This window comes from Ruegeria sp. HKCCD7559 (assembly GCF_013110575.1).
Taxonomy (GTDB): Bacteria; Pseudomonadota; Alphaproteobacteria; order Rhodobacterales; family Rhodobacteraceae; genus Ruegeria.
In genome coordinates, this window is record NZ_WVQU01000002.1 from 1 (window position 1) to 57671 (window position 57671).

53 protein-coding genes (1 of these 53 running past the window's edge) are annotated in these 57671 nt (G+C 59.1%); 11 read left to right on the plus strand and 42 right to left on the minus strand.

Translation table 11 applies throughout. The features are described 5' to 3' along the window. Positions 1 to 71 precede the first annotated feature (71 nt). The 5 genes from GS605_RS08250 to glyA form a co-directional block, all read right to left on the minus strand. On the minus strand, positions 72 to 494 hold the full coding sequence (locus GS605_RS08250) for a universal stress protein (RefSeq protein ID WP_171723662.1): 423 nt from the start codon (positions 492 to 494) through the stop codon (positions 72 to 74). Positions 495 to 572: 78 nt separating this feature from the next. After that, positions 573 to 1946, minus strand: coding sequence for a sodium:alanine symporter family protein (locus tag GS605_RS08255; RefSeq protein ID WP_171119391.1), 1374 nt, complete (start codon positions 1944 to 1946; stop codon positions 573 to 575). A gap of 24 nt (positions 1947 to 1970) precedes the next feature. Next, a complete protein-coding gene (lipA, locus tag GS605_RS08260; RefSeq protein WP_171723663.1) occupies positions 1971 to 2915 on the minus strand; it encodes a lipoyl synthase in 945 nt (314 codons plus the stop codon). Positions 2916 to 2928: 13 nt separating this feature from the next. Further along, positions 2929 to 4311, minus strand: coding sequence for a dihydrolipoyl dehydrogenase (lpdA, locus tag GS605_RS08265; RefSeq protein WP_171723664.1), 1383 nt, complete (start codon positions 4309 to 4311; stop codon positions 2929 to 2931). Between the two features lie 11 nt (positions 4312 to 4322). Continuing rightward, on the minus strand, positions 4323 to 5576 hold the full coding sequence (gene glyA / locus GS605_RS08270; protein ID WP_171723665.1) for a serine hydroxymethyltransferase: 1254 nt from the start codon (positions 5574 to 5576) through the stop codon (positions 4323 to 4325). A gap of 147 nt (positions 5577 to 5723) precedes the next feature. Here glyA and GS605_RS08275 point away from each other — a divergent pair, with 147 nt between their 5' ends. Continuing rightward, positions 5724 to 6326, plus strand: a complete 603-nt coding sequence (locus tag GS605_RS08275) for a helix-turn-helix domain-containing protein (protein ID WP_171635839.1) — start codon at positions 5724 to 5726, stop codon at positions 6324 to 6326. A gap of 54 nt (positions 6327 to 6380) precedes the next feature. Here the strand turns inward: GS605_RS08275 and GS605_RS08280 are convergent, their stop codons facing one another. After that, positions 6381 to 7328 (minus strand): GlxA family transcriptional regulator, encoded by a 948-nt coding sequence (locus GS605_RS08280; protein WP_171723666.1) that lies wholly within the window; start codon positions 7326 to 7328, stop codon positions 6381 to 6383. A gap of 80 nt (positions 7329 to 7408) precedes the next feature. On the opposite strand from GS605_RS08280, the gene GS605_RS08285 reads away from it, so the two are divergent. The 4 genes from GS605_RS08285 (at position 7409) to GS605_RS08300 (ending at position 11913) form a co-directional block, all read left to right on the plus strand. After that, the gene (locus tag GS605_RS08285) at positions 7409 to 8569 is read left to right on the plus strand and encodes an acyl-CoA dehydrogenase family protein (protein ID WP_171723667.1); all 1161 of its coding nucleotides are present in this window, start codon (positions 7409 to 7411) and stop codon (positions 8567 to 8569) included. A 2-nt stretch (positions 8570 to 8571) separates the two neighbouring features. After that, complete coding sequence (locus GS605_RS08290; protein WP_171723668.1) at positions 8572 to 10587, plus strand: acetate--CoA ligase family protein; 2016 nt, start codon at positions 8572 to 8574, stop codon at positions 10585 to 10587. Between the two features lie 3 nt (positions 10588 to 10590). Continuing rightward, complete coding sequence (locus GS605_RS08295; protein WP_171635845.1) at positions 10591 to 11370, plus strand: carnitinyl-CoA dehydratase; 780 nt, start codon at positions 10591 to 10593, stop codon at positions 11368 to 11370. Between the two features lie 72 nt (positions 11371 to 11442). Beyond that, positions 11443 to 11913, plus strand: a complete 471-nt coding sequence (locus GS605_RS08300; RefSeq protein ID WP_171723669.1) for a hypothetical protein — start codon at positions 11443 to 11445, stop codon at positions 11911 to 11913. On the opposite strand, the gene GS605_RS08305 is transcribed toward GS605_RS08300, so the two are convergent. The 7 genes from GS605_RS08305 to GS605_RS08335 all read right to left on the minus strand — a co-directional run bounded on the left by GS605_RS08305 (position 11904) and on the right by GS605_RS08335 (position 23957). Beyond that, on the minus strand, positions 11904 to 12974 hold the full coding sequence (locus GS605_RS08305; protein ID WP_216600139.1) for a polyprenyl synthetase family protein: 1071 nt from the start codon (positions 12972 to 12974) through the stop codon (positions 11904 to 11906). The genes GS605_RS08300 and GS605_RS08305 overlap by 10 nt on opposite strands. Before the next feature lie 4 nt (positions 12975 to 12978). Continuing rightward, on the minus strand, positions 12979 to 15102 hold the full coding sequence (locus GS605_RS08310; RefSeq protein ID WP_171723670.1) for an FAD-dependent oxidoreductase: 2124 nt from the start codon (positions 15100 to 15102) through the stop codon (positions 12979 to 12981). Then, the gene (locus GS605_RS21215) at positions 15095 to 15919 is read right to left on the minus strand and encodes a DUF3237 domain-containing protein (RefSeq protein WP_171723671.1); all 825 of its coding nucleotides are present in this window, start codon (positions 15917 to 15919) and stop codon (positions 15095 to 15097) included. Before GS605_RS21215 ends, GS605_RS08310 begins: the two co-directional genes overlap by 8 nt. Positions 15920 to 15933: 14 nt before the next feature. Beyond that, the gene (locus GS605_RS08320; RefSeq protein ID WP_171723672.1) at positions 15934 to 16815 is read right to left on the minus strand and encodes an encapsulin; all 882 of its coding nucleotides are present in this window, start codon (positions 16813 to 16815) and stop codon (positions 15934 to 15936) included. A gap of 52 nt (positions 16816 to 16867) precedes the next feature. Then, positions 16868 to 20068 (minus strand): adenylate/guanylate cyclase domain-containing protein, encoded by a 3201-nt coding sequence (locus GS605_RS08325; RefSeq protein ID WP_171723673.1) that lies wholly within the window; start codon positions 20066 to 20068, stop codon positions 16868 to 16870. Positions 20069 to 20589: 521 nt separating this feature from the next. After that, entirely contained in the window at positions 20590 to 21522 is a 933-nt protein-coding gene (locus GS605_RS08330) for a choline/ethanolamine kinase family protein (RefSeq protein WP_171723674.1), read from the minus strand. Positions 21523 to 21533: 11 nt separating this feature from the next. After that, complete coding sequence (locus GS605_RS08335) at positions 21534 to 23957, minus strand: FAD-dependent oxidoreductase (protein WP_171723675.1); 2424 nt, start codon at positions 23955 to 23957, stop codon at positions 21534 to 21536. 150 nt (positions 23958 to 24107) lie between these two features. On the opposite strand from GS605_RS08335, the gene GS605_RS08340 reads away from it, so the two are divergent. Further along, complete coding sequence (locus GS605_RS08340) at positions 24108 to 24890, plus strand: DeoR/GlpR family DNA-binding transcription regulator (protein WP_171723676.1); 783 nt, start codon at positions 24108 to 24110, stop codon at positions 24888 to 24890. Between the two features lie 69 nt (positions 24891 to 24959). Here the strand turns inward: GS605_RS08340 and GS605_RS08345 are convergent, their stop codons facing one another. From GS605_RS08345 to GS605_RS08480, 28 genes are all read right to left on the minus strand, one after another. After that, on the minus strand, positions 24960 to 25217 hold the full coding sequence (locus tag GS605_RS08345) for a hypothetical protein (protein WP_152460390.1): 258 nt from the start codon (positions 25215 to 25217) through the stop codon (positions 24960 to 24962). Positions 25218 to 25230: 13 nt separating this feature from the next. After that, complete coding sequence (locus GS605_RS08350) at positions 25231 to 25920, minus strand: NapC/NirT family cytochrome c (RefSeq protein WP_171723677.1); 690 nt, start codon at positions 25918 to 25920, stop codon at positions 25231 to 25233. Between the two features lie 29 nt (positions 25921 to 25949). Further along, complete coding sequence (locus GS605_RS08355) at positions 25950 to 26387, minus strand: nitrate reductase cytochrome c-type subunit (protein WP_152460388.1); 438 nt, start codon at positions 26385 to 26387, stop codon at positions 25950 to 25952. Between the two features lie 12 nt (positions 26388 to 26399). Further along, positions 26400 to 27317, minus strand: coding sequence for a quinol dehydrogenase ferredoxin subunit NapH (gene napH, locus GS605_RS08360; RefSeq protein ID WP_171723678.1), 918 nt, complete (start codon positions 27315 to 27317; stop codon positions 26400 to 26402). Next, positions 27314 to 28132, minus strand: coding sequence for a ferredoxin-type protein NapG (gene napG, locus GS605_RS08365; protein ID WP_171723679.1), 819 nt, complete (start codon positions 28130 to 28132; stop codon positions 27314 to 27316). The genes napH and napG overlap by 4 nt, the downstream gene beginning before the upstream one ends. Before the next feature lie 27 nt (positions 28133 to 28159). Continuing rightward, positions 28160 to 30652 (minus strand): nitrate reductase catalytic subunit NapA, encoded by a 2493-nt coding sequence (gene napA / locus GS605_RS08370; protein ID WP_171723680.1) that lies wholly within the window; start codon positions 30650 to 30652, stop codon positions 28160 to 28162. Then, on the minus strand, positions 30649 to 30942 hold the full coding sequence (locus tag GS605_RS08375; RefSeq protein WP_171723681.1) for a chaperone NapD: 294 nt from the start codon (positions 30940 to 30942) through the stop codon (positions 30649 to 30651). Before GS605_RS08375 ends, napA begins: the two co-directional genes overlap by 4 nt. After that, a complete protein-coding gene (gene napF, locus GS605_RS08380) occupies positions 30939 to 31454 on the minus strand; it encodes a ferredoxin-type protein NapF (protein WP_171635864.1) in 516 nt (171 codons plus the stop codon). The genes GS605_RS08375 and napF overlap by 4 nt, the downstream gene beginning before the upstream one ends. 130 nt (positions 31455 to 31584) lie before the next feature. Beyond that, complete coding sequence (locus GS605_RS08385; protein ID WP_171723682.1) at positions 31585 to 32481, minus strand: FAD:protein FMN transferase; 897 nt, start codon at positions 32479 to 32481, stop codon at positions 31585 to 31587. Next, on the minus strand, positions 32478 to 32993 hold the full coding sequence (locus GS605_RS08390; RefSeq protein WP_171119369.1) for a nitrous oxide reductase accessory protein NosL: 516 nt from the start codon (positions 32991 to 32993) through the stop codon (positions 32478 to 32480). Before GS605_RS08390 ends, GS605_RS08385 begins: the two co-directional genes overlap by 4 nt. Further along, positions 32990 to 33811 carry an ABC transporter permease gene (locus GS605_RS08395; protein ID WP_171723683.1) on the minus strand — a complete coding sequence of 274 codons (822 nt, stop codon included), beginning with the start codon at positions 33809 to 33811 and terminating at the stop codon, positions 32990 to 32992. Before GS605_RS08395 ends, GS605_RS08390 begins: the two co-directional genes overlap by 4 nt. Next, positions 33808 to 34701, minus strand: a complete 894-nt coding sequence (locus GS605_RS08400; RefSeq protein ID WP_171723684.1) for an ABC transporter ATP-binding protein — start codon at positions 34699 to 34701, stop codon at positions 33808 to 33810. Before GS605_RS08400 ends, GS605_RS08395 begins: the two co-directional genes overlap by 4 nt. Next, positions 34691 to 35947, minus strand: a complete 1257-nt coding sequence (locus GS605_RS08405; RefSeq protein WP_171723685.1) for a nitrous oxide reductase family maturation protein NosD — start codon at positions 35945 to 35947, stop codon at positions 34691 to 34693. Before GS605_RS08405 ends, GS605_RS08400 begins: the two co-directional genes overlap by 11 nt. A gap of 3 nt (positions 35948 to 35950) precedes the next feature. Next, a complete protein-coding gene (gene nosZ, locus GS605_RS08410; protein ID WP_171723686.1) occupies positions 35951 to 37858 on the minus strand; it encodes a TAT-dependent nitrous-oxide reductase in 1908 nt (635 codons plus the stop codon). A gap of 14 nt (positions 37859 to 37872) precedes the next feature. Next, a complete protein-coding gene (locus GS605_RS08415) occupies positions 37873 to 39996 on the minus strand; it encodes a NosR/NirI family protein (RefSeq protein WP_216600149.1) in 2124 nt (707 codons plus the stop codon). Positions 39997 to 40040: 44 nt separating this feature from the next. After that, positions 40041 to 40505 carry a DUF2946 family protein gene (locus GS605_RS08420; RefSeq protein ID WP_216600140.1) on the minus strand — a complete coding sequence of 155 codons (465 nt, stop codon included), beginning with the start codon at positions 40503 to 40505 and terminating at the stop codon, positions 40041 to 40043. 89 nt (positions 40506 to 40594) lie between these two features. After that, positions 40595 to 40858: a hypothetical protein gene (locus GS605_RS08425; protein ID WP_171169778.1), complete on the minus strand. Its 264-nt coding sequence runs from the start codon at positions 40856 to 40858 to the stop codon at positions 40595 to 40597. After that, the gene (locus GS605_RS08430) at positions 40815 to 42368 is read right to left on the minus strand and encodes a nitrite reductase (RefSeq protein ID WP_171635881.1); all 1554 of its coding nucleotides are present in this window, start codon (positions 42366 to 42368) and stop codon (positions 40815 to 40817) included. Before GS605_RS08430 ends, GS605_RS08425 begins: the two co-directional genes overlap by 44 nt. Further along, entirely contained in the window at positions 42343 to 43557 is a 1215-nt protein-coding gene (gene nirJ / locus GS605_RS08435) for a heme d1 biosynthesis radical SAM protein NirJ (RefSeq protein WP_171635883.1), read from the minus strand. Before nirJ ends, GS605_RS08430 begins: the two co-directional genes overlap by 26 nt. 3 nt (positions 43558 to 43560) lie before the next feature. Continuing rightward, a complete protein-coding gene (locus tag GS605_RS08440) occupies positions 43561 to 44043 on the minus strand; it encodes an AsnC family transcriptional regulator (protein ID WP_171723688.1) in 483 nt (160 codons plus the stop codon). Further along, on the minus strand, positions 44040 to 44489 hold the full coding sequence (locus GS605_RS08445; RefSeq protein ID WP_171635888.1) for an Lrp/AsnC family transcriptional regulator: 450 nt from the start codon (positions 44487 to 44489) through the stop codon (positions 44040 to 44042). Before GS605_RS08445 ends, GS605_RS08440 begins: the two co-directional genes overlap by 4 nt. After that, complete coding sequence (locus GS605_RS08450) at positions 44486 to 45475, minus strand: AsnC family transcriptional regulator (protein ID WP_171723689.1); 990 nt, start codon at positions 45473 to 45475, stop codon at positions 44486 to 44488. Before GS605_RS08450 ends, GS605_RS08445 begins: the two co-directional genes overlap by 4 nt. Positions 45476 to 45478: 3 nt before the next feature. Beyond that, positions 45479 to 46624: a cytochrome D1 domain-containing protein gene (locus tag GS605_RS08455; RefSeq protein ID WP_171635892.1), complete on the minus strand. Its 1146-nt coding sequence runs from the start codon at positions 46622 to 46624 to the stop codon at positions 45479 to 45481. Further along, entirely contained in the window at positions 46621 to 47004 is a 384-nt protein-coding gene (locus GS605_RS08460) for a cytochrome c (protein WP_171723690.1), read from the minus strand. The genes GS605_RS08455 and GS605_RS08460 overlap by 4 nt, the downstream gene beginning before the upstream one ends. Beyond that, positions 46997 to 47758, minus strand: coding sequence for a uroporphyrinogen-III C-methyltransferase (cobA, locus tag GS605_RS08465; RefSeq protein ID WP_171723691.1), 762 nt, complete (start codon positions 47756 to 47758; stop codon positions 46997 to 46999). Before cobA ends, GS605_RS08460 begins: the two co-directional genes overlap by 8 nt. A 198-nt stretch (positions 47759 to 47956) precedes the next feature. After that, on the minus strand, positions 47957 to 48358 hold the full coding sequence (locus tag GS605_RS08470) for a plastocyanin/azurin family copper-binding protein (protein WP_171635896.1): 402 nt from the start codon (positions 48356 to 48358) through the stop codon (positions 47957 to 47959). A gap of 55 nt (positions 48359 to 48413) precedes the next feature. Beyond that, positions 48414 to 50198, minus strand: a complete 1785-nt coding sequence (locus GS605_RS08475) for a NapC/NirT family cytochrome c (protein WP_171723692.1) — start codon at positions 50196 to 50198, stop codon at positions 48414 to 48416. Positions 50199 to 50322: 124 nt separating this feature from the next. After that, positions 50323 to 51999: a cytochrome D1 domain-containing protein gene (locus tag GS605_RS08480; RefSeq protein ID WP_171723693.1), complete on the minus strand. Its 1677-nt coding sequence runs from the start codon at positions 51997 to 51999 to the stop codon at positions 50323 to 50325. Positions 52000 to 52244: 245 nt separating this feature from the next. Between GS605_RS08480 and GS605_RS08485 the strand changes: the two genes are divergently transcribed. After that, positions 52245 to 53441: an NnrS family protein gene (locus GS605_RS08485; protein WP_171723694.1), complete on the plus strand. Its 1197-nt coding sequence runs from the start codon at positions 52245 to 52247 to the stop codon at positions 53439 to 53441. Positions 53442 to 53459: 18 nt separating this feature from the next. Here the strand turns inward: GS605_RS08485 and GS605_RS21015 are convergent, their stop codons facing one another. Continuing rightward, on the minus strand, positions 53460 to 54572 hold the full coding sequence (locus GS605_RS21015) for a Hint domain-containing protein (protein WP_253283265.1): 1113 nt from the start codon (positions 54570 to 54572) through the stop codon (positions 53460 to 53462). 267 nt (positions 54573 to 54839) lie between these two features. Between GS605_RS21015 and GS605_RS08495 the strand changes: the two genes are divergently transcribed. The 4 genes in view from GS605_RS08495 to GS605_RS08510 are tightly spaced (at most 16 nt apart) and all read left to right on the plus strand, a layout consistent with a single transcriptional unit that may run on beyond the window. After that, positions 54840 to 55289, plus strand: a complete 450-nt coding sequence (locus GS605_RS08495; protein WP_152460362.1) for a cytochrome c — start codon at positions 54840 to 54842, stop codon at positions 55287 to 55289. A 16-nt stretch (positions 55290 to 55305) separates the two neighbouring features. Further along, the gene (locus tag GS605_RS08500; RefSeq protein WP_152460361.1) at positions 55306 to 56673 is read left to right on the plus strand and encodes a cbb3-type cytochrome c oxidase subunit I; all 1368 of its coding nucleotides are present in this window, start codon (positions 55306 to 55308) and stop codon (positions 56671 to 56673) included. 5 nt (positions 56674 to 56678) lie between these two features. After that, entirely contained in the window at positions 56679 to 57488 is an 810-nt protein-coding gene (locus tag GS605_RS08505) for a CbbQ/NirQ/NorQ/GpvN family protein (RefSeq protein ID WP_371732252.1), read from the plus strand. Between the two features lie 8 nt (positions 57489 to 57496). After that, positions 57497 to 57671 carry the 5' end (the start) of a nitric oxide reductase activation protein NorD gene (locus tag GS605_RS08510; RefSeq protein ID WP_171723695.1) on the plus strand. Its footprint extends 1748 nt past the window's final position, so 175 of the gene's 1923 nt are visible here — the first part of the coding sequence; its start codon is at positions 57497 to 57499; its stop codon lies off the right edge, out of view.

Here is a 57671-nt window from a genome sequence, read left to right on the forward strand (position 1 = left end):
TGCCGCCAAGCTCGACGTGAAGGTCATACAAGGGCGTGCGCTTCGGTGTGGTCATTTCTTCAACCTTTCAATCAGCGGGACTGGTCGCGGACGACCATGACGGTGCAATGCGCATTGCGCACGACACGGGCCAGGTTCGGGCCAATCTCGTAGTTCGGGAAATCGCCCTTGGTCGATGCCATGACGATCAGATCAAAGCCTTCCTTGTAGGCAAGCTTCAGGATTTCGCGGTAAACACTGCCTTCTTCGACATGGACCGGCACGTCGGAAGCCTTGGCATGATCCAGAATCGCCTGAACCGCACCCCGCACGTGGTCCTTTGCGCCGGCACCATAGTTGGCGGGAAGGTTCGGCAGCTGGATGATCTCGGGGATGACGGCAACCGCATGCAGTTCGGCACCGTAGAATTTTGCCTGTTCCAAGGCGGTCGACAGGGCCAGTTTCCACGAGCGGTCGTCGGTGTGATCAATGGGCAGCAGGATTTTAGTGGCCATCACGTCTCTCCTCGAGATATTGAATTCGGTTTCAAAGGCGGGGGGCCGGGATGGCCCCCCGTTTTGGTCGGGCCGATCTTATTCGGCAGGTGTGCCGCCCGGCTCTTCGGACTTGCCGCCCGAGGCGAAGAACTCTTTCGTCAGTTTGAAGACGATCGGGCTCAGCAGCGCCAGGGCGATCAGGTTCGGGATGGCCATCATGGCGTTCAGCGTATCGGCCAGCAGCCAGATGAAGCCCAGATCCGCAGTTGCGCCGAAGTAGATCATCACGATCCACAGAACGCGGTAGGGCATCAGGGATTTCACGCCCAGTAGGAACTCGACACATTTCTCGCCGTAGAACGACCAGCCGAGGATGGTGGTGAAGGCAAAGATCGACAGCGCGATGGCGATCAGATACCCGCCGATACCCGGCAGCGACAATTCGAACGCGTGGCTCGTCAGCGCCGCACCGGATTCACCCGATGTCCATGCTCCCGACGCGATGATGGCCAGACCGGTGATCGAGCAGACGATGATGGTATCGATGAACGTACCCAGCATCGCGATCAGGCCCTGGTTGACCGGACCCTTGGTCTCGGCAGCGGCATGCGCGATCGGGGCCGAACCCAGACCGGCCTCATTCGAAAACACACCACGTGCCACACCGAAGCGGATGGCGGCCCAGACGGCTGCACCCGCGAAACCACCTTCTGCGGCGGACGGGGTGAACGCATAGGTAAAGACCAGCGACAGCGCATGTCCGATGTTGCCGATGTTGATCAGCAGAACCAGCAGGCCCGCGATTATATAGGCAACGGCCATGAAGGGGACCAGCTTACCGGCAACCGCACCGATGCGGGTGATACCACCCAGGATAACGGCTGCAGTCAGAACCATCAGAACAACGCCGGTGACCGAGGTGTTCAGGCCAAAATTGGCTTCCAGCACCTGAGCAACACCGTTGGCCTGCACACCGTTGCCGATGCCAAAGGCGGCAACCGCGCCGAACAGGGCGAAAGCCACGCCCAGCCAGGCCCATTTCGCGCCCAGACCGTTTTTGATGTAGTACATCGGGCCGCCGACATAGTTGCCCAGCTCGTCTTTCTCGCGATATTTCACCGCGCAGACGGCTTCGGCATATTTGGTGGCCATGCCCACCAGGGCGGTCATCCACATCCAGAACAAGGCGCCTGGACCGCCCAGGAAGACAGCAGTGGCCACACCGGCGATGTTACCTGTACCGATGGTCGCCGACAGCGAAGTCATCAGTGCGTTGAACGGGCTGATCTGCCCTTCGCCCTGACCTTCACGGCCTTTGAACAACAGGCTGAAGCCTGTGCCGATGCGCAGGATCGGCATGAATTTCAGCCCGACCTGCAGGAAGAAGCCAACGCCGAGGATGAGGACCAGCATCATCGGCCCCCATACGACGCCATTGATGGCCCCTACGATTGAATTTAACGCTTCCATGGTTTCCCTCCCATTTGCGTTTGGTTATGCCCCGGTGGCGATGGCCCGCTGACGGGCCTGCTTGAGGGCGGCAAAGTCTTCGTCCGCATGGAACGACGAACGGGTCAGCGGCGTGGCTGACACGTGCAAAAAGCCCTTGGAACGAGCGATCTGTTCCAGTTGGGCGAACTCCTCGGGCGACCAGAACCGGTCAATCGGATGATGTTTCGGCGTCGGTTGCAGATACTGCCCGATAGTCAGAAAATCGACATTGGCCGCGCGCAGATCATCCATCACCTGACGCACGTCGTTGAGGCTTTCGCCCAAGCCGACCATCAGACCCGACTTGGTGAAAATCTCGGGGTTCGAGCGTTTGGCATCGTCCAGCAGCCGCAGCGACGCATAATAGCGCGCGCCGGGACGAACCGTCGGATACAGGTGCGGGACGGTTTCCAGATTGTGGTTGAACACGTCCGGCACTGCGTCAAAGACGATATTTGCGGCGTCGCCCTTGCCCAGGAAGTCGGGGGTCAGAACCTCGACAGTGGTGCCGGGGTTCTGATGGCGTACGGCGCGGATTGTCTGGGCGATATGCTCGGCCCCGCCATCGGCCAGATCATCGCGATCAACAGACGTAATCACCACGTGGCGCAGGCCCAGTTTCTTGACCGCCGCCGCAACCCGGCCGGGTTCGAACGCGTCCAGCGCATCGGGGCGGCCGGTGGCCACATTGCAGAACGAACAGCCCCGTGTGCAAATCTCGCCCATGATCATCATGGTTGCATGGCGCTTGGACCAGCATTCGCCGATATTGGGGCAGGCCGCTTCTTCGCAGACCGTTGCCAGATCGTGCTCACGCATCAGACGTCGGGTTTCGTAATACGCGGCGCTGTCACCTTTTTTCTTGCGAATCCACTTGGGCTTACGCGGGATCACGCTGTCGGCCTTTTTGGCCTTTTCCGGGTGGCGTGGTCTAAGCTGGATTGTCATCTGGCAAACCTCGTTAAGCGTGAATCGCACGCCCCATGGCGTCGAGACAGGCTTCCTTGACCGCCTCACCCATGGCAGGATGCGCATGGCACGAGGCTGCAACATCGGCGACCGCGGCACCTTTGGACATGGCCAGAACCAACTCGGCGATCAGATCGCCGCCATGGGCACCACAGATATGAGCCCCGAGGATCTTGCCGTCGGAACCGGCCAGAACCTTGACCGCGCCATCTGTTTCACCTGTCGAGCGTGCCCGCGAATTGGCCATGAAAGCAAACTTGCCGACAACATATTCGACGCCCGCGTCTTTCAGAGCCTCTTCGGTCTGACCAACCGAGGCCACTTCGGGATCGGTGTAGACCACACCCGGCACGGTGTTGTAATCGACATGACCGGCTTCGCCGGCCAGCATCTCGACACAGGCAACACCGTCCTCTTCGGCCTTGTGGGCCAGCATCGGGCCGGGAACACAGTCACCAATGGCATAGATACCGGGCACCGACGTCTGGAATGTGCTGTCGACTTCGATGAAGCCACGCGGGTTCACGGCCACGCCCAGCTCTTCCAGCCCAAGCCCGCGCGTCACCGGGCGACGGCCCACAGCGATCAGAACCTTGTCGGCCTCGATCACTTCTTCCTTGTCCTTGCCAACACGATCCACCGTCAGCGACAAACCCGTATCGGTTTTATCGACAGACTTCAAAGCACGGCCCAGTTGGAATTTCAAACCGCGTTTTGACAGGGCCCGCTGCGCCAGCTTGGCGATCTCGCCATCGATGCCGGGCAAAACGCGATCCAGATATTCGACCACAGTAACCTTGGCGCCCAGACGTGCCCAGACCTGCCCAAGTTCCAGGCCGATCACACCTGCACCGATCACAACCAAATGATCCGGCACGCGTTCCAACGCGATTGCACCGGTCGAACTGAGCACATCCTGCTCATCAATCTCGATCCCCGGCAGTGAGGTCGGCTCGGATCCTGTCGCAATCAGGATGTTCTTTGCTTCGTATGTGCTGTCGCCGACCTTGACCTGACCAGTGGCCGGGATGCTGGCCCATCCTTCGATCAGATCGACGCCGTTCTTCTTGAACAGGAATGCGATGCCCTTGGTCAGATCACCGACGATCTTGTCCTTGCGCCCCATCATCGCACTGACGTCGATGCTGGCCCCCTCGACCGCAATGCCATGGGAGGAGAGATGTGCAAGCTCGGCATATTTGGCCGAGGAGGTCAGCAACGCTTTGGAGGGGATGCACCCCACGTTCAGACAGGTACCGCCCAGTGCGCCGCGCCCTTCGACACAGGCCACTTTCATCCCCAGCTGAGCCGCGCGGATCGCGGCAACATAGCCACCCGGTCCGCCCCCGATAACGATGAGGTCATAGGTATTCATTTCGCGTACTTTCAGTAGATCGGGTAGCTTGCGCAAAGTGCGCGAACCTGTTTGCGGGTTTCCTGTTCGACGGTTTCGTCACCGTCAGGAGACTTCGCGAGCGCCTCCAGAACATCACCGATCAGATGGCCGATCTGCCGGAACTCTTCCGGGCCAAAGCCACGGCTGCACCCGGCGGCGGTGCCCAGACGGATGCCGCTGGTGATGGTGGGTTTCTCTGGATCTCCGGGAACGCTGTTTTTGTTGCAGGTAAACCCGGCGCGCTCCAGCGCGGCTTCGGCGTCCTTACCGGTGACGCCCAAAGGTCTCAGGTCGACCAGCATCAGGTGGTTCTGGGTGCCGCCGGAAACGATATCACATCCGCGCGCGATCATGACGCTTGCCAAGGCCGATGCGCTGTCAACGACGCGCTGCATGTATTCCTTGAATTCGGGTTTCAGCGCCTCGCCAAAAGCCACCGCCTTGCCTGCGATGACGTGCATCAGCGGGCCACCCTGTAGGCCGGGGAAGACGGCAGAATTTATCTTTTTCGCCAGCGCCTCGTCATTGGTCAGGATGATGCCACCACGAGGCCCGCGCAGCGTTTTGTGCGTGGTCGAGGTCACGACATGTGCGTGCCCTACAGGCGAGGGGTGCAGGCCGGTCGCCACCAATCCGGCAATATGAGCCATATCAGCCAGCAACCATGCGCCAACCTCGTCCGCGATTTTACGGAATCTGGCAAAGTCGATCTTTTGCGAGTAGGCGGATGCGCCTGCGATGATCAGCCTGGGCTTTTCCGCCCGCGCCAATTCGGCAACCTGATCATAATCGATCAGCCCTGCATCGGTCAGGCCGTACTGCACGGGCCGGAACCATTTGCCGGACTGCGCCGGTTTCGCACCGTGGGTCAGATGGCCACCTGCGTCCAGCGACATGCCAAGAATGGTATCGCCCGGGTTCAACAACGCCAACTTGACGGCCCCGTTGGCCTGTGCGCCGGAATGGGGCTGAACGTTGGCATATTCACAGCCAAACAGCTTCTTGAGGCGTTCGATCGCCTCGACTTCGACCTCATCGACATATTCGCAGCCGCCATAATAGCGGCGGCCCGGATAGCCTTCGGCGTATTTGTTGGTCAAGACCGAACCCTGAGCTTCGATCACGGCCTTCGAGACAATGTTCTCCGAGGCGATCAACTCGATCTGTTCCGCCTGGCGTTCACCCTCGCGCGAAATGGACGCGGCAATGACGGGATCTGCCTCAATCAGCGACGTTTTGAACATGGTCTCCTCCTTTTGCCCCGAATCCTTAGTACGAAACTTTGTTTCCTATAAGGGAAATTATGCGCTTTAGGCAACAAAAATCTCTTATTCAAGAAGTTGCGTATTTACCGGGAGGCATGTAACCTTTGATAAAACAGGGGGAATTAAATGGGCGACGAAAGCAGAAATGATGTTTCCGGACAGGAAGATCTGGATGAAGGAGAGGCTCTGGGCCGGTCCATCCGCGATGCTCGGCGCGCGAAAGGGTGGACTCTGGAAGAAGCCGGCCGCGCTGCGGGTATCGGGCGGTCGACGCTGTCCAAGATCGAAAACAACCAGACAAAGCCAAGCTTTGACATCGTACGGCGTCTGACTCAGGCCCTGGATATGAGCACCCCGCAGTTGTTTCTTCAGTCGGGTCAATCCGGCATTTCAGGCCGCCGTGATTTCACTCCGAAAGGCGAGGGGGAAATCAAGAATACGCCCACTTACCTGCATGAACTGCTTTGCCCCGAACTGACCAGCAAGCGGATGCTGCCCTATATCGCGACTATCAAGGCGCGTGACCTGTCGGAATTCGAGACGTGGATCCGACATTCCGGAGAAGAATTCATGTATGTGCTCAGCGGTGAACTCATCTTCGTGTCTGAACACTACCGCCCCTTGCCAATGAAGGCCGGTGACTCGCTTTATTATGACAGCGGAATGGGGCATGGGTGTATTTCGACCAGCGAAGAAAACGCCAAGGTGCTGTGGGTTTCGCTGGAATAGCCCCCAGGGTTCTTTGGTTTTCCAGGAAAGCGGGCATCGCCATGCGCACCCCATTCAGCCGTCAGACAAGCTTCGGTGGCGAAACGCCGTCGGTGTCTGGCCGAATTCTGCCTTGAACGCTCGCGTCATGGCGCTGGCGTTTTCATATCCGCAACGACCGGCGATTTCGGCGATGGACTGCTCGGTATCTTCTGCCAGATTGCGTGCAAGGTTAAGCCTCAGCCGACGATACAGCGCCTGCGGCGTGGTTTTGAGCTCTGCCTGAACGCGCATTTCGATCCGCTTTTGTGAACACCCGATCTTGCGGGCCAGTTCCCTGATCGAAAGAGGTGTTTCAAGGCTCGCCTGCATGACAGCCAGTGCGCGATTGACCAAAGTGTCTTCGGACTTCAGAGGCAAAGGGTAATGATCCTGCCCATTTCGGCTCATCAGAAGATGCCCGACTTCCATGGACAAAAGGGGGCCGTGATCCCTGCGGATCAGGGCCGAGGCCAGATCGAACGCGGCCATCGCCCCAGAACAGGTCAGCCTGTTGCCATCGATGACAAAACGTTCCTGCACCGCATTCACGGCCGGAAAACTTTCTTCGAACCGGGAAAGCTCGTCCCAGTGAATGGTCGCCCGGTGCTCATCCAGCAAACCGGCGCGGGCCAGCAGCCAACTGCCGGTATCCAATCCGGCCACTTGCCGGTGTTTTCGGGCCGCAGCCAGCACGGTGCGCGTGGTCGATCGCGTGTCCAACTTGCGATACCCATAAGACGGCATGACCACCAGAACGTCGCCTTGCTGATCCAAGATTGAACCATTCGGTGTAACGACAAGGCCGCTGGAACTTTGAACGGGGTCTCCGTCAATGGAGCAGAAACACCACGAATACAAAACCTGCCTCGACAGGTTGTTCGCAGCCCTGAGCGGTTCGACCATGTTTGCAAGGCAATGGTTCGAAAACCCGTTGAAGAGCAGAATGTTGTATTGTCGAGTCAAAATTTTCGAATTTGGCATGATTTGATATCAACTCTGCATGCCGTGACCTTGAGCGATGGCGTTTGGTTGGTCAACCACCGATCCAGGGAACACGCGCCATGCAGTTTGGTCTGACAGAAGAACAGGACATGATCGTCTCGACGGTCCGAAGCTTTGTTGAAAACGAAATCTACCCGCATGAAGACGCGGTCGAGCGTTCGGGAACCGTGCCTCCTGAGCTGGGTGAGCAGATCAAGCAGAAATGTATCGATCTGGGCTTTTATGCCTGCAACTTCCCCGAGGAAGTCGGCGGCGCAGGTCTGTCTCATATGGATTTCACCTTGGTCGAGCGCGAGCTTGGCCGCGGGTCAATGGCACTGACGCATTTCTTTGGGCGCCCGCAGAACATCCTGATGGCCTGCAACGACGAGCAGCGCGAACGGTATCTTCTGCCTGCCGTACGTGGTGACAAGATGGACGCCCTGGCGATGACCGAACCGGATGCGGGTTCGGATGTGCGTGGTATGAAATGCCAGGCGGTGCGCGATGGCGGCGACTGGGTTGTCAACGGATCGAAACATTTCATCTCGGGCGCGGAACATGCGGATTTCTTCATCGTCTTCATCGCGACCGGCGTGGACGAAACCCCCAAGGGCCCGAAGAAACGCATCACCACTTTCCTGGTGGATCGCGGTACGCCGGGGTTTGAAGTGCGCGAGGGCTACAACTCGGTCAGCCACAAGGGCTACAAGAACTATATCCTGTATTTCGACAACTGCCGTCTGCCTGATGCACAGGTCTTGGGCGAGGTTGATGGCGGCTTTGCCGTGATGAACGAATGGCTTTACGCAACCCGCCTGACGGTTGCGGCGTTCTCGGTCGGTCGCGCGCGGCGCTGCTTTGACTATGCGCTGAACTATGCGGCCGAGCGCAAGCAGTTCGGCCAGCCTATTGGTAAGTTTCAGGGCGTCGGATTCCAGATCGCCGACATGATTACCGAGATCGATGCCGCCGATTGGCTGACACTCGCGGCCGCGTGGCGTCTGGACCAAAATCTGCCATCAAACCGCGAGATTGCCTCTGCCAAGCTCTATGCCTCGGAAACGCTGGCGCGGGTGACGGATACCACACTGCAAATCTTCGGGGGTATGGGTTTGATGGACGATTTCCCGATCGAACGGTTCTGGCGCGATGCCCGGGTCGAGCGCATCTGGGACGGCACCAGCGAAATTCAGCGCCACATCATCAGCCGCGATCTTCTGCGTCCCTTGGGCGCCTGACCATGAACAAAGACCTGACCCGGCTGCTGCGCCCGAAATCCATCGCCGTCATCGGTGGCGGCGCGTGGTGTCAGCAGGTTGTTCTGCAATCCGAACGCATGGGCTATGCCGGTCAAATCTGGCCGGTGCATCCCAAAGCGTCTGAAATTGCAGGACACAAGGTTTATGCCCACATCGAAGACCTGCCCGAAGCCCCGGATGCGGTTTTCATCGGGATCAACCGCCACGCCACCATCGAGGCCGCTCGTGTCCTGTCCAGTATGGGCGCAGGTGGGGCGGTGTGCTTTGCATCGGGCTTTTCCGAGGCCGTTGCCGAAGATGACACCGGCGGGGGCTTGCAGGATCAACTGATTGCCGCAGCCGGTGACATGCCCATTCTTGGCCCGAACTGCTATGGCTTCATCAACGCGCTGGATGGGGCGCTGTTGTGGCCGGACCAGCACGGGGCCACCCCTGTGGACAAGGGCGTGGCGATCCTGACGCAAAGTTCGAACATCTCGATCAACCTGACCATGCAGAAACGTGGGTTGCCGATTGCCTACATGATGGCATGCGGAAACATGGCCCAAACCAGCCAGGCCGAAATCGCCTCGGCCTTGATCGATGATCCGCGCGTAACCGCCGTGGGTCTGCATATCGAAGGGTTCAAGGACATCCGGGAATGGGAGGCGCTGGCCGCGAAGGCCCACGAAAAGGGCATCCCGCTGGTCGCCCTCAAAGTCGGTGCATCCGAACAGGCACAGGCCGCAACCGTCTCTCATACCGCGTCTCTCGCGGGCAGTGATGCAGGCGCGCAGGCGCTGCTGGACCGATTGGGCATCCCGCGTCTTTCGACGTTGCCGGATTTCCTAGAAACGTTGAAACTGCTGCACTGCTACGGGCCGCTCCCCGGGGGTAACATCGCGTCGATCAGCTGTTCGGGGGGTGAGGCGAGCCTGATCGCAGACATGGCCGTCGGCACCGGCCTGAGTTTTCCACAGTTGAGCGATGACAAAAGGGCGCGCTTGCGTGACGCGCTTGGCCCTATGGTCGCGTTGAACAATCCGCTGGATTATCACACGTATATCTGGCGCGATGAAGAGGCGATGGCACAGGCCTGGTCGGGCATGACGGGTGACGACATCGACCTGACGTTCTCGATCGTAGACTATCCGACGACGGATCCGACCGACTGGAGTTGCGCGACCCGAGCTGCGTTGAGAGTGCGTGCCGAAACCGGCGCCCGGTTTGCGATTGTTGCGACGCTGCCTGAACTTCTGCCTGAAGACGTCGCGCAAGACCTGATGGCCGGTGGTGTCGTTCCATTCATGGGATTGCGCGAAGCACTGGCGGCCACGCGCGCTGCGGGTCAGATTTCGCCCCCGTCCGCGCATCCTGTCTGGTTGCCTGGAACGGCTGAGGCGACCCAAACCCTGACCGAAGGCGAATCGAAACGGGCGCTGGCCGAATGCGGCCTGCACGTTCCGCAAAGCCGTACGGTTTGCGGCCCGGCAGAGGCCCATTCGACCGCGCAGGACATGGAAGCCCCCTTTGTCGTGAAAGGTGTTGGGCTTGCGCATAAATCCGAACACGGCGCTGTTCGGCTGGGCATCAAGGCCGAGGATGTGGCCGATGTCGCAGCCGAAATTGGCACAGATAGCATCCTGATCGAAGAGATGATCACCGGAACCATTGCCGAATTGCTGGTCGGTGTCGTCCGTGACCCGGCGCATGGGTTTGTCCTGACATTGGGGGCGGGGGGCGTGCTGACAGAAATCCTGCGCGATACGGCGTCGGTGCTGGTGCCAAGCACGCACGAGGACATCCGTGCCGCGCTTGGCAAATTGAAAATTGCCCCGCTTTTGGCGGGCTATCGCGGCCAACGGGCGGCTGATATGGATGCAATCATCGCCGCAGTCGAGGCCGTTCAGGCCTATGTCATGCAAAATGCCGACACGCTTGGCGAGGTCGAGATTAACCCGCTCCTGTGCACGCCGGACAAGGCCGTTGCCGTGGATGCTCTGATAAGAAAGGCCTGAGATATGGACCCGATCAAAACCCGCCGCGACGGAGCGATCCTTGAGGTGACGCTGGACCGGCCCAAGGCCAACGCCATCGATCTTGTCACCAGCCGCAGGATGGGTGAGGTATTCGCCGCGTTTCGCGACGATCCAGAGCTGCGCGTGGCCATTCTGACGGGCGGCGGAGAGAAGTTCTTTTGCCCGGGCTGGGACCTGAAAGCAGCGGCCGACGGGGATGCGGTAGACGGGGATTATGGCGTCGGAGGGTTCGGCGGCTTGCAAGAGCTGCGCGACCTGAACAAACCCGTGATCGCGGCCGTCAACGGCATCGCCTGTGGCGGCGGGCTGGAGCTGGCCTTGTCAGCCGACATGATCCTTGCCGCCGACCACGCCACGTTCGCCCTGCCGGAAATCCGCTCGGGGACTGTCGCGGATGCGGCCAGCGTCAAACTGCCCAAGCGCATCCCTTACCACATCGCGATGGAGTTGCTGCTTACCGGCCGGTGGTTCGACGCAAAGGAAGCCAATCGCTGGGGTCTGGTGAACGAGATCGTCGCCGCGGATCAACTGATGGATCGCGCCTGGGAACTGGCCCGTCTGTTGGCCTCGGGACCGCCCCTGGTTTATGCCGCGATCAAGGAAATCGTACGCGATGCCGAAGATGCCAAGTTTCAGGATGCCATGAACCGCATCACCAAGCGTCAGCTCAGAACCGTGGACGTTCTCTATGCCAGCGAAGATCAGCTGGAAGGCGCGCGCGCCTTTGCCGAGAAAAGAGACCCGGTCTGGAAAGGAAAATAGGCAGACGTTTACCATGATAGCAGAGCGTGAATTTACCATTTACTGATCCGCACGGCACGTGCACAGTTAGGCATGCCGTATTTCGAACGAAAACCATATGTTAGTGCATCTCGGGCGGTCAGCCCGATTGCGCCGCAGCCCGACAATCAACCGATTTCCGATATAGCGCGCCGCGTGCTCGAAACAGAGCGGGGCCCGCGGCAACATCTGGACGGTCCGTTCAGGTGTCGCAAATCCTGTCACCCCGGCAGCACCGCCACCATTCTGCTGTCCTTTGAAGCACCCGAAGGCACGGCACCTGTTCAGATGCAGTTCGAACCGGGCGATCTGACCAATCCGAACGGCGACATTCTGCCGGCCAACCGCATCAGTGTGATCCCGCCACAAATCCAGCTTGAACCGGGGGAAGCAACGGATGTTGCTGTTGCGGTGACCATACCCGACCTCTCCAAACCCGGAGAATATCACGGTCGGATCGCCTGTACAGGAACGGACCAAACCTCGGTCGTGGTGATTTTCGAGGTGGCGGGCGCTCAGACCTGACGGGTCACCAGATAGTCCATGAACTGTCCCAGAAATGCGCGCGGCGCGTCTTCTGTGCCCGCGAACACCCGCGCGAACTCATTCCGGGCCGCGGCCAGCAGATCATTCGCTGCGTCCTGCGCATAGCGGATGCTGCCGTAGTGGTTCATGCGCTCCAGCACCCAGGCGACATCTTGCGTCGACCGGGCATCACGCGGGTTTGACAACATCTCGGCCAACCGTGCCTGTTCAGGCTCTTCCGCTTTCAGGCCAAGCTGGCCCAGCATCAGCGTGCGTTTGCCTTCATAGATGTCGCCGCCGATTTCCTTGCCGTAACTGTCCTGTGAGCCGACGAGATTCAAGACGTCGTCCTGAATCTGAAACGCTGCACCCAGGAAAAAGCCGAAGGCGTTGAAATCATCCAGATTCAGCGCACCGGACGCGACATCATGTGGCCGCGCAATCAGGGCCCCGATGCGCATCGGGTGAATGAAACTGTACCAGCAGGTCTTTTTCAGACACATCCTCAGATAATCTGATGCATCGACGTTCAAACGATTGTCGCGGATCCAGCCAAGCTCCAGCGCCTGACCTTCGATGGATTGCTGCAACAGATGGTCGAACTCATCCACCACGCGCATACCAGTTTCCGGGCCCAACGGCCCCAAGTTCTGACGCAGCAAACGCAGGGCAAGCGATTGCATCCCATCGCCGGTATTGATCGCCAGGGGAACCCCAAGCCGCTTGTGCATACATTCGCGCCCGCGCCGGAAATCGCTTTGATCTTCGATGTCGTCGTGGATCAGAAAAGCGTTGTGCAACAGCTCAAGAACCGCGGCCGAGACCCTTGCATTCTCGCTGTTTCCGCCGAAGGCTTCGCATGTTGCCAACAGCAGGGCAGGCCTCAGGCCCTTGCCCGAGGTTTCGATGTAATCGCGCATCGGGCCATACAGATAGGCCTGAGGCTCACCCGTCGGCAACAGGCCCAAAAGCGTTTCGCGCGCCTGATCCCCGTAGAAGGTCAGGGTTTTTAGAAAATCCTGTTTCGCCGCAGGATCCAAATGCGCGGTTCCGGATTTCACAGGCTCAGCCCTTCTGGATGATGATCACGCGGCTTTTGTTTTCCCGCGCGCCGGATCGTTCCGGACCGGCGCCAAGCGCAGAAAGCGGTTCGTCAGAAATTGGCAACGCCCTGGACAAGGCACCTGATTGACCACTGTCCCGACCCAGATCATACGCGACATCTTCCGCCAGCTCATCCCCCGGGATCGGCAGATCCGCGGTGGGCTCGTAGTTCGCGATGAGGTCGAACAGCTCTTTCGGGGGGCAGATCATTCGAAGCGCTTCGGCAATGGCTGGCTCCTCGGTGATGCCGCCGGGTTTTGAATATTCCGCCGCCGGTTCCCCTATGGCGGCAAGAGGGCCATCACCGCCACGATCAACTCCTGCCGTGTCCTGACCCATTTTCAGCGCGGCTTCGACCGCAACCGCGAACCGGTTGTCCCACGGAAGGCCAGCCTGATAGCGGGCGTAATCATAAGCGCGCAGCGGTTTCAGGATGTCGGGCTCGTGCAGGTCCCAGATCTGGCAGGGCTCGGCATCCGATCCACTGCGTTGAAGAATGGCGTTGACGGCCCGACGCGCGGCCTCGTTCGCCCCTTCCATCGTGGCAAGGTCGGTAAAAGTGCGGACGTAATCCGATGCCAGGAAGAAATTCGGGATCAATGTGGCCGCATCCGGGCGCAAGCGCCAGCTGTTGATACGGTTGACCAACAAGGGTTCGACATTGCTTTGACGCTTGGGGTCGTTCGGGTCTTGAACGATATCAGGATCGAGGAACCAGTAGTGCATATCCTCGTCCCGCAGAATGGTTTGGCCATCCACGTTGATGCTGCGCTTGAGCTGTTCCCAAACCTCTTTTGCGATCTCTTCCCGGGTGCAATCGCGCGCGGTTTTTCCGTTCAGCCCCGGCTTGTCCCATTCGGAGATATCGATTGACAGCAGGCCTTTGGTCTTTCCTTCGGCCCAGTTTTCGAAATTGATCCCCGGCCAGAACTGTTTTTGCGACACAGCCGTCAAAGCCCATGGGCTGTCGATGAAAATGACGTGGCCATGGGTCAGCTCGACATCCTTGGTCAGATAGAACTGAATGCCGTTCATCCATTGCACGTCATCGGCCAGCAAAGGCAGTTTGGCAAGTGCAGGGTCAACCGCCATCATTTCCGGGGTCACAAGCGGTGCCATGCGTTCAATCGGCATGGCGCTGATGAACCAATCCCCCGTGACCTGCTTTTCTTCACCATCCTGTTCGACCGTTGCGCCAATGATCTTACCGTTCCGGCACTCGATTCCGGTGACTTTGGAGTCAAAATTGTACACGACCCCCTTGCTTGTCAGGTAATCCAGCCACGGTTGAATCCAGACAAGATTGGTGGGCCCGTTCAGCAGCCTGTTGCAGTGGGGTTCGGGCGTGGCAATGCCCAGCTGAAGCTGAACCGCAATGTCCCCCACTGTCTTCGTGCTTGCCGTCGTGGCCTTGGCGGCCACCAACGAACGGGTCAGGCCGATGGCAAGGAACTTCTGATAGGCTTCCGAGCGGTCCTGCGCACCGATGAAATCCCACCAACCGATCCGTTCATATTCGTCGAACCGGCGTTCCTTGCAAGAGCTCGCGATCCGCCACATGCAGGCGACAAAATGCTCGACATCCTCATACGCAATCTGGTCCCTCGGCGAAAGCGCGAAGGCAATGGTCTTGAAGGCATCCGCAACATCCTTGAGCGTGCGGGGGAACCGTTCCGGGACAATGATGCCGGGCTTGTCAAACTGGCTGACCAGAACTTGCGTGGTCGGGACAAGATTGTCAAAGCATGTGCCCTTGTCGTAATACGGCGTTCGGGCCATCGTGTCGGTGATATGCCGATAAAAGTTCGGAAAGAACCTGAACCCATGTTCACCGGGCAGCCAGGGCCGTTTCACGCCGGGCGGATAATTGGCTCCATCCATCTCGGCCCATTTTTCCAGTGCCTTGATGTGTTTCGCTTTCGAGCCATGATCCCCTTCACCCTTCATCACGGGGATGCTTCGGGCCTTGCCGCCGGGGATCAGCTGGCGTTCGTGGATTTCTACCTCGAAGCCGCGTTCAATCAGTTCGTGCGCGGCGCTCATGCCAGCCACGCCTCCCCCAAGAATGACAACCTTGTCAGGCATCGGAAATTCCTTTCGCGGAATAGACGTCAAAGCGCAGGGTGATGTCTGACAGGCTGGCTTCGCCAATGCCAAAACCCTGCACCCGATTCATCCAGCTGTAATGCGGATTCGAGGTCAGGTAACGCGGTGCAAGCCGTACCGGAGCCGAAGCGGGCAGATTGCCCTTGGACAATGCCGCATATCCGTCCGGGCCGAAGTCACACACACCCGTATCTTCAAATAGGATCGGGGCTTGTCCGATGGACGGTCTGATAAGCGCCTTTGCATGAAGCAGCCCCACACCATCGGGCCGCACGCGCATCCAGTCTCCTCCGATCGGCTCGATCGTCCCCTTTAGATGTGGGCCTTCGACGGTGCCTCCTTCTTTGATGGCGAAATGCAGCCAAACCCCATCCGGCGTCTCGCCCGAGGGATGAAAGCTGCTATCGAACGGCACCAGAAATTTGGCAACATGTTCCAATACCGGCGACGTCACTGTGGTTTTTGCCGGTTCTGGCGCGGCAGGTTCAATTTCTTTTTCGGGCCCGGGGTCAAACTCGCGCCCTCCCGACGTCAGCACAGGACGCCAGGAAAAAGTTTTTTCCTGTTTGACCGACGGCAGAATGGCTGCGAATTGTTGAAACCCGGTTTGCGGGTCCCGCAACAAGGGCCACCCGCGAATGGCACGCTCGGCGCCGCCATCTTCCGAACAGATCAGACGTAGCGTGTCATGCGACGACACGGATGGACCGGCTTCCACCAACACCCGACTGAGACCGTCTGCGTTGATCGCCTCGGACCAACGCAGCGTCACGCCCCGATCTGAAAACTCGCGCACGACCCGATCTCCGGTCAACAGGTTATGGTGCGGACGGCCTTAGCTTCCTTGATCCTGAGATGGAACTTCTGCTGCACGCGGAAGACGTGCTCGCCCTCGGCAGAGGTTTGCAGATACTTCACGGCGATATCCGAGGGCACGACGATTTCAACCGGTGCACCCAGCAGGGACACAAGCACTGCCTTGTCCTGGGGCAGGGTGCTGGAACGCAGCAACGGCCCGTCCAGGAACGGGAGAATGCTGTCACGTGGCAGTACCATCGAATTCGGCAGCGGGGTCGTGACCGCACGGAACAGACCGTTGCCCATCACACAGGCATAGGGGCCCAGATAGCCATGCGTTTCTAGCGTGCTGATGCCCTCGACGACGGCCTCGAAAACATCGGTTCCGCTGTAGTTCTTTTTGGTCGTGGATTTGGTTTTGCCTTCGCCCGCTTCAAGCAATCCCGGATATTTGCCACCGCCGCTGATCGTATAGATCTGCGGCAATGAGGCGTGCGCGCCGCCGGCGTGTTTGGGGGCCTGTCCGGTGCCGGGTTGACCGTTGAAAATGATGTCATCCTCTACCCGTGCCACAACGGCGGCCGCTCGGCGGAACATGATCTGAGCCGCCGTCAGTTCCGGATCAGCCACCTGTGCGCCTTTCAGGTACACGTTCACCGATACGGTGGTAAGGCGCAGCGTATCATAATCGTTCACGTCAAGACGTTCATTGGATGCACCAGATGAGTTCTCGACCAGATCCAGCTTGTTCAGCGGGACGGACTGCGTGTCAGCGGGCAGCGGTCCGTACAGGGGCAGGAAACTGGCGGCCACTCGGGCGCGAAGCGCCTCATCATGGACGGCCTTTTTCACGGCGCTCCACTGATCTTCATTCCAATCCAATGCATCGGTCATTGCAAATCCCTCTCGGTGCTGCTGCCCAATTTGGCGGGGCAGTCAATCTTGTTCATTTTTCTTCTTTCAATCTGCCCAGCAGATCGCGGGCCCGCTGCTCCTGAACAACTCCACGGCAATCCCGCGCAAGCGAAAGCGCTTTTTCCGCCTCGCTGATTGCAGCGTCCAAGTCCCCCTTTGCGGCCAAAGCCTTTGCTCGCACACGGTGATATTCAGGTTTGTTCAACGTCTCGCCGCGCTCCCAGCCGGGAATGCAAACGGTTTCCAGCCGGTCCAAAGCCTGATCAACGTCTCCGTGATCAATCATCAACTCAGACAGAACAATCTGATTCTGAGGAAAAGTAAAGTTTCCACCAGATTTGGAAATCAGGTTCATGCATGTCTCGATGCGTTCCGGAACACCTGCGATGTCGCCCTTTCCGGCCTGCGCGAGGCCCATATAGATGTCCTGCATCGCGTGAAGGTAAAGAAACCCTTCCTCATCCGCGACTTTTCTGGCTTCTTTCATCGTTACGTCAAGCCGGTCCCATTCCCCCGCATAGGGCAGGAACATGCTGCAAGCGCCCATCACGTAGACAAGGTTGGGTGCGTGGTTCAGCGCTCTGCTGACCTCGATGGATTCCAGACGCGCGGCCTCGGCTTTTTCGAACTTTCCTTGTTGCCACAGCAGGCATCCCTGAATGGCCAGCAATGACGCGGCAGTGGAAGACTGGGTCATGGGCATCATGGCCATATCCAGCTCGGGTGTGATCAGGGCGAATGCGCGTTCCAGCTGTTGTTCGCATTCCGAAAATTCCCCGCGGAAGTAATGAGTAAAGCTCAGCGCCCGTGCCGCCAGCACATTGGCGACGGGGTCGTCGGTCATGCCGGCCATCATATCCAGCGCTTGTCCCATTTCCATCGCTCGGTTCATCTGACCGGCAACAAAGAAATGGGTCCAACGGCAGAAGGTTGCGGCAAAAAGCGTCTCGCCGTCGCCCAAAGACTGGGCCAGTTCCATCGCCCGGGCGGCAGTCTCGCCGACCTGATCGGACGACCATCCGTAAATCGCCATATAGGCGGGCAGAATGTTCATCTGAACCCGAAGTTCGAAGCCATCGCGATCCGCGTTGACCTTCATAGTTCCGATGTTGCGCAGGGCGGCCCGGAAAGCGGAAATCGCGGGCAGGTTTGCCAGTCGGGACAACGCCAGTTCACCTGCCGTGACCCAATTCGTGACAGCCTCATCCTTCAATCCGCCAAGATCGCAATGATGCGCGACAGTATCAGGAGCCGGGCTGCCGAATGCTTTGTGACCGTCCAGCAATGCTTGGGCGATTTTCAGATGCACCTTCTGCCGGTCTTCCCGCAGTAACGAATTATAGGCCGTATCCTGAACCAGCGCGTGGTTGAACGTGTATGTGGCCGACCCTGAATCGCTGGTGATCAGCACGACGCCAGCCGCCATAAGCTGCATGAGGGCGCTTTCCACATCCATGTCTTCATGCGCCACCGCGTGGATCATCTGAGCGGTGAAACTGCGCCCGATGACCGATCCGAGCTGGGCGACTGGTTTAGCATGTTCCATACGGTCAAGACGCGACATCAGCGAGTCCTGAAGGGTGGCCGGGACGCTCAGCGCATCCAGAACCTCGGCGTTGATCGGGGCATCCTGGGGCAGCTGGTCCAGAACCGCCTTTGTCATTTCTTCGATATACAGCGGCACGCCATCCGCCTTTTCGATGATCTGCCTGATCAGGATGACAGGCAGGCTGTACGGCTCGGCCACGCGCCGGACCAGTTCGGATGCCTCGGTATTGCCAAGCGGAGACAGATCAATGCGCGCGGCTCTGCTTTCGAAATGTTCCGGAGGTTCGTATTCAGGTCGGTGCGACAGAACCACCAGTACTGGAAAGTTGCTCAAGGCGGATGCAAGCGCATCCAGTACATCCAACGTGGTCGCATCGGCCCAATGAACGTCTTCGACCACCAACAACAACGTGCCGCGCCTGTCACACAGGCTGCCCAGACTGCGCAGCATCACGTCAAGGGATTTGCGCGCCTTCTTCAACGGGTCGGATTCTGACGGGGCGCCGGTCTCGATACCTGCCAGATCCAGAAGAACGGGCAAGTCTGCGTCACTCAGCCGTGAGGCCGATTGCACGAAGTCCGAAATCGCCGCCCGGATACTGTCATTTGATTTGTCGCCGGAAACGCGCCTCAATTCTCCGACAATGGGGTGCAGCGGAAGACTGGTCAGGTGCGGGATGCACTGCAATGTAAAGGGTTTGACCCCGATTGTTTCAGACAGTGACTTGATCAGCCTCGACTTGCCGATTCCCGCAGCCCCCCCGACAAGCGCCAGCCGGCCCGAGCCTTCCTGCGCTTCGCTCCAAAGCCGGGTCAGGGTTGAAAGATCATCATGCCGGGCGACAAGATCGACCGCGGATTGACCCACCCGCGCGTCGAACCGGCTGGTGGACATGATTTCCGACACCACGCGATACACTTTGCGCTGATTGTCAAAGCCTTTCAGCTCGTGGCTGCCGCGTGGCTCGAATTCAAAGGCACCCTGGGTCAGCCTCCGGGTCTCTGATGAAATGATCACTTCACCCGGTTCGGCCAGCCCTTGCAAGCGGGATGCAAGATTCGCCGTTTCACCCACCAGAAAGTCCTGAGATCCCAAGCTTTTCGAAGAAACAACGCCCACGACAACCATTCCGGTCGCAATGCCTGCCCGCAGGTCAAGCTTTTCTCCAAACTCGTTTTCAAGGTTCTGAACGGCCTCGATAGTCTCCAAAACGGCTCGTACGGCCCGTTCGGCATCATCTTCCATGGCCTTCGGGTATCCGAAATACACCATTATGCCATCGCCCTGCCGATAAGCCAGATGGCAGCCGTGCTGTTTCAAGGTGCCGATCGCCGTATCCAGATACAGGTTCATGATCTGCATCAGGTCTTCCGGATCATATCGCTGAGCCAGCCGTGTCGACCCCACAAGATCGCAGAAAACCAAAGTCAGTTGCCGACGCTCGGCCTTGGACTGGACTTCGGGCCGCTTCGACGCTTCCTGCGATTTCAGCCTGGCCTGCGCCTTTCGAAAGCGCTTCCTTTCACCAACCGTCAACCCGAGATCACGCAGTTCCGGATCAGTCAATTCGTCCAGAATGTCGTCGTCCACGCCCTCTCTCTGAAACAGAGTGGCATAGTCATTCAGATCTGCCAGATGAAGGACTTTTGAAATGCGTGGTGATGCCTCAAGGACTCGCGTCATTGGCTTGCGACTCCTTCCATAACTGTCCCCCTGTTTTCTCCTTAGTACATAAACATAATGTATATGTATAATCCAAAAATAGAGAGGAATTCATGCTGAATCCATAGCAGGAACAGATGGCACTGTTAACTTGTTACATTGATTGACCGATTTACTTCATAATTACCACACCGTCACGCGCTTTTCCTTGAATATCATAAGGTTCAAGTCTCAAGTTGACTTCACTGGCAAGGTTTTAGGGGACCGGATATGCCGGTCTGGCCCTGACGCCACGTCACGGCTGAATGAGGTTCAAAAGTGCCGTGGCCGACATGAGATACCGGGCAGAATAGCAGACTCGACCCCGGCACCAGCAAGAAGCCGAAGCGCGCTACGAGCAGATACACTTACGCTCCGGCGCATCCCGTTTTTTGCCCGCCCGTTCTTCATTGGGATACAGGTATCAGGGAAAGCGGCTCAAAGATCTGAGATAAGCTAGGAAACATCCGGTATCCAGGGCGGATCTGGCTGTGGATGAAACCCTATTCCTCGGCCACGGCTCTTACATGGGCCGCAAAAGACGGGGCCAGCATCAGGGACTTGCACCGCTCGAACCGGTTCGTGGCATAGGCCCAGAAATCTTCGGCGGGGTTTTCATCCGCATGCTGAATCAATCCCCATAGCGTCCACAGCAGGTCGCACATGGCTTTGTATATCACCATGCGCCCGATCTGAGCCTCGTTCGGCGGGCCGTCGAAATAGGCGGTTAGCATTTCCAGTTCCTGTTCGTGGTTCAGCCCGGCTTCGACCGACAGATCACCCAGATCCCAAAGGGCATCGTTCATGCCTGAATACTCGTAATCCACGATCCACATGCGCTGGCCGTCATCCAGAAAATTCTCGCACAGCGGGTCGCAATGGCTCGGGACCAATGTCCCAGGTTTGTCCCGCAGCACCTCGCGGATCGGGGCCGCCTCGGCCACGACGTCCGCGTACCCGTCCGGCAGGGTCGCGTTTTTGTCCGCAACCACCTTCATGTAGTCGTTGATCATCGAAAACAGCTCGAACCGAAACTTGAACGGCTCGGGGGCATCGTGCAATTGCCTCAGCGCCTTTCCCGCGCGGGCGGCAGACCCGGGGCGCGTCGCAAACATCTCGGGTGTCATCGTCACGATGTCGGGCACGCAATCACTGATCATCACGCCGGATGATGCGTCTGCCCACAGAACTGCGGGGCCGACCCCGGCTTTTGCGGCCACCTGCGCGTTGTGGATTTCAACCGCGCGGTCGATATAGGCTTCGGTGCCCTCGCCGGGGATGCGCACGATCACCGTCCTTGGCCCGCCTTCGACGCGGTAGACCAGATTGGTCAACCCGCCCAGCCGGTTGGTGCGAAGGTCCGACTCGGCAAGGGTGTCAAACCCCGCCACATTGCGAAGGGCCTGCATGATCTCAAGTTTCGGCTCGGTTTGCATCGCTCTCTCCCTCAGGCTTTCAAACGGCTGTTTGCCGGGTCGTAAAGCGGTCCGTCCACATGCTGGATAGGGTGACGCTCTCCGAACACTTCCACTTCGAATTCTGACCCACCAGCCAATCCCGCAGGCAGATAACCGTAGAGGACGGTCTTGCCGACGGTAAACCCATAGCCACCACTGCACGCCAGCGAGACTGTTTTGCCGGAATGCAGTATGGTCTCTCCTCCGGTGATCGGCAGCCGCTCGTCGGTGATGAACGTGCAGAGCTGCCGCTCGGGGCCGGTCGCTATCTGCGCCTCCAGCACCGGTCGCCCGATGAAGCCCTGTTTGGATTTCAGATGGACCCGCGCGCCAAGGCCCGCTTCGATTGGCGAATAGTCGGGGGTGATGTCGGCGCTCCAGTAGAGATAGCCTTTTTCCAGCCGCAAGGACTCGATGGTGCGGTAGCCGATGTCGCGGATGCCATGGCTTTGGCCGGCTTGCCAAAGCAGGTCATAAACATGCAGGGCGAACTCGGTCGGGATATGCAGCTCCCATCCCAGCTCTCCGACGTAACCTATGCGGATCGCGCGGACCTTTGCCGTTCCCAGGGTGATCTCTCTGGCCGTTGCAAAGGGAAACGCATGGTTCGAGACGTCTTCTTCCGCGACAGCCTGCATCACATCCCGCGCCTTGGGGCCGCAGATATTGATGACGGCGCGTGCCGACGTCATTTCGATCAGCTGCGCGCGCCCATCGCGGGGCAGGTGACGTCGGATCCAATCCGCGTCATGCACGCCGAATCCGGACCCGGTGACGATGTAAAAATGGTCCCGCCCCAATCGGGTGACGGTGATATCGGCTTCAACCCCGCCGCGATTATTGCACAATTGGGTGTAGATCACCGTGCCATCCGGCTTGTCCATATTTGAAACGGCAAGGTTTTGAAGGGCCTCCAGTGCGCCGGGGCCGATCAGTTCGAACTTTGAGAAGCTGGTTTGATCGATCAGAACGACCCCGTCGCGCGCGGCCTTATGTTCCTGTTCGGCATAGGTTTTCCAACCCGGCGACAGGAAATCCAACTGATCCACCGGCTCTACACCGGCCGGAGCGAACCAGAGCGGCCGCTCCCAGCCATTCTTGGACCCGAACACCGCGCCATGTTGTTTCATCCGCTCATGCAGGGGCGACAGGCGCAGGTTTCTGGCCGTTTCCGCCTCCTGCCCCGGATATCGCATCTTGTAGTGATGCGCGTAATGCTCGACCGCGCGAGGATACATGAAGGCGCGCGTGGCGTGATGCGGACTGAACCGGCGCACGTCCAGAGGCCACAGATCAAGGCTCGGGCGGCCTTCGACAATCCACTCCGCGATCATCTCTCCTGCGCCACCACCTGCCGCGATGCCGTACAGAAATCCGGTCGCCAGCATCAGGTTTCGCAGTTCAGGCGCCCATCCCATGACAAAATCGCCATCCGCGGAATAAGGGATGGGGCCGTTGATCACCTGCCGGATTCCAACCGTGTTGACGACCGGCGTAACCTGACCTGCCAGTTCGGCAAGGGGGGCAAACCGCTCCAGGTTGTCCGGCAAAAGCTGCCGGACAAACGCGCCCGGAATACCCCTGTCGCCGAATGGCAGCGTGTTGTCCTCATACCCGCCGATCACAAGCCTCCCGCCTGCATCCGGTTTGTAATACACCAGCCGCTCGGGATCCCGTAGGGTTGGCAGGCGTTTTACAAGATCGGCGTCGGGCAGGGGTTCAGTTACGATGTATTGATGCTCGACGGCACAGGCCGGAACAACGACACCGAGTTTCGCGGCCAGCTCGCGGCTCCACATTCCGGCGGCCAGAACGACAGTGTCCGCTTCATAGTCCCCTTCCGATGTCATCACTTTGGTGATGCGATCGTTATGGATCTCAAAATCGGTGACCTCTACGGATTGGCGGATCCGGGCACCGTGCATCCGGGCACCGGACGCAATTGCCTGACACAAGCCTGCGGGATCGACATGACCGTCCGACGGGATGAAGGCCGCGCCTTCCAGACCTTGCGCGTCGACATAGGGGAAAAGCGCCTTGGCCTCGGCGGCCGAGATTATTTCCATCTCCAGATCAAAGCTGCGGGCCATTGTCGCCAGGCGCTTTGCTTCCAGAAGCCGTTCCTTGGTTGCCGCCAGGCGCAGGCTTCCGACTTTCTTCCAGTCGAATTCCATCCCGGTTTCTTCGGCCAGACGATCATACAGCGCCACGGACCGTTTCAGCATCCGCGTCGTGTTGCGAGATGACCGCAACTGCCCGACAAGCCCCGCCGCATGCCAGGTGGCCCCCTCGGTCAGGGATGCCCTTTCCAGAAGAACAACATCCGTTTCACCGGACCGTGCGAGGTGATACGCGATAGAGCATCCGATGATGCCCCCGCCAATGATGAGATGTCTGACCGAATGCGTTGTCATGCGCCCACCCACTTCAAATGATATGTTGTCATCAAAAGTCGCAAAACAACAAAAAGCAACAAATATGTTTGAAAAATGTTGAAGTGGGTCGCTTGAACAGCGTCAACCTTGCAAGTAACCTGATGAAATCAACAAATATCGCGGCGCTTCATGTCGAAATACGAGCAAGACATCCTTAGCACGGTAAACCTGCATGGGCGAATTTCGGTCATGGAGCTGGCGCGCATTCTCAAAGTGTCGGACCAGACCGTAAGGCGAATCGTGAAGCCGATGGTCGCCAAGGGCAGCCTGTCCAAGGTGCATGGTGCATTGGTCAGCACTCAAAATGTGCTGGATCCTCCGTTTCTGGCCCGCATGGCGCAGAACCGTGCCGCCAAAGTCGCGATTGCCGACGCCGTTGCGGCGCGGATACCGGACGGTTCGGCCATTGCCATCGACACGGGGTCGACCTCGGGCTTCATCGCTCAGGCACTTCGCGCGCGCAAAAACCTCACTGTGGTGACAAACTCGGCCTTCATCGCCGCCACGTTGTCGATGGAAGAGGGCAACAGGGTCTTCATGGCGGGAACGCAGTTGCGCAACCACGACGGCGCCGCTTTCGACCGGGTCGCCTATGACGTAATTGCAGGGTTCTCGGCCCGGACTGCCATATTGTCGGCGTCACTGGCGCATCCCAGCAAGGGCTTCATGGTCTATGATCAATGCGAAGCTGATATGGCCCGCGCGATGTCTGATATTGCGGACCAAACCTTCATGGCGGTTGATTCCACAAAATTCAACGAGGCCCAGACCAGCCCGGCTTTGCGCCTGCCCGGGTTGACAGAAAAAGACGTGCTCATCACCGATCGCACATTGCCCGCATCCTTCCAGTCCTTGCCCGGAGATGCGGAATTGGTGATAGCGGGCGTGAAATCACAAGAAGACAGTCATTGACTTGGTGACGACACTGCCCGGCCCGACGTAACTAGCCGGTTCCACCGAAACGGTGAAACCGGCTGTGTTTCAGGCTGTTGCGCCCTTGATGCGAATGGCAGTGCCGAGGCTGCCTGCACAGACGCCGACCACAATAGCGATGATCAGTTCCAGTGGCTCTACATGCGCAAACCGGAAGCCTGCGAAAACCAGCGTTTCGAATACGCCGACTGCGCCGCCCAATGCCGCACCCAGCCACAGCTTGCGGGTCATCATGCCTAGCGCCAGACCGAGTATGCCGGGCAAGCTCAGGACGTTGCCACCGATGGTTCCAAGTAACTCTAACATCTCTGCCCCCACATCAATTCGAGCTGTTGTTCAGGAAATCGCGGATGTCTTCACCCGCGGCAGCGTGCTCCTGCACAACTTCATCTTCCAATCCAGCAGTCACCTTTTCGTATGTTTCCAGATAGTTGGGTGGCAGGCTGTGGGCGATACCCTGGTGGCAATCAATACAGGTCATACCGTTGTCGATGGCGCGTTGGTGTTCCGAGGCAGCGCGGGTTTCCTGAATGGTGAAGTCCATGTAGTCAAAGTTGTGACAGTTGCGGCACTCGCGGCTGTCAGACGCTTTCATTTTCTTCCAGACGGCCGAGGCCATCGCCAGGCGGTGATCCTCGTATTTCTCGGGTGTGCTGATGGTGCCCACCAGTTCATGATAGACGTCCTTCACGGCCATGATCTTGGCTTTGATCTTGTGGTTCCACTCATCCGGAACGTGGCAGTCTGAGCAGATCGCACGCACGCCGGAGTGGTTGTTGTAGTGGATCGTCTCGCGATACTCACCCAGGTTCGTTTCCATCGTGTGACACGAGACGCAGAACTCTTCGGTGTTGGTCAGTTCCAGGGTCCAGTGAAATCCGCCCCAGAACAGGATACCGGCCAGAAATCCGGCAAGGATCAGAAAGCCCGAGCTGAACATTACCGCCGGCGTCCAGATCGCGTTCCAAAGGCGACCCAGAAAGCCGCGTTTTTCGGGGGAGTCTGCCATGTCGGTGCTCCTTTCAATCTTGTGTTGAATCAGTTGCCGGTCGAGGGCTGGAACACGTTTTCAACAAGCGGCGGCGCGTCCGCCTGCGGAACGTGACATTGGTTGCAGAAATAACGGGTCCCGGCGACGCGATCCAATTCGCGGCCTTCGCGATCCAGATAGTGTGTCATTGAAAGGGTCGGCGCGTTACGCTCACCTGCCTTGGACCAGTCATGGCAGGACAGGCACTGATTGGTGCGCACATCAATCTGATATTGCTCGATCGAATGCGGAATCAGCGGTGGCTGCTGGCGATAATTACGTTGCATCCGTCCTTCGACATTTTTGTGAATCTGATCCAAAGGGATCGGCTCGTCTACGTCCGCGCCCCGCAGCGTTTCGACTTGAGCGGACTGGGCAAAGGCCCATCCGCTCAGCAAAACTACGGGTAGAAGGGCAATTCCGCCTGTAACGATTGATCTTTTCATCTTGGCACTCCCCTAGATAGGTCTGGCAGCGCGCGGCTCAGGCGCGGCAACTGGATCGGAAGGTTGAACGACATGGTCGTCGAACCGGTGAGTAAAGTTGAAGACGTCGACTGCGCAGACATCGATGCAGCGTCCGCAGTTTGTGCAGTCGGGTGACAGCATCAGGGGCGAGCTTCCCGGTTTGCCTTTCAGCGCGGGTGAGATCACCTGATTTTCAGGACAGACCGCATAGCAATCCATACAGTCATCACAGGCCGTGCGATTGGCGGCACTGACCCGCAGCAGGCTTTTCGACCCGATCAACCCGTAGAACGCGCCCACCGGGCACAGATGGCCGCACCAGCCATGGCGTGAGACGAAGACGTCAAACACGAAGATGGCCGCGATCATGGCCCAGACAAAGCCCATGCCGAATACCAGCCCGCGATGCAGCATGGTGATCGGGTTGACCAGCTCCCACGCGATCACACCACTCAGGCCCGAGACCAGCAGCACGGTTGCCAGAATCCACAGCCGGGTGCCGCGCTTGGGTTGCCAGCCTTTCGGCAGGTCCAGTTTGCGGTGCACCCAGTTGGCCGCGTCTGTCACCGGGTTTATGGGGCAAACCCAGGAACAATAGACACGGCCACCAATCAGGGCATAGACCACCAGAACGATCAGCCCGCCGATCAGCGCAGTCACTTCGGGCCAATGACCTGCAACCAAGCTTTGCATCAGGATGAACGGATCGGTCAAAGGCAGCACGCCCAGCGTCAGTGATCCTGCCAAATTGCCCTCGACAATCCAGATGCCAAACCACGGGCCCAGCAGAAACAGAACCAGAAAGAACAGCTGGCTTGCGCGGCGCATCAGCAAAAAGCGATGCGCCCCGATCCACCCTTTGCTTTCAACGGCCTCCTGACCGACGGGCATGTGCGTGCGAGTACTCATTGCCCCACCCCCGGCAGATCATATTGAGGCGCAAAACCGCCGGGCGCGGCAAGATTGTCGGTTCCCGGTCCGGGCAAACGGTCCGGCAGATCGATGATCCCCTCGACCACCGGCGCGCCTTTGGCGGCTTTTTCCTCCCAACCCTTGCGGTAATGCTCGGCCGAACTGCCGCGCGCCAGTCGGGCAGGCAGCACCTTGATGGCGGCCTCGGGCAGAACACAGCTTTTCTCGCACATGCCGCAGCCGGTGCAGCGGTCGGCATGAACGGTGGGAATGAACAAAGCATGATGACCCGACCGGGTATTATGCGCCGTCTCCAACGTGATCGCCTCGTCAATGACGGGGCAGACGCGGTAGCAGACGTCGCAGCGCAGACCGAGGAAATTCAGGCAGTTTTCCTGATCGACCAGAACGGCAACACCCATCTCGGCATCGTCGATATTCTCCAGCCCGGGGTCCAGCGCCCCTGTTGGACATGCGGCGACACACGGAATGTCGTCGCACATTTCGCAGGGAACATCCCGGGCGATGAAGAATGGTGTTCCCGTCGCCACCGCATCCGAGCCAAGCTCGGCCAGTTTCAGGGTATCGTACGGGCAGTCCCGCACGCATAAACCGCAACGGATGCAGGCCGACAGGAACTCCTTCTCGGGCAATGCGCCGGGCGGGCGCAATGCATCGGCGGGCAGGGCGCGGGCGTCGCGGGCCAGATAGGCCAGCAACGATCCGGCGACCACGCAGCCGCCCGCCGCCCGCGCCGAGTCCTGCAGGAACCGGCGCCGCTGCGGCGAAAGGGGTTTATCGACAAGAGACATGGGAACGACCCGTATGATCCTTGCTGGTTACGCGCGCTCAACCTTGCAGGCGCACTTCTTGAAGTCGGTCTCTTTCGACAGCGGGCAGGTTGCGTCCAGCGTCAGCTTGTTGGTCAGCTGGTGCTCATCGAACCACGGCATAAAGACCAGACCGCGCGGCACCTTGTTCCGACCCCGTGTTTCAACACGGCTGGTGACCTCGCCCCGGCGGGTCGACAGAACAATCTCCTGACCCCGGCGCAGACCCCGATCCTTGGCGTCCTGCGGGTGCATGTAGACGACAGCGTTTGGATAGGCGCGGTGCAGTTCCGGTACCCGGCGTGTCATCGACCCTGAATGCCAGTGTTCCAGCACGCGACCGGTGCACAGCCAAAGATCGAATTCCGCATCCGGCTCTTCTGCGGCAGGTTCATAGGGCGCAAAGATGATTTTGGCCTTGCCATCCTTGTGGCCATAGAATTCCACGCCAGCACCTTCGGACACGTAGGGGTCATAGCCTTCGCGGAAACGATAAAGCGTTTCCTTGCCATCCACGACCGGCCAGCGCAGACCGCGGGCCTGGTGGTAGGTTTCGAATGGTGCCAGATCATGCGCATGGCCGCGCCCGAAGTTGGCGTACTCTTCGAACAGACCTTTCTGCACGTAAAAGCCGAAATGCTCGGATTCGTCATTGTCAAAGCCCTCGGCAGTTTCCGACAGCGGAAACTTGTCGACGCTGCCATTGGCAAACAGGACGTCATACATGGTCTTGCCACGATGCTCGGGCATGGCGGCCAGCAATTCTTCGCCCCAGACCTCTTCGACGGTGAAGCGTTTCGAGAACTCCATCACCTGCCACAGGTCCGATTTGGCCTCGCCCGGTGCCTTGACCTGCTGCCGCCAGAACTGGGTGCGGCGTTCGGCGTTGCCATAGGCGCCTTCCTTCTCGACCCACATGGCGGTGGGCAGGATCAGGTCGGCAGAAACCGCAGTGACCGTCGGGTAGGGGTCTGAAACAGTGATGAAGTTTTCCGGGTTGCGATAGCCGGGATAGCCTTCCTCATTAATGTTTGGCGCAGCCTGCATGTTGTTGGTGCACTGAACCCAATAGGCGTTCAGATCACCATCCTTCAGCTTGCGGTGTTGCAGCACGGCGTGGAAACCGGGCTTGTCAGGAATGGTGCCAGCGGGCACGTTCCATGCGGTTTCGCAGATCTCGCGGTGCTTGTCGTTCATTACCACCATGTCGGCGGGCAGGCGGTGGGCAAAGGTACCAACCTCGCGCGCCGTACCGCAGGCCGACGGCTGACCGGTCAGCGAGAAGGGCGAGTTGCCGGGTTCCGAAATCTTGCCCACCAGCAGGTGCACGTTATACATCAGCGAGTTCACCCACGACCCGCGGGTATGCTGGTTGAAGCCCATGGTCCACAGGCTCATCACCTTGCGGTTCGGATCGGCATATTGCTGGGCCAGACGCTCCAGCTTGTCCGCCGGAACACCGGACAGTTCCGAGGTGTATTCCAGCGTGTATTTCGAAACGGCTTCGGCATATTCCTCGAAGCTGATCGGCTCCAACTTGCCCGAGTTCGGGTTTTCAGCCTCTTGTTGCAGGGGGTTGTTGTCCCGCAGGCCGTAACCGATATCGGTGGCGGTCTTGGTGATGTTGACGTGGTTCTTGACGAACTCTTCGTTCACCGCGCCATTCTGGATGATGTAGTTCGCAATATAGTTCAGGATAGCCAGATCGGTTTGCGGTGCAAAGACCATGCCATTATCGGCCAGCTCGAACGAGCGGTGCTCGAAAGTCGAAAGCACATGCACTTCGCAACCCGGTTTCGTTAGGCGGGTGTCGGTCAGGCGCGACCACAGGATCGGGTGCATCTCAGCCATGTTCGATCCCCACAGCACGAAGGTATCGGCGTGCTCAAGGTCGTCATAGCACCCCATCGGCTCATCAATGCCGAAAGTGCGCATGAAACCAACCACGGCCGAGGCCATGCAGTGACGCGCATTGGGATCAATGTTGTTCGACCGGAACCCGGCCTTCATCATCTTCGCGGCGGCATAGCCTTCCCAGACCGTCCACTGCCCCGAACCAAACATCCCCACGCTGGTCGGGCCCTTCTTGGCAAGGGCCTCTTTCCATTTGGCGGCCATCACATCAAAGGCTTCATCCCAGCTGACCGGTTCAAACTCGCCATTCTTGTCATACTGGCCGTTGGTCTTGCGCAAAAGCGGTGTGGTCAGGCGGTCTTTGCCGTACATGATCTTGGACAGGAAATAGCCCTTGATACAGTTCAGGCCCCTGTTCACCGGTGCGTCGGGGTCACCTTGCGTGGCGACCACGCGGCCGTCCTTGGTGCCCACCAGAACCGAACAGCCTGTGCCACAGAACCGGCAGGCAGCCTTGTCCCAGCGAATATCGGGCGCGCCGACCTGAGCGTTGGCCTGACCTGCGGCCATGGGAATGCCCGCAGCCGAGGCAGTGGCTGCCGCTGCGGACGCTTTCAGAAATGTACGACGGGATTCAGAGATGGTCATTGCATGGGCCTCCTGCTGGACGGTTGGCTTGGAGCATCAGGACGCGGAGCCGTCTCCGCGAGATCTTCGAAATGGTGATAAGTCAGTGACAGTGAGATCACTCCGGGGATCTGGTGCAGATCCATGATGGTGTCCGAGGCCAGCTTGTCGGCCGTATCCTCGACAACAACTACAAAACGGCCGTCCTCGGCTTCGGCATGAAGCTCGACGCCCTGAGTTTCGGCCATCGCCGCGCGTGCGGCATCGGTGTAATCGGGGGCGATGTGGACCAGACAGCCACAGATGTTCATTGGGTCACCTCCGGGTGGTGTGGGACGGGGCGGTGCATCACGATCGCCCCGGCGGGGCAGGCGGCGGAACAACTACCGCAACCGATGCAGGTTTCTGTTTCAAGCGCCGGTTCCGCGCGTCCGCCCAGTTGCAGGCGAAAGCGGATGGCATCCTGTTCACAATTGTCCTGACACAGGCGGCAGCTTACGCCGTTGGTCGACAGGCAGCTTGTGTCATCGATTCGTGCGCGCCATGGCCATTCGGCAACACGTTCGGTCAGCAACGCCGGGGTCGGACAAACGTCGGCGCAGTCACCACACAAGGTGCAACCGCCTGCGGACAGGTCCAGAACGGGGAAACCGGCATCGTCGAATGTGATGATGTCTTCAGGACAAGCCGCGGCGCAGTCTTCGCAACGTGTGCATAGATCGCTGAAGCCAGTTGCTACTGCCCCCGGCGGACGGATCGCATCTGGGTCCTCCCGCAGGACACGCGCGCTTAGAAAAGCGCGTCTGCTGGTCATCTGGCTCATAGCTGGCGACTCGAAATTGGATTGATAGGTTCGCGTCCTTACTTCCTAGCTGCCTTCAGCAGCGCACGAATTGACCTATATCATACTTTTTTGGATTTTTTTTGTTCAGTCTGAGATTTGTAATTCTTCATTAAACGTTTAATTCGATACGGGCGTCGGGGAAGAACGCCAGGATCTCTTTGACCCTGTCGGCGGATGCCGCGCAAAGCGCAGTGGACAACCCATCCGCAATTGCCGCTTTCGGGGAAGAAACCGAAACGGTCCTGTCGTGGTTTGAAGGCCCATCCAAGGTAATGATGTGCCCGACGCCTTGGCCGAGCTGAGTCGCCAGCGTTGAAGATGTCGCCACTGCCCGATCGCTCAATTCAATCCGCTTCAGAACCGTTTGGTCCGGCGCCGCCAATCCAACTTTCCATGGCGCACCGTCACCACGTGCACCCAGGGCGGCAACCTCTCCCATATTGACCAGAACATCACGCAGACCATAAGCACGCAGCAGGTCGGCGATCCGGTCGGTGATCGCGCCCTGCGCTATACCGTTCAACGTCAGCGCCGATTTTCCGGGCACCGGAAGGCGAATGGCCGAGGCGTCGAAAATTACCTTTTCCCAGCCTATTGCCTGTTGAACTTCAATCAGATCGTCCGGGCGCGCGCGCGCAGCCAATGCCGCCCACACGGGTTGAATGCTTGGATCAAATGCGCCACCCGATGCCTGATGCAGCGCTGTGCTGAGGCTTAGCACCTTCAACAATTCAGGAGCGGGCGCCGTCAGTACACCATCGCGGTTCAACCGGCTGAGCTGCGATTGCGGACGATACAGGCTGAAGATGTCTTCCAGCCGGGCAATCTCGGTCTCCATGGCGGCCATGATGGGTGCAGCTTCGGCGTCCGTCAGACCCACAAGGCGCAGGCTGGCGGTGGCACCCAGCGCGGTCCCGTGCCAGCGCGCGTCCGAGGCCGCAAGTGGTGTGGCCGCAGCACAAGCGGCTGAGATGATCAGAAATCGGCGGCGCGACAAGGCGGTCATACGGGGGTCTCCAACGACAGTTCAAGATCGACAGGGCCAAGCACTTCGGTGTCCGGAATGTCCGGCAGGCCCAGTGCCGTTCCGCCGTAAATCTCAATGAATGCCTGTGCATCGGCAGGATCGGCAAAAGGCACCACTTCGCGCGCACCCATGCCACCTGCCACATTGGCGCCGACAACAAAGGTCGCGCCATCCGCGGCGATCCAGTTCGAGATACCCGGCTGCCGCCAGCTTGGCGCAATACCCATGTCGCTGACATAGACGGCTGTGATGTCGGCATCACGTTCAGGGCTTTTGAGGTATGCCACCATGTCGCGCACCTGCGCAAAAAACAACGGTGCGGGATATCCTTCCAGATGGATCTGCCCCTTGGGGCCGCCATGTTCGGCGATGTTCATCTGGCAGAAATAGCTCAGCGCGTCCGGGGTCAGATCCACCGGATCGGGGGCCTCGGCCAGGTCTTCCTTGCAGGCCGCCAACGCGATCAAGGCAATCAGGACGAGGGGTTTCATGGCTCGACCCTCCGGAATGCCAGCCGCGCCAGGGCAAAGCCGATCACCGGCCAGATCAGCAGCGATGCAGGCGCGGCCCAGACGGGCAAGGCCTGTGCCGCTCCTGTCATGCCGGATGCCATGGCAACGCCTTCAGTCGCCGCGATGTTCCACAGACGGAACGCGTCGGCCGGGTTGGCCACCATCACCCAGGGAAAGACGGATTGGGTGAAGCTGCCGCCCTTATCCATGACGACGGCCCCCAACAGGCCCAGATCATAGAGGACGACAAAAACCAGCCAGAGCCCGGCCGACATCCCCGCCGCCGCCGTGGCCCCCTTTGCCAAAGCGGACAGCAGGTATCCAAGCGCCAGAAACACGGCGCCCAGAAGGATGGATGTGAGGATGAGGCGGACCAACGCCATCAGGCTTTCCGGTCCAGCACCGCCAAAGAAGGCCGCCACCGCGCCAGCGGTACCGAAACCGACCGTCATGGCAAAGGCCAGCGCGGCCAGATGGGCGCAGAACTTGCCCAACAGGATTTCTCCGCGCCCCGCAGGGTAGGACAACAGCAGCGACAGGCTGCCCCGGTCCACGTCTCCGGCGATGGCGTCGAACGAGATCATCAGCGCCAGAAGGGGCGCGAGGTAAACCGAAAGCGTGGTCATCGACGCAACCGAAACGGTCAGCATGTCAACGCCCAGCGTTCCGGTTGGCGCACTGCCCGCAAAGGTCAGCGCCAAGGCGAACAGCACCATGATCAGCGTTGCGACCAGCAGCCAGCGGTTGCGGCGCAGGATCAGCATTTCTGTGCGGGTGATGGCGAGGAAGCGGGTCATTGCAAATCCTCCTGTGCGTAGTGGCGATAGAGGTCTTCCAGCTTGGGCGGGGTCATTTCCACATCCGCTACCGCATCGCCCAACCCGGCGATCCGGCGCAGGGCCTCCATTTTGTCTTCGGGTGAGCAGAGCAATTCAACAGATGCCCCATTGATCCGGCTGCCGCCCAGTTCAGCGGCCAGCACATCTGGATTGGCGCTGGCGCGTACCTTCAGGCGGATCGGTAGACCGGCCAGAGCCGACAGATTGTTCAGGGTGTCGTCGGCGACCATCCGACCCTTGCGCATGATGGCGATCCGGTCGGTGCGGGCCTCGACCTCGGTCAGCGCGTGTGAGGCAATCAGAACGGCGGTGCCTTGGGCAGCCAGTTCGTCGATGATGGCGTACAGGTCCTGCCGAGAAATCGGGTCCAATCCGCTCGTCGGCTCATCCAGCAAGGCTACTTTCGGTTGGCCCAGCAACACCTGCGCCAGTCCCAGACGTTGCCGCATGCCTTTGGAATAGGTTCCGATCCGACGGTCCAAAGCGTCACTCAGGCCGACACGATCCAGCAAACCGGGCACATCGGCTTTTGCGCCTGAAAGCTGCGCAAACAGGGTCAACTGCTCACGCCCGGTTAGCGCGGGATGAAACGACACCGCTTCGGGCAGATACGCTGTTTCGCGCCGGGCCTGAGCACTACCGGGGGTGGCGTCTCCGATCCGAATGGCTCCGCCATGGATCGGCGTCAGGCCGAGGATGGATTTGATCAGGGTCGACTTGCCCGCGCCGTTATGGCCCAGCAGCGCAACGCGCTGGCCGGGGGCAAGAGACAGGGTGATATCGTCAAGAACGCGGGTTTTCCCTCGGTCCTTGAGAACATGGTCGATTGACAGGGCCTTATCCGTCATGAGGCACCTTTTTCATAGCTGGGGGTTCAGGGGCTTGCATCAATGGGTTGCTGTCCATCACGCCGCCCGGCAACAGGGCCGGGAAGGCGGATTGCGACCAGCGCACCAGTTGCACGGCGGGGGAGCCGAGCAGTAATTTGGCTGCGGGTTGGGTCCACAGCACATGGTCCATCGAGTCGTTTGGCCGATACGGGGCATCGGCGATGCCGTTGCCATCCACGTCATAGGCGGCAAAATCGGACCAGTAGTTGCCGCGCCCGTCTTCGGACCACTCGACCCATTTGGTCGAGACGTATTTCACCTGTGTCCGGTTCCCGATGAAGGAATTGCCAACGATGCGGTTGCGTTCGCTACCGGCGGTAAAGTGGATGCCGATGCCGCATCCCTGGAACCAGTTGTCGGTGAATTCGTTCTTGTTGGAGTTATAAAGGAAGGTGCACTTTTCCTTGGCACCGATCACCACGTTTCCGGTGATCTGACTCTTGTTGGCATAATTCAGCATCACGCCATGTTCACGGTCACCGATCGAGACGTTGTCTGCAACCTTCACATTGGTCGTGAACATCACCGCATAGCCCAGATCGTTGCCGATCGAGACATTGTCGCTGACCACCGAATTGTCGGCATACATGTAATGCACGGCAAAGCGCAGATCGCGGAACAGGTTACCGGTAAAGGTGTTCTTCTTGGACGAGTTCACGAAGATCCCGTCGCGCCCATAGCGGATGTGATTGTCCTCAACCCGCGCACCGGGCGCATTCCAGACATAGACGCCATTGCCACGGTCATTCATCCGCTGGTCCTGACGCCCTTCGATCCGGTTGCCACGCACGATGCTGTCCTTGGCACCATGAATGTCGATACCGTAAAGATTGCCCAGCAGTTCATTGTCTTCGATCACCGGCGCGCGGGCCGTCTTGGTCAGCTGGATGCCACTGTCGATCCCGTCATGGCTTGAACCCGAGCCGATCACTGTCAGGCCGCGCACGGTCACGCCCGGGCCGGTTACGGTGATGACGCTGCCGGTGCCTTGCCCGTCAATGATGGCCTGTCCCAGCCCGTCGATCGTGACGGGCCGGTCCAAAATCAGATGTTCGGCATAAACACCGGGGCTCAGGCGGAGGGTATCTCCGTCCGCCGCCTGAGCCAGTATTTCATTGATGGCCCCCGCCCGGTTGGGCACATCCCAGTCCGCCGCCCAAAGGGGCGAGCCGAGCAGGAGCGGTATGAGCAGGGGCCAGCGCATGGGTCAGGCTCCTTGCGGTTCGACCAGCATCCGGCCGCGCATTTCCATGTGCAGCGCATGGCAGAACCACTGGCAATAGAACCAGTGCACGCCCGGACGGTCGGCGGTGAAGGTGACCGAGGCGGTTGCCATCGGTGCGACTTCCATCGCGATTCCGTAGTTGCCCAGGCAGAAGCCATGGGTCACGTCGTCCACGTCATCGAGGTTGGTGATGTAAACTGTCACCTCGTCGCCCTGTTTGACGGTGAACTTCTCGAGGCTGAAGGTCGGTGCCTGCGAGGTCATGTAGACCCGCACCTTGTTGCCGTCCCGGATCGGTTCTTCCGCACCTTCTTCCAGATCGATGCCATCGGCTTCGGCCTGTTTGCGGGCGTCTTCCCAGGTAACGTCGTTGCGATCCCAGACGTTGACCGGGTTCACGATGTCGCTGCGAACGATGATCGAGTCGTGCGGCTCGGCAAAGGTCGGGCCGTCGTGCACCACTTTCATCTCATCCGACGAAATGTCGATCAGCTGTTCGTTCTCGGGTTTCAGAGGACCCACGTTCAGGAAGCGGTCTTTCGAGAACTTGTTCATCGAAATCAGCCACTTGCCGTCGGCATCCTTGGTCTCACCCATGGAAGTCGAGTTGTGACCCGGCTGATAATGCACGTCAACCTTCGAGATGATCGGGTCCACGTCCTCGCCATTGTAGGCGCGGATGGCCTTGTCGATGTTCCACTTCACGATCTGGCTGTCCAGGAACAGCGTGGTGAACGCGTTGCCCTGGCCATCATAGGCAGTGTGAAGCGGGCCAAGACCCAACTGCGGTTCACCTACGATGCAGGACCGCGGGTCGGCGTCGCTTTCGAACAGGGCGTCCAGCTTGGTGACGTCCATGATCGAGACGGTTGGCGACAGCTTGCCGTTGATGCAGACGTGCTTGCCGTCTGGCGCGGTGTTGATGCCGTGCGGAGAGTTCGGGATCGGGATGTAACGGGTGTATTTCTTGTTCTGCCCTTTGCGCCCGTCCAGAACCTTGACGCCTTTTAACTCCTGATAATCGCCGGCTTCGATGCCTTTTTCGATCTCGGCGATGTTGAAAACGACGACGTGGTCCAGCTCGTTCTCGGTCATCTCGGCCAGGTTCATGCCCATTTCCGAGTTGTACGAGGTCGAGAAGGCGTATTTGCCCTGATAGTCGCAGTCGGTGTTGTCGAGGTTGCCCGACACGATCACCTGCCACGCCACTTCCATGGTATCGCCGTCCAGCGCGGTGAAGATGTTCACGTATTGCGACGGATCGTCCAGCACGCTGCCATCGTTGACCAGCGGAGTTTCATCTTCACCATTGGCAAAGACATAGCCGGTGCGCGGGAATTTCTGCGGACGCAGACCGTGGATCGCCTTGGCGTTCGGGATCTCGGTGATCTTGTCGCATTTCATCACGTCACAGCGGACACGCGCGACGCGGGTGTTGGCCTTGTCGTTCATGAACAGATAGCGGCCGTCATAGGTGCCGTCGGTGAACGACATGTGCGGGTGGTGAAGGTCGCCGTTGTCATAGGTTTTCATGCCGCGCTTGGCGAGAAACTCCTTGGTTTCAGGCAGCAACCCTTCGGTCATGATCTTCAGTGACTCGTTGGTCTGACCCCAGCCCGTGGCCGAGCAGCGGTTGAACACCGGCACCCGCATCAGCTCGCGCATGGACGGAAAGCCCAGAATGCGCAGCTCGCCGGTCTGACCCGAGGACCAGAAACCGTAATACTCGTCCAGTTCGCCCGGTTCGAGATTGGCATTGGCCGCGGCGCTCGCCTGTTTCGCGGTCATCAGGGTCGAGCCCAGACCGGTCCCGGCCAGCACGGCACCGGTTGCTGTTGCACCCAGCATCCCACGGCGTGTGACGGTTAGTTTGTTGTCATGTTCCGACATGTTCGTTCCTCCTTTTAGGAAACGGTTTGCGGTTTGGCGTTCGGATGGTTCGCCGGTGGTTGTCCGAGCGGGGTCTTCATCTGGACCGATCCTGTCTTGGCCCGCCGTTTCAGCTGGCGGATAACGACGGGACATTTGTCCTCGGACTGGTAGAGCACCTGACAATGCAGGCAGGTGACGCACTCGTTCGGATTGATCTCACCGGTGGGGTGGATCGCCTGAACGGGGCATTCATTGGCGCAGGTCTGACAGGGCGTGCCGCAATCCTTGTAGCGGCGCAGCCAGTCGAACATGCGAATACGGGCAGGGATCGCCAGTGCTCCGCCCAGCGGGCAGAGATAGCGGCAATAGAACCGTTCGATGAACAGCCCGATCCCCAGCAGGGCCAGCGCAAAGACCACGAAAGGCCAGTCGCGCATGAATTTCAGAATGATCGCCGTTTTGAACGGCTCGACCTCGGCATATTTCTCGGCCAGCGGGATCGATACGAAACTCAGGCCAAAAAGACCCAGAAAGATCATGTATTTCGCGGGCCACAGGCGTTCGTTCAGACCCCAGGGCAAAGTCCATTGCGGCACTTTGAACGCCCGCGCGATCTTGTTGGTCAATTCCTGCAACGCGCCGAACGGACACAGCCATCCGCAATAGGCCCCGCGACCCCAGAACAACAGCGCGGCGGCGACGGCGAACCATTGAATGAACACCAGCGGGTCCAGCAGGAACGCATCCCACGAGAATCCTGTGCGCAGGCTGCCTGCCAGTGCCATCAGGTTCACCACGCTCAGCTGCGCGTTGGCGTACCAGCCGATGAAAAACAGGGTCATTGTCAGGTAGCCGATGCGGAACCAGTAGAAGACCCGCGCATTCATCGTCGCGTGGAACTGGAAGAAGAACGTCGCGGTCAGGACCAGCAGCATGACGCCAAGAACGGCGATTTCAACAGTGCGATCCTTCCAGATGCGCTGCCACAGGGCAGCCTTGGCGGCGGCTTCGCCCGTCGCATCCTCGACAACCTTAGAGGCTGCGACGGGCAGCAGGTAACGGTCGGGCAGTTTGTAACCCAGATCGAATGTCAGAAAGGTTTTCTCAACGGCACCCACGGCTCGCTGTACCAGCAGTTGCAGGCGGAACGGCTCGGTCGGGTCGAACTCGGCATCGGCGGGGATCTTGAAGATGTCCAGCTCTGTGAAACTGGGCGCATCCGGGGCTGCAACCTTGCCAAGGCGTACTTGCTGTTTGTCGAAGAACCGGACCGAGTTGTCGCCCTGGATCAACTGGATCCGATCGAAAATTCCGCCGCGTACATAGCCTGACCCCTTGAAACTGTAGGCACCGCGCCCCAGCACCAGAATGGCCTGTTCGCCCTCGTCCAACCAGTTCACAAGGTTCTGGTACTCGGCGTCGCCCAGCAGTGACTTGCCGATCGACGGAACCGAGACAAGCGCCATATGCATGTCGATGAACGTGTCATCCGGTTCGCCCGGTTCGGGCCGCTTGATTGCGCGCTGGTCTCCGGTGGCCTCGAAGGCGGCATTGACCTGCCCGACATCCAGCGTCAGCCGACGGATCGAGCCGTCGCCCGAAAGGGTCGACCAGTCATGGACCGCATTCTGCGCCATATCGACTTCGCGCTTTGGCCCGTCGGCCTGCAACGGTGACAGGCCGCCCAGACCCAATGCACGCGCCACCTTGATACCGCCACGCACAAGGCTGTCGTCGATCACCATGATCGTGACCGTCGCGCCCGAAATGATGTCGAGGTCGTGCCCCTCACCCCCGGTTTCGGCTTCAACCTTAAGGTCAAGGCCCGCATAGCCTTCGGTCAATTCAACCATGCGGGAATTGGGGATGCCGATCAGCACGATGGGTTCCGAGTGCTTGACCAGTTGCACTCCGGTCAACACCGCGTCGTTGTCGATGGCGGCAACGACGTGGATCGGTTTGCCGGAATAACCCGTCGTGCCAACAAAGTCCGAGGTCAGGAATGCCCAGGCAATGATCTCGCCGCCCTTCAGGACGGGGGCGACCTTGACGTCATCGCGCACCGGGCCAAAGGCATCGGCGCCGGGGGCCAGATCGGCAGGTTCGATGTCGGGCAGGAAACTGGCCAGGCTGTCGGCATGGGCGCTGATCGCCATCAGGCAGGACAGAGTGAAAGCCAGCAGGAAATGGATTGCGCGACTTACGACCACGGCGCACCTCCGGTTGCTAGGGTGGACGCCACGGACGCGCGCAGGGCGCGTTCAGATTCTTCTTGGGTCGCGAACGGGGGGCCTCGGGTTTCGGGCCACAGTCGCCTTGAGTTGTACAAAATGCACAGATCCCCGATTGCAGCGGGTACTGTCCGTACATTTTCGGATTGCATCAGCAGCGGCAGATCCGGCAGCGGGGCTGCCGTTGTCACCGCGCACAGCGCGCAATCGGCGCATTTCGGGCAAGGCGCGGTCGGGTCATCAGTGCCTTCCTCAAGGTCCACTTCAACCCAGACCGCCCCTGCCTCCGAGCAGATCTCGATCCACATGCTGTCCCCGGGACTCGCCAGCACCGGGCCAAGCATCTGCAAAAGCAACAGGAAAATACCCACCAAACCGCACACCGCGCGGGACACGCGATCAAACAGGCTATGCGGGGGGCGGACGGTAGGCATTGAGAATCCAGCTCGGCGTTCTTTTCTGAAACTTAGGGGATTCTTTCAGGCAGAAACTTGACTTAGGTCAGGTGCCTGAAAATTTGCACCTACCCGTCGGCCTCATCCATCAATCCACGCAGCCACCGACCGGCCAGCCATGCCGCAGGAATACCCAGTGGAATCGACCAGAGGATTGCAGGCACCGGTTCGATTGCGCCGAACCCGACGCTGTGCAGGATAAGCCCGAGCAAAAACAGGTTGATGGCCACGGTCAACGCCGTGGCCGGATACAGCAGAATGGCCAGTTTCCAAACTGGCCATTTCCCCTCAGTGGCTGGTTCCTTCCGAGAAGGTGATCTTGTTCCAGACATTGTATTTCCCCGAAGGTTTGCGCATCGGCAGGCGGCGGATTTCCTCCAGCGTCTGCGCGTCATAGACGATCACCGCGCCGTCATCTTCCCAGATTGAAACCAGCGCGTGGCTGCCATCTCTGGTGAACTCGACATGGGCCACGGTCTTGCCCGGTGCAGGGCGCAGGGTCTTTACGATTTCAAGGCTTTGCTTGTCGATGACGTGCATCGCGTCCTTGTTGGGGCCAAAGAAAACATCGGCCCAGACATAAGGCGAATTCTCATGGCTGCGCATGAAGAACCCGGGCCCTTCGGTCTTGATCCGTTTGACGGTTTCCCAGCTTTCCATGTCGATCACCGACACGGCGCCGTCTGTCAGGTGCGGCGTAGCCATCACGGTCGTATCGCCGTGTTTCCATGTGATCCCCGAGCCCAGATGCGGCATTCCGGGCAAATCCAGATCGGCCACCTTGTGCCCGATCACCAGATCAATCACTTGCCCGCCCTTGCCATCGCGGGACGCCCCCATGACATATTCATAACTCTGGTCGAAAAAGAAATCGTCCAGATAATCAGCTGTGGTGATCTTGCGCACAGGGAATGGATCAGGGTTCTTGAACTGGCCTTCGATGCGGAAATCATGACCAAGCCCGGATTGCGGGGGATTGGCGCCGTAGAACACTTCCCAAATCTCGGGCACATCCTTCAGCGCCAGAACAAAGCTTTCCCGCGGAGGGGCCTGGTAGACCGCAGAGACGCGGCTGGGCAGGCCCTTCTTGCTTTTGACCTCGATGACCTTTGCGACGGAAAGGTCTTCGGTGGACAACACCGTCAGGCTGTTGGGCAGGTAGTTCGCCACGGCCACCCATTTGCCATCGCCCGACATGGCGATGTTGCGGCTGTTCAGGCCGGCACGCACGCGGCCCACCTGTTTCAGCGCCCAAATGTCGTACTTCTGGACCCAGCCATCGCGCGACATGATGAAGACATACCGCCCATCCGGGCTGAACTTGGGGCCGCCATGCACGGCGAAGGGGGTTTCGAACCGGTCCAAAACCTCGAACGTGTCGCCGTCCAGAACGCTGACATGGTGATCGCCGGTTTCCACAACCAAGGTGATGTTCATCGGGTCGCTGTCCCAGACGGGCGCATCCACCGGCACATATTCCTCGTCCAGCGTCCGGCTGGCCAATATCTGGGCCTCGCCCCATTCGGGGTCGGATTCCAACGGCGACTTCAACCAACCGGCCAGCTCTTCGATTTGCAGAGCATCCAGCTCGTGCGAGAAGGCCGGCATTTGTGTCGCCGCGCGCCCTTCCGCGATTACCGCAGCGACCCGGGGACCCCGCATGCGTTTGAGCGTTTCAGGGATCAGCGCGGGGCCAACCCCGCCCAGACGGTTCTCGCCGTGGCATGAGGCGCAATGTTCGGCGTAATCCGATTGGGCATCCGCCCAGGCGGTGCCCGCCAGCAACACCGAGCACAACGTACCGAATGTGAGTGTCTTAAAAGAACTGATGCGCCGGATCATGGCTTTTCCCCCGAAACGGTGTGACCTGAAGGCGTTCCCCTGCGTCATCCACACCGATTTCCTGGTTGGACAGGTAACAGGCCGGATCCTCGGCCCACGGATCACCGGTCAATTGCAGGGCGCGGATGCGGGTATTGCCGCCGCACACGTCCTTGAGTTCGCAGGCTCCGCAGCGCCCCTTCAGCGGGCGTGGGCGGGTGCGGAGCATGGCAAGCATCGGATCATCGCCGGTCCAGAGTTCGGAAAACGATTTGGTCTTTACGTTGCCCACCGTGTAGTCAGACCAGTAAGTGTCCGGATGGACCCGGCCGAGATTGTCGATATTGGCAACGCCCAAGCCACTTGAGTTTCCACCCCACGCAGCCAGGTGCGCGCGCACATGTGCAGCCTTTTCGGCGTCGAAATGCGTGCGAATCCAGTTCAGGAAATATCCGGCATCAGCGTCGTTGTTCCCGGTCACGATATCCAGCGGACGGCCGCCCGATGCGGCTTCCCAGGCGCGTTCCAGCAACAGATCCAGGCCTTTGCGCGTGCGCTGATGCGCGGCATCTTCGCCCCGGTTCTTGTCGCCGCGCCCCGCATAGACAAGATGCGACAGGTAGAATTTGTCGACACCTTCATCATCACAAAGGCTCAGCAAGTCAGGCAAGTGATGTTGCGTGCCTTCGGTCAGGCAGAACCGCAGGCCAACCTTGATGCCGCGCTTTTTACACTCTCGCACGCCGCGCAGGGCGTCCGCAAAAGCGCCCTCGACGCCGCGAAACCAATCATTCGTCGCTCCGATCCCGTCCAGCGAAATGCCGACATAGTTGAAGCCTACATCCGCGATCATATCGGCGGTTTCGTCATAGATCCGGGTTCCGTTGGTCGACAAGGCCAGCATTGGCACCAGATCACGGGCGCGTTTTGCAATGTCGAAGAAATCGAACCGGTCCAGCGGTTCCCCACCCGAGAGGATCAGGGCCGGGACGCGAAACTGGCCCAGATCCTCAAGGGTTACCATGGCTTGCTCATGGCTGAGCTCACCTGGGAACGCGACATCCGCCGAGACGGTGTAGCAATGGCGGCACTTCAGGTTGCAGCGCCGCGTCAAGTTCCAGATCACAACCGGCTTTACCGGACCGGGGCGCCGTTTGCGCACCGGTGTCGGCTTGACCAGCTGATGCATGTATTCGGTCAGGCGGAACATGTTTCAGCCTTTCTGTTTCAGGCGCAGCCCGGTCTTTTTCAGGATGCGCGTGGAATAGAGGATGTCGCTGCCGCAGCAGGCCGATCCCAGAATCGCGGCAATCTGGCCGCGTTTGTCTTCGACCTCATCGCGCGAGCTGCCGTGGACCATGGCGAACAGGTTGTAGGGCCAGTCGGGCAGGGCGCGGGGCCGTTCATAGCAATGGGTGACGAAAGGCAGTGCCCCGATATGAGCGCCCAGTTCGGTGATCAGGTCATCCTGCACGTCCCAGACGGTCATGCCGTTCGACGTCATGCCCAGCTTGTAATGGTTGGGGGCTGCCGCGATCCGTCGGATCACCCCGCGCGCCTTCAGCGCGGCCAGCCGGTCCAGCAGGGTGGCCTCGCTCAGGCCCAGATCGGCAGCGACCTGCGCATAGGGCGCGACCACCAAGGGCAGTCCACCCTGGAGCGACTCGATAATCTGTCTGTCTGTTGCGTCGATCATGCCGCCACCCGGAAGCCGATGAAAAATTCCTGAAGTTTGGGGAAACGGAGAACACGGATCCCCGTTTCCCGTTCGATGGCATCGGCGGTGGCCTCGATCCCCTCGGGCGTTTCGGTGGCCAGCACGAACCACATGTTCAGCCGATGCGTGCGTTCATAATTATGTGCCACCTCGGGATGTGCATTGACTTTGGTCAGGACGGTTTCGAATTCTTCGTCTGGAACGGCCATTGCGCAAAGGCAGAAAGCCCCACCCATGGCCGCGGCGTCGAAAAATGGACCGAAGCGCGTGATGACGCGGTCATTTTTCATGCGGCTCAGACGCGACAGCAATTCCGCCTCGGACAGGCCAAGCTCTGTGGCGACGGTTGCGTAAGGGCGCGAAGTAAGCGGCAGATCCTCTTGCATACGATTCAGGATCGCTCGATCCGTTTGGTCCAGCGTCATGCGGCGACCTCCTTTGCCTGAATCAGCGCGCCGGTCTGTTTGAAACAGCGGGTTGAGAACAGGACCTTGTTCCGTGCTCCGGCCAATTCGGGCAATGCAATCGCACCCGCCAGAACATCCAAAGCCTCATTGCGTGTACGGGCGTGGATCATGGAATACAGGCGATATGGCCAGACATCGGGAACCGGATTACGCTCATAACACAGGGTCACCCCCGGGAAGGCGGCCAAAGCCGGACCGGCAGTTTCAATCTGTTCTGCCGGCAGGTCCCAGACCACCATCGCATTGGCCGACCAGCCAAGCGCCCGGTGACGCACAATGACGCCGAGTCGCGAGATTATTCCGGCGGCATGCAGGGCTTCGACCCGCTCCATCACGTCGGTCACATCCCGTTTCAGCGAACGAGCCAGAGCGGCATAGGGTTTTGAGACCAAAGGCAGCCCGGAACTCAGAGACTGTAGCAGGCAGCGATCGCCCTCGCGCATGACGGATGCATCGACCTTTCGTGCCGTGGGTACGTTTTTGACTCCGCCAGTCATTCGAAAACCAAGATCCACGTTGAAAGGGCGTACCAGCCGCAGGTCCAGCACCTGCAATCCGGTGGATCGACTGATCCGCGCAAGGGTATCGTTGACATGCGTGCGGTCCGGTCCGGTCGCAACAAACCACAGGTTCCACGCGTCTTCGCGTTGATAATTGTGATTCACGCCGGGTTCGGCATCGATCAGGGCGGCAACCTCCTCCAACCGATCTTCCGGAGCCGCCACGGCAGCCAGGGTGCTGGCCGTCACCGCGCCGGGTGTGATGGTGGCGCCAACCCGTGTAATACGGCCCGTGGCGCGCATCCGGGACAAGCGATGAATGACTTCTGCTTCGTCCAGCCCGAGTGCGTTACCCAGCATCTGGAACGGTCTCTCGGTGATCGGGAAGTCGCGCTGAAATTCGTCCAGCAGGCGACGGTCGATCGGGTCCGTGATATGTCGCATCGTTTACAGCCCCGTTCTGTGCGCACGGGCGGTGAAGAAGATGCCAGACGGGCTGTCGGCGTCGATCTCGCGCAGTTTTTCAAAACTGTGCGTGTCGTAGACCATGACCTTGTTGGCGTCGCGCACGCTGATCCAGACTTCATGCCCGCGCGGCGTGAACTCCATGTGCAAGACTGCGGGGCCGGGCTTGAATTCGTGGATGATCTGTTTGCTGACACTGTCGATCACCTGAATAGTGTCATTCAGCGGGTGGGCGAAATTCACCCAGACCTGCCGTCCATCGGGGCGGGCCATGGCAAAGACCGGTTGCCCGTGGGTTTTGGTCCGTCCCGTTTCGGTCAGAGTGTCGGCGTCGATCCACAGAACCTCGTGATGGCCGACAGCGGGCAAAACGAACTCTCGGCCCGTCAGCGCCCAGCCTTCCAGATGAGGCATCTTGTAGACCGGCATTTCTTCCTGACCACGCCCGTAATCGGGAAGAACCCGGATCGGTTCGGGTGTTTCGGCCCACAGATCCAGCGCGGTCAGGCCGTCCTCGCCAAACAGACCGGTGATATAGGTGCGGCCATTGGCAGTGATCAGCGCGTCATAGGGGTTCTTGCCCATGTCTGGGATCTTGGTGATCTCTGGTGTGCCTTTTGCGAAATCGGCAATCCAGGTTTCCCCAGTGTCCCACATCGTGAAAACGAACCGCCGACCCGGCGCATCGACCAGGCCGATGGTTTTGCTTTCGGTCGGGATGTCAGCGACCATCTCAAGCGTGTCCGCATTAAATACGCGCACGCCGCCGGGTTCGTAATTCGACACGGCCACAAGCTTGCCATCGTCCGAAATCGCCCCGCCGATGGCGTTGCCGGCCTGTACGACGCGGTTCACGATCTGGCGGGTCACGATGTCGATCTTGGTCAGCCCGCCGTCGCGGCCAAACACATAGGCAAACCGTTCATCAGGCGAATAGACCAAAGACGCATGCGACAGATCACCCAATCCCTCGATCCGGGCCAGAGCTGCACGGTCGGATTGATCCACAAGAAGCACCGAGCCCTTGGCGCGTTCGATGACCAGACCAAGGTCGCCTGTCGCGGTCGGTTCAGCCTGCGCTGTGGTGATCATCAATGTGGCTGCAAGGCCAAGAATGAAATGTTTCATTGTGCCTCCTGTTCCAGCAGGTAACGGGCGATCCATTCGGCCTCTTCTTCACTGATCAGGGGCCGCCATGGGGGCATCGCGGTGTCGGGGATGCCGTCAAGGATGACGCTGGTCAAAACATCCGCGTCGTAATGTTCAAGTGTCTCACTGCGCAGATCGGGACCAAGACCGCCTTTCAAGGACAGGCCGTGACAGGAACCGCAATCCTGATGCACAAGTCTTTTCAGGGTATCGGGATCGATGACATCCGCCGCGAAAGCAGAGGTCGCGGCCAGAACGGCAATGGTCAGACAGGTTCGCGCCGCCCACCCCGAGCGCCCCGGCGATCTGTCGGTGCATGTTTGGACAATCCCCTGATCTCGTCTTCCCAGCTTAGCCATGGGCCTGTTCCAGAAGCTCGGCCACAGGCCGTTCGGCATAAAGCGAAACCACCTTGCCAATGATAAACAGCGTCGGCGCCTTCAGGTCGGCCGCGCGAACATCCGTGGCCAGCTGGTCAAGCCGTGACACAAGACGACGCTCATCAGGTGTCGTGGCCTTGCCCACCGCCAGAACCGGCGTCGAGCCCGGCAGGTTTTCGGTCATCAACCCCATGGCGATCTGACCGATATTGGCGACGCCCATGTAGACCACCAGTGTCGAGTCCGGATCGGCAAGACGTTTCCAGTCCAGATCCAGTACTCTGTCGGCCTGCCGATGCCCGGTGACATATTGAACCGAAGTCGCCAGCCCGCGATGGGTCAGCGGCACACCCGTCGAACAAGACGCCCCCTGGGCTGCCGTGATGCCCGGTGCGTATTCGACAGCGACACCGCGGGCCATCAGATAGGCAGCCTCTTCCGAGCCGCGACCAAAGATCATGGGGTCGCCGCCTTTCAGCCGGGCAACCGTGTGACCTGCGCTGGCTTCTTCAAGCAGTATTTCGTTGATGCGGTCCTGCGGAACGGTGTGGCATTTGGGGGCCTTGCCGACAGGGATCAGCCGGGCGCCTTCCGCGTGCAAGTTCAGAATGTCGGCGGACACCAGCCGGTCATAAACCACGACATCCGCTTCTTGCAGCATCCGCAGTGCGCGCAGGGTCATTAGCTCGGGGTCGCCGGGGCCTGCGCCAATCAGAGAAACCTTACCGCTCATGTGCAAACTCGCTTGGTCTGAAAGTCTTCGAGACCCGGGATCCCATGCAGATCCGTTGCGTTTGCAAGACGTTGCTGGGTGGGCCGGGCGTGTCATGGGGGAAGATTGGCCCAATCGAAAACCAACCTCCTTGACATAAGTTAAGGAGCGCGGGATTTGCGCCCGCGCTCCTTCATCTTGCCTGTATTGTGCCTTGTTTCAGGGTTCGACGGTGATCATTCCGATCATGTTCTGTGTCTCCCAATGCGGGCCGCACAGATAGTCCTGTGGGCCGGGCGTGAGAAAGGTCAGTTCAACCGATTCCTCGGGGAACAGCCGATCACTTTCAGGTTGGCTGCCATCCTTCAACAGAACGGAATGGCTGGTGCGTTTGTCTACATTCACCCATCGGACAGTTGTGCCTGCCTTCACCGTCAATTCGGATGGGCAAAAATTGTATTTGTACATCAGCACCACTTCGGCGTCTTCGACGGCCGACGAAGGCTGACCGAACAACTCGACATAGCGCTCTTCGGCCTCGGCACAGATTTCGGCGGTTTCGTCCGCCCAGGCGGGCGCGGCCAGAAGCAGCAGCGCGGGAAGAAGGCGAAGGGGTTTCATGGTCCATGTCTCCTTTCCAAAAGTGGCCGGGGCCGGATTACCCGGCCCCGATCCGTCATTGTTTGACTACGTTGATGAACGCGCTGTCATCATCCAGCGCCAGGCTGGTATTCAGCGTCACGTGGTGGAACCGTGCGGCGGTAAAATCGTCGTGGATGGCAAAGCCAACGGTATAGGTTTTGCCCGCCTCCAATGGCACATCACCGGGCGCGCCCGAATTCAGGGGGCGTGTAAACACCACGGTCCACATGCCACCGGACAGTTCGGCCGATGCGGCGATTTCACCATCATTGACCACGCGCTGCTCCAACAGATAGCCATTGGTGGCGCTTCCGTCGGCGTAGACACGCATCAGGTCAAGATAGGTGCCGTCGGCCAGATACTGCTCGATCTGTTCCTCGGCCTTCAGCTTGTCCCAGCCCCCCAGGGCCTTGCCGCGGCGACCTTTGATCTCAACATCCGTGCGGCTTTCGCTGATGTACTTGGTAACGGTGTCCGTGGCATTGAGGCGACCGGTAACATCCGCATTGGCGGCGATCGCATCCGCTTCGGGCGCAAAAGGCATATAGGTGTTGTCGGCGTGGCACGAAGCCCAGCATCCCACCTGATCGCCAAGCTCGATACCAGTGCCGGTAATCATCATGGCAACCTTGATCTGGTTGTCCGGGTCCATCTTGCCGCCATCGACGAACGGGGCAGGGTTGTGACCCGCGTCCGGCCATTGCAGGCGAATGTACAGGTTTTCGTCGTCATGCGCCGCCTGAACGGTTGCGTCGATGACACCGCGTTTGCCCGGAATCGGGGTTGGCTCAAGATCTCCACCCGCAACGATCTTGTTGCCGATGGTGTCCAGTTCCTTGGCGTGACAGGTGGTGCACTGATCCCCGCCTTTGGTCAGGGGGCGCGCGCCACCATGGAACTTGCCATTCTGGACCCATTCAAACGAGGCCTGACCAGGGTAGAAGAGTTTCAGATCCGCCGCGGCCACTGCGTTCCAGTCGATGTTGGACCCAACGTCGCTTGCGCCGCCAGAGGGCGCCGCGGCGTCTTCACCGGAGGTTTTTGCGCGTTCTTCCTCTAAAGCAGCGTCAACAGCCGCTGCGATCTGGGCTTGAACGGCCTCTTGCTGAGCCTTTTTGGCGGCTTTTTCTGCTTCTGCTTCAGCGGCCTCTTTGGCTTCGATCTTTTCGAGACTGGCCAGATATTCCGGGGGGATGGGCCGGATGAAGTCCGGGTTCGGTGCTTCAAGCTTTTCCAGATACTCTTCGTCCGCCCGGTCGCGTGCATCCGAGTGTGCAATCCCCTTGTGGCAGTCGATACAGGTCTGTCCGACAGTCATCGCATTGAGGTGCTGCTGACGGGCGCGTGGTTTCTGGAATTCGGGCATCATCGATTCGAAATCGTGACAGTTGCGGCATTCGCGCGAGTCTGTGGCCTTCATCCGCTCCCATTCGTTCATGGCCAGATGTACACGTTTGGCCTCGAACTTTTCACGGGTGTTGATGGTACCGACCATCTTGCCATACAGCTCTTTGGACGCCTTGATCTTACGGATCATCTTATGGGTCCAGTCTTTGGGCACGTGGCAGTCGGAACAGACAGCCCCCACGCCCGACCGGTTCACGTCATGGATCGTGCCGGTGTATTCTTCGTAAACAAAATCTCGCATCTCGTGACATGAGATACAGAAATCCTTGGTGTTTGTGGCTTCCATTGCGGTGTTGAACCCGCCCCAGAAGATGATGCCGGCGGCAAAGGCCCCGGCGATACCGGCCACAGGCATTCCCCATAGGAAATACCGGCGCCAGATCGGTTTTTTCTTTTCCGGTTCGGAGGTCATATCCGGGCTCCGTTTTGGCTGTATTGTCTGGCCCTTGGTGGCAGGCCGGTGAGTTTGGCTGATGACTCAAACAAGGAAAGGGCGGGCGAGGGGCCCGCCCTTTCCTGTAGTCGTCCTGACCTCGTCAGGTGACGTGGTTCGACCGGTTGTAGACGTTGAACTTGCCGGTCGGGGCGTAAAGCCCCTCAATCCGACCGATTTCTTCCAGCGTCTTCGCGTCGAAGATCACGATCTGACCGTTGGGTTCCTTCGAGTCCGACAGGTTCCACTTAGAGACCCAGACCTCGGTGCCATCCGCGTTGAATTCGAAGTGAACAGCGGCGCTGCCTTCGTCTTCGGTGATCTGGATGGTTTTCACGATCTCACCGGTCTCTTTCGAGATGACCTGCACAGATTGCTGAATCTCAGGCTCCGGGTGCTTGGTCTGGTCAGCCCAGATGTAGTCCGAATTCGGGTGGGTGCGGACAAACAGGCCGGGGCCGTCGGTTTCCACTTCGTAGCAGATCTTCCAGGCATCATCCGGACGGTTATCAGGATCGTTCCCCCAGACAGTCACGGTGCCAACGCCAAGGTGGGTTGTACCAGCGACAGGGCCACAGTTCGGGTCGACCCAGTTGGCGCCCGGACCAGGGTGCGGCAGCGCGGCTGTGTCGATCATCGCCTCAAGCTTGTGGGTTTCGGTATCGACAACCACCATCTTGTTCGACGCGTTTGCAGCGATCTGGAAGTAACGGCCTGTCGGGTCAAAGAACCCGTCATGCAGGAACTTGGCGCTGTCGATCTTGTCGATCCGCAGGTTGTCCAGATCGGTATAATCGACCTGCCACAGCTGTCCCAGTTCTTTCACTGCAACGATCCAGGTGGGTTCGTTCGGAGTGGTGTAGATGGCAGCCACCCGGGCTTCTTCCACATACTCGCCGTCAACGTTCACGCCGCGGGTCGATACGACCTTGACCGGTTCCATGGTCTGGGCATCAACGATTGCAAAGTGCGGCGGCCAGTAGCCACCACCGATGACGTATTTACCATCGCCGGAAACGGCGACGTCACGGGCGTCATATGCAATCTTGACTTCGGATACCAACATCTTGTCCGGCGTCTGCCAAAGGTCGATCTTGGTCATCTTGCCGTCGCGACCCATGGTGTACCAGAACCGGCCAGGCTGTTCAGGCTCTTCCAGCGAGTGGTGCTCGGATGCTTTCAGAACGTGCACTGCATAGCCGGTGGGGATGTGCGTCAGCACTTCTTTGGTGTCGCCGTCGATCACGGCCACCTTGCCGACGTCACGTTCGATGACGACAAAGAAGTTTTCCCAGTTGCGGCCGTGCAGCGGCTCGGTCGGATAGTCCTCTTCTTCGACATAGACCTTACGCGTCGCCATCATCTGTTCCAGCGACATTTCAGGTGGTTTTGGCGGCTCCATCATGATGTAGGTCGCCATATCCTTGATTTCCTGCTCGGTCATGATGTCCGAGAAGTTGTTCATGCCGCCTTCGGTACCCCAGGCGATAATCTTTTCAAGACGTTCCTGCCCCAGTTGGAGGGTGCCGCCTTCTGTTACTGTGCCGTCGGCGGCGGTCTTTTTCCAATGCGGCTCCAGGTTTTTACCCGTGGCACCTTTGCGCAAGACGCCGTGGCAGCCTGCGCATTGTTCGAAATAGAGCTGTTTAGACGATTCAAAGGCTTCTTCGCTCAAAGTTGGCTCTTCGGCGAAAGTCGGAGCAGCGACGCTGCCCAACAACATTGCCAATCCGACCCCGAAGGCGCGGCCGGGTTTGTTGTAGCTGATTCCAAGTGACATGATCACTCTCCATATGCGTGGTGAGGCGGTGTCGAGAGTGAAACATCACGTGGATGTCATCCTTGACCAAAGTCAACGGCAAGGGTGCAGACCAGGCACTTTGGACAGAAAACACAGATCAAAAACCCCAATAAATCTTGTGTTTTTCACACATGTTTAAGCCCGGTCTTGATTTTGGTTAAGGGCGCCGGGTCTTGTGGGCACTACACATTGTTCAACGGCGGGAAAAGCTATGGAGAGCAGGCATGACAGCTGTAATCGCGCGTGTTTTCAGTGAAGGGTTTCGGGTCTTTTTTCTTTCGGCGGGTCTTTACGGTATGTTTGCAGGGGTCGCGTGGGGCGTATGGTTGGCGTCGCTCGACGGGCTGATGCCCTACATGGAACAGAGTTACGCGATGCCCCCGGTGATGTGGCACGCGCATGAGATGATTTTCGGGTATGCAACGGCCGCCTTGGGGGGGTTTTTTCTGACCGCCGTGCCGAACTGGACCGGTGCGCCCGAGGCGCGGGCCCGTTTTATCACGCTTGTCGCATTGATCTGGATGGCCGGGCGTCTGGCGGTCTGGTTTTCCGGAGTGTTGCCACCCTTGTTCGTCGCTGTTGTGGACCTAAGCTTTGTTCCCATTCTGGCGCTGAAGATTGCCAGCCAACTGGTTCGTCGGCCAAAGCCCCAGAATATGGTGTTTCTGTATCTTCTGGTTCTGATGTTGGCCTCGAACGTTATGGTTCATTTGGAATGGATGGGGGTCACGGTGGATACGCTGAACACCGGCATTCGGGCCGGGCTTTTGACCTTGTGTTCGATGATCGCGATCCTGGGTGGCCGGATTACGCCGGCTTTTACACGCAATGCCATGAAAAGAGCGGGTCAACCCGAAGCATCGTGGCCGGTATCCGTGGCCAGGCTGGACAGGGCGACGATGATTCTGGCGCTGTTGCTGCCCCTGCTTGTGCTTGCACTTGATGTCGGGCCTGTTGCGGGGGCCGTTGCTTTGGTGATGGGCAGTGTTCAACTGATGCGCATGGCGCGTTGGAGAACAGGCTGGGCCTTGCGTCAACCGATCCTGATCGCGCTGCATCTGGGTCTCGGGATGCTGGCGCTGGGTCTGATTCTCTGGGGGTTGGCTGCCATCGGGATGGGAAATGAGATCGGCGCGCTCCACGTTCTGGGCATTGGTTGCGTTGGCGGCATGACCCTTGCCGTAATGAGCCGCGCCGCCTTGGGCCACAGCGGCCGCCCCCTTGTCGCGCCAAAGCCCATGGCGATTGCCTATGGCTTGATGGCGGTTGCAGCGCTTGTGCGTTGGCTGGGATCCGACATGGCGGGAGGGTACATGACGGCGATGCTGACTGCGGATGGATTTTGGATCGCGGCAATGGGGCTGTATCTGTTTGCCATGTGGCCTGCCCTGACCGGCCCCCGCGCCGTGCAACAGTCCTGAAGTCTGTTCGGGCGGCGCTTATCGTTCAGCGATCAGCGGCCGCGCGTTCTTGATATGACGATGGACCAAGGCACGAGCGCGTTTCCCTTTTTCCGGTATCCGTCGTGCGGCCAGCGGAACGTAATTGCACTGATCCAATTCAGGGAACAATTCAAGAATTTCCGCCCGTGCGTCCGGGTGAACACTGGACAAGGCCTGCGCGCCGGTAAGCAGGCTTTCGGAGGGTGCGCCTTCCGCATAGATGATTTCGTGACGGTCGAACAAAAGATGGACATAGGTCACAGCACGAGTGTCATCAGCGATTGAAATGCCGGGCACGCCGACAAGAATGTGAGCAGGAACAAGAACCTCTTCGGCGTCGAACATTCTGACGGCAATCGGCGACCGGACCAGCATACGGTGTTGCGGTGACACGAAAAGATCACGCTGGGGCAAGTGATCACCCAGTGAACCGGCTTGGATCCGGATGGGCTTCAGCCTGGGACGGGCGCGAAGCGCTGCTTGGTCCAGATGCCGCGTGCCGATCCAGCGTATGTGTTGCAGTCCGTTGTCCGCGGTGACGACCGCGTTACCCACCTTCAAATCCTCGATAGTCCTCGGACCTTTTGGAGTCATTATCAATGTTCCGGCTACGAAGCACGGCACGTCAATGATAGTAGTCGGATCTGTTGTGTCAGGAGCATTGGTCGGCGTAACATTCACGATGTTCATCGAGTATGTCGTGCCGGGCACAAGGGGTTCAGAGGTTATGTAACCACCCAAAGTTCCGGCAACTTCCACACGATAAACTGTAATCGTACCCCCGCCTGGTTTGGACAGAATATAGGATTCTTCCAGGTAAATTGGGCCACTAAGAAAGGTGGTCGAGCCATCAAGGGTGGTGATGGTGCCGGTCTGCGTCAGATCATCGCCGTCTTCGTTGTCGAAGCGGTCACCGTTGAAAACATCGCCAGTATCGACAATGGGTGGTCCGCCGCCGTTTTGAATAAATCCACCGGCTGCGTCTGTCACGCTGAACAAACGACGATCCGTGTCAGGATCAAAATTGACATCCAATGTAACCGTATCCGGCCCAATCGTATTCACCGTGATTACGCCGGGCGTATAACCGATATAGGAATAGTTTGCCATTTTAACCCATCACTCTTTGACGCGGAATTTACACTTGTTCTCTCAAGCGCTTGGATAGCTCTGCCATACTAAAATGTCGACGCGACATTCCTCACGATTGGTTCAGATATCAAGGCGAACCCCAGGCTTTTTCGTGGTTCTTGCTGTTTGTCAGGCATCTGACCTCGTTCCAGAGCATACTTGAGAAGTCTTGACTTTCGTTAAGGCACTACCGCGTCCCGCCCGTCATGTTGCTGACACTAGCTAATCTGCGCAAAGGAGAGCGCAATGCGAGACGTCATGACAAAGAGCATGGCCCGCAATATTTTTTATGGCGGGTCACTGTTCTTCATTCTCATCTTTCTGGCCCTTTCGGCCCATTCCCACTGGTATATCGTCAATTCTGAAAATGCCGCGAAACTCGATGACAGTGTGGTTCGGGGTAAACATGTCTGGGAAAAACACGCCTGTGTGAACTGTCATTCGATTCTGGGTGAAGGGGCCTACTTTGCCCCCGAAGTCGGCAACGTGATGACCCGCTGGGGCGTGCTGGACGACCCGGAATCAGCCTTTGAATCCCTCAAGGGCTGGATGGAAGCACAACCGACCGGCATTCCCGGTCGTCGGCAGATGCCCAATTTCAACCTCAGCGACGAAGAACTCCGTGACCTGACCAACTTCCTGATCTGGACGGACAATATCGACGCGCAGGGCTGGCCGCCCAACGAGGCAGGCTGAGAAAGGGAACGAAACAATGAAATACGAATCCCAAAAAATCGCCTATGCCTACTTTGCGGTAGCCATGGCGTTGTTCGCGATACAGGTGATTGGCGGCCTTCTGGCCGGTTTCATCTATGTATTCCCCAATTTCCTGAGTGAGCTTCTGCCGTTCAACATCGTGCGGATGCTGCACACCAACTCTCTGATCGTCTGGCTGATCCTGGGCTTTTTCGGTGCGGCCTACTTCCTGATCCCGGAAGAAGCCGAGCGCGAGATCCACTCGCCCAAGCTGGCCTATCTGCAACTGATCATCCTTGTTGTCGGTACGTTGGGCGTGGTCGTCACGTATGTCTTCAACCTGTTCGAAGGCAACTGGCTGCTGGGCAAAGAGGGGCGCGAGTTCCTTGAGCAACCCAAATGGGTCAAGGCCGGCATCGTCGTGGCTGCATTGATCTTCCTTTACAACGTGTCGATGACCGTTCTGAAAGGCAAAAAGACAGCCATTACCAACATCCTGCTTCTGGGCCTTTGGGGTCTGGCGCTGCTGTTCCTGTTCGCCTTCTACAACCCGGGCAACCTGTCGCTGGACAAGCAATACTGGTGGTATGTCGTCCACCTGTGGGTCGAAGGTGTGTGGGAACTGATCATGGCCTCGATCCTGGCCTATCTGATGCTCAAGCTGACCGGTGTGGACCGTGAGGTAGTCGAAAAATGGCTATACGTCATCGTCGCCGCCGCGCTGTTCTCGGGCATCCTTGGCACAGGTCACCACTATTACTGGATCGGTACGCCTGCATACTGGCAGTGGATCGGTTCGATCTTCTCGAGCCTCGAGGTGATCCCGTTCTTTGCGATGATGGCCTTTGCCTTCGTCATGGTCTGGAAAGGCCGTCGTGACCACCCCAACAAGGCCGCGCTGCTGTGGTCGCTGGGCTGTGCTACGCTTGCGTTCTTCGGTGCCGGTGTCTGGGGCTTCCTGCACACGCTGCACGGGGTGAACTACTATACCCACGGCACGCAGATCACCGCGGCCCACGGGCACCTGGCCTTCTACGGCGCCTATGTCTGCCTCAACCTTGCGATCTTCAGCTACGCTATGCCGATCCTGAAGAACCGTGATCCCTATAATCAGGTTCTGAATATGGGTTCGTTCTGGCTGATGACCAGCGGCATGGTCTTCATGACCTTCGTGCTGACCTTCGGGGGAACCGTGCAGACTCACATGCAACGTGTCGTCGGAGACTACTTCATGGACGTGCAGGACCAGATCGCGATCTTCTACTGGATGCGTCTTGGCTCTGGTCTGGTCGTTGTCCTCGGGGCGCTGCTGTTCATCTATTCGATCTGGGTTCCCCGCAAAGAGGTCATCGAACCCGGCGCGGCTGAAACCCCTGCGGAGTGATGGATATGGATGGCTCCATGAACCTGAAAGAGGGGGCGGCAAACGCCCCCTTCTACCTGCCCCAGGGCGATGAGTGCGACGTCTTCAACGCCGCTTACAAAAACGACCTGCCGGTTCTGCTGAAAGGCCCGACGGGTTGCGGCAAGACCCGGTTTGTCGCCCATATGGCCGCGAAGCTTGGCCGCCCGCTTTATACAGTGGCCTGCCACGACGATCTCGCTGCCGCCGACCTGATCGGGCGCTATCTGCTGAAGGGCGGCGAAACCGTCTGGGTCGATGGCCCCCTGACCCGCGCGGTGCGCGAAGGTGCGATCTGCTATCTCGACGAGGTGGTCGAGGCCCGCAAGGACGTGACCGTGGTGCTGCACCCGCTGACCGACGATCGGCGCATCCTGCCGATCGACCGCACCGGGGAAGAGCTTGAGGCCGCGCCCGGTTTCATGCTGGTGGCGTCCTACAACCCCGGCTATCAGAACATCCTGAAAACCCTGAAACCTTCGACCCGCCAACGGTTCATCTCGTTGGAGTTCGACTTTCCCTCGCCTCAGATGGAAGCCGAAGTGGTCGCGCAGGAAAGCGGCCTGCCGCTGGAACGCTGTAAGCCGCTGGTGCGGTTGGCGGGCAAGCTGCGCGGGCTCAAGGGTCAGGACCTCGAGGAAGGCGTGTCCACCCGGCTGGTCGTCTATGCTGCGACGCTGATCGCGCAGGGCATGTCCACCGACCGCGCCATCCTTGCCGCCATGATCGAACCTCTGACCGATGACGAGGATATCAAACGCGGGCTCCTCGATCTTGTCACCGCCGTCTTTGGGTGAGGCCGGCGATGGTCAGGATCGACTTTGAGCCATGGGAACCCGAAGAAACCATCGGGAAACTGTGGCACACCCTTGCCAGCCGCCTCGATGCACCCCAGGTGCATGTTGGAGCCGCGGTCGACCTTTCCGAGGTCGCGGGGCGGCTGGCAGTCCTCTTTCGGGGGCTTGGGGGTAGTCCGGGCG

Bases quoted from the DNA above. Each gene is read 5' to 3' on its own strand.
- GS605_RS08250 (WP_171723662.1), bottom strand. From the start codon at position 494: ATGGCCACTAAAATCCTGCTGCCCATTGATCACACCGACGACCGCTCG.
- GS605_RS08255 (WP_171119391.1), bottom strand. From the start codon at position 1,946: ATGGAAGCGTTAAATTCAATCGTAGGGGCCATCAATGGCGTCGTATGG.
- lipA (WP_171723663.1), bottom strand. From the start codon at position 2,915: ATGACAATCCAGCTTAGACCACGCCACCCGGAAAAGGCCAAAAAGGCC.
- lpdA (WP_171723664.1), bottom strand. From the start codon at position 4,311: ATGAATACCTATGACCTCATCGTTATCGGGGGCGGACCGGGTGGCTAT.
- glyA (WP_171723665.1), bottom strand. From the start codon at position 5,576: ATGTTCAAAACGTCGCTGATTGAGGCAGATCCCGTCATTGCCGCGTCC.
- GS605_RS08275 (WP_171635839.1), top strand. From the start codon at position 5,724: ATGGGCGACGAAAGCAGAAATGATGTTTCCGGACAGGAAGATCTGGAT.
- GS605_RS08280 (WP_171723666.1), bottom strand. From the start codon at position 7,328: ATGCCAAATTCGAAAATTTTGACTCGACAATACAACATTCTGCTCTTC.
- GS605_RS08285 (WP_171723667.1), top strand. From the start codon at position 7,409: ATGCAGTTTGGTCTGACAGAAGAACAGGACATGATCGTCTCGACGGTC.
- GS605_RS08290 (WP_171723668.1), top strand. From the start codon at position 8,572: ATGAACAAAGACCTGACCCGGCTGCTGCGCCCGAAATCCATCGCCGTC.
- GS605_RS08295 (WP_171635845.1), top strand. From the start codon at position 10,591: ATGGACCCGATCAAAACCCGCCGCGACGGAGCGATCCTTGAGGTGACG.
- GS605_RS08300 (WP_171723669.1), top strand. From the start codon at position 11,443: ATGCCGTATTTCGAACGAAAACCATATGTTAGTGCATCTCGGGCGGTC.
- GS605_RS08310 (WP_171723670.1), bottom strand. From the start codon at position 15,102: ATGCCTGACAAGGTTGTCATTCTTGGGGGAGGCGTGGCTGGCATGAGC.
- GS605_RS08320 (WP_171723672.1), bottom strand. From the start codon at position 16,815: ATGACCGATGCATTGGATTGGAATGAAGATCAGTGGAGCGCCGTGAAA.
- GS605_RS08325 (WP_171723673.1), bottom strand. From the start codon at position 20,068: ATGACGCGAGTCCTTGAGGCATCACCACGCATTTCAAAAGTCCTTCAT.
- GS605_RS08330 (WP_171723674.1), bottom strand. From the start codon at position 21,522: ATGCAAACCGAGCCGAAACTTGAGATCATGCAGGCCCTTCGCAATGTG.
- GS605_RS08335 (WP_171723675.1), bottom strand. From the start codon at position 23,957: ATGACAACGCATTCGGTCAGACATCTCATCATTGGCGGGGGCATCATC.
- GS605_RS08340 (WP_171723676.1), top strand. From the start codon at position 24,108: ATGTCGAAATACGAGCAAGACATCCTTAGCACGGTAAACCTGCATGGG.
- GS605_RS08345 (WP_152460390.1), bottom strand. From the start codon at position 25,217: ATGTTAGAGTTACTTGGAACCATCGGTGGCAACGTCCTGAGCTTGCCC.
- GS605_RS08350 (WP_171723677.1), bottom strand. From the start codon at position 25,920: ATGGCAGACTCCCCCGAAAAACGCGGCTTTCTGGGTCGCCTTTGGAAC.
- GS605_RS08355 (WP_152460388.1), bottom strand. From the start codon at position 26,387: ATGAAAAGATCAATCGTTACAGGCGGAATTGCCCTTCTACCCGTAGTT.
- napH (WP_171723678.1), bottom strand. From the start codon at position 27,317: ATGAGTACTCGCACGCACATGCCCGTCGGTCAGGAGGCCGTTGAAAGC.
- napG (WP_171723679.1), bottom strand. From the start codon at position 28,132: ATGTCTCTTGTCGATAAACCCCTTTCGCCGCAGCGGCGCCGGTTCCTG.
- napA (WP_171723680.1), bottom strand. From the start codon at position 30,652: ATGACCATCTCTGAATCCCGTCGTACATTTCTGAAAGCGTCCGCAGCG.
- GS605_RS08375 (WP_171723681.1), bottom strand. From the start codon at position 30,942: ATGAACATCTGTGGCTGTCTGGTCCACATCGCCCCCGATTACACCGAT.
- napF (WP_171635864.1), bottom strand. From the start codon at position 31,454: ATGAGCCAGATGACCAGCAGACGCGCTTTTCTAAGCGCGCGTGTCCTG.
- GS605_RS08385 (WP_171723682.1), bottom strand. From the start codon at position 32,481: ATGACCGCCTTGTCGCGCCGCCGATTTCTGATCATCTCAGCCGCTTGT.
- GS605_RS08390 (WP_171119369.1), bottom strand. From the start codon at position 32,993: ATGAAACCCCTCGTCCTGATTGCCTTGATCGCGTTGGCGGCCTGCAAG.
- GS605_RS08395 (WP_171723683.1), bottom strand. From the start codon at position 33,811: ATGACCCGCTTCCTCGCCATCACCCGCACAGAAATGCTGATCCTGCGC.
- GS605_RS08400 (WP_171723684.1), bottom strand. From the start codon at position 34,701: ATGACGGATAAGGCCCTGTCAATCGACCATGTTCTCAAGGACCGAGGG.
- GS605_RS08405 (WP_171723685.1), bottom strand. From the start codon at position 35,947: ATGCGCTGGCCCCTGCTCATACCGCTCCTGCTCGGCTCGCCCCTTTGG.
- nosZ (WP_171723686.1), bottom strand. From the start codon at position 37,858: ATGTCGGAACATGACAACAAACTAACCGTCACACGCCGTGGGATGCTG.
- GS605_RS08415 (WP_216600149.1), bottom strand. From the start codon at position 39,996: ATGGCGATCAGCGCCCATGCCGACAGCCTGGCCAGTTTCCTGCCCGAC.
- GS605_RS08420 (WP_216600140.1), bottom strand. From the start codon at position 40,505: ATGCCTACCGTCCGCCCCCCGCATAGCCTGTTTGATCGCGTGTCCCGC.
- GS605_RS08425 (WP_171169778.1), bottom strand. From the start codon at position 40,858: ATGTCTGGAACAAGATCACCTTCTCGGAAGGAACCAGCCACTGAGGGG.
- GS605_RS08430 (WP_171635881.1), bottom strand. From the start codon at position 42,368: ATGATCCGGCGCATCAGTTCTTTTAAGACACTCACATTCGGTACGTTG.
- nirJ (WP_171635883.1), bottom strand. From the start codon at position 43,557: ATGTTCCGCCTGACCGAATACATGCATCAGCTGGTCAAGCCGACACCG.
- GS605_RS08440 (WP_171723688.1), bottom strand. From the start codon at position 44,043: ATGATCGACGCAACAGACAGACAGATTATCGAGTCGCTCCAGGGTGGA.
- GS605_RS08445 (WP_171635888.1), bottom strand. From the start codon at position 44,489: ATGACGCTGGACCAAACGGATCGAGCGATCCTGAATCGTATGCAAGAG.
- GS605_RS08450 (WP_171723689.1), bottom strand. From the start codon at position 45,475: ATGCGACATATCACGGACCCGATCGACCGTCGCCTGCTGGACGAATTT.
- GS605_RS08455 (WP_171635892.1), bottom strand. From the start codon at position 46,624: ATGAAACATTTCATTCTTGGCCTTGCAGCCACATTGATGATCACCACA.
- GS605_RS08460 (WP_171723690.1), bottom strand. From the start codon at position 47,004: ATGGCTAAGCTGGGAAGACGAGATCAGGGGATTGTCCAAACATGCACC.
- cobA (WP_171723691.1), bottom strand. From the start codon at position 47,758: ATGAGCGGTAAGGTTTCTCTGATTGGCGCAGGCCCCGGCGACCCCGAG.
- GS605_RS08470 (WP_171635896.1), bottom strand. From the start codon at position 48,358: ATGAAACCCCTTCGCCTTCTTCCCGCGCTGCTGCTTCTGGCCGCGCCC.
- GS605_RS08475 (WP_171723692.1), bottom strand. From the start codon at position 50,198: ATGACCTCCGAACCGGAAAAGAAAAAACCGATCTGGCGCCGGTATTTC.
- GS605_RS08480 (WP_171723693.1), bottom strand. From the start codon at position 51,999: ATGTCACTTGGAATCAGCTACAACAAACCCGGCCGCGCCTTCGGGGTC.
- GS605_RS08485 (WP_171723694.1), top strand. From the start codon at position 52,245: ATGACAGCTGTAATCGCGCGTGTTTTCAGTGAAGGGTTTCGGGTCTTT.
- GS605_RS21015 (WP_253283265.1), bottom strand. From the start codon at position 54,572: ATGGCAAACTATTCCTATATCGGTTATACGCCCGGCGTAATCACGGTG.
- GS605_RS08495 (WP_152460362.1), top strand. From the start codon at position 54,840: ATGCGAGACGTCATGACAAAGAGCATGGCCCGCAATATTTTTTATGGC.
- GS605_RS08500 (WP_152460361.1), top strand. From the start codon at position 55,306: ATGAAATACGAATCCCAAAAAATCGCCTATGCCTACTTTGCGGTAGCC.
- GS605_RS08505 (WP_371732252.1), top strand. From the start codon at position 56,679: ATGGATGGCTCCATGAACCTGAAAGAGGGGGCGGCAAACGCCCCCTTC.